This window comes from Streptomyces sp. NPDC017520 (assembly GCF_044329855.1).
Lineage (GTDB): Bacteria > Actinomycetota > Actinomycetes > Streptomycetales > Streptomycetaceae > Streptomyces.
In genome coordinates, this window is record NZ_JBIRKB010000001.1 from 169,059 (window position 1) to 226,354 (window position 57,296).

The 57,296-nt window shown below is 71.8% G+C and carries 49 protein-coding genes (2 of these 49 cut by a window edge); 36 read left to right on the forward strand and 13 right to left on the reverse strand.

Annotation, left to right across the window (positions count from 1 at the left end; translation table 11 throughout):
- From ACH4KB_RS00790 to ACH4KB_RS00830, 9 genes are all read left to right on the forward strand, one after another.
- Positions 1-196, forward strand: partial view of a DHA2 family efflux MFS transporter permease subunit gene (locus tag ACH4KB_RS00790; protein WP_398062289.1) — the 3' end only. The gene continues 1,391 nt to the left of window position 1, outside the view; the window shows 196 of its 1,587 coding nt (coding positions 1,392-1,587); the start codon falls outside the window, past its left edge; it ends in the stop codon at positions 194-196.
- Positions 197-199: 3 nt separating this feature from the next.
- The gene (locus ACH4KB_RS00795) at positions 200-613 is read left to right on the forward strand and encodes a DUF3151 domain-containing protein (protein ID WP_007452918.1); all 414 of its coding nucleotides are present in this window, start codon (positions 200-202) and stop codon (positions 611-613) included.
- Positions 614-940: 327 nt separating this feature from the next.
- On the forward strand, positions 941-1,789 hold the full coding sequence (locus ACH4KB_RS00800) for a tryptophan 2,3-dioxygenase family protein (RefSeq protein WP_398062291.1): 849 nt from the start codon (positions 941-943) through the stop codon (positions 1,787-1,789).
- A complete protein-coding gene (gene kynU / locus ACH4KB_RS00805; protein ID WP_398062293.1) occupies positions 1,782-3,029 on the forward strand; it encodes a kynureninase in 1,248 nt (415 codons plus the stop codon). The genes ACH4KB_RS00800 and kynU overlap by 8 nt, the downstream gene beginning before the upstream one ends.
- Positions 3,030-3,151: 122 nt before the next feature.
- Positions 3,152-4,057, forward strand: coding sequence for an alpha/beta hydrolase (locus ACH4KB_RS00810; RefSeq protein WP_398062295.1), 906 nt, complete (start codon positions 3,152-3,154; stop codon positions 4,055-4,057).
- Positions 4,058-4,165: 108 nt separating this feature from the next.
- Complete coding sequence (locus ACH4KB_RS00815; protein ID WP_398062297.1) at positions 4,166-4,993, forward strand: NAD(P)H-binding protein; 828 nt, start codon at positions 4,166-4,168, stop codon at positions 4,991-4,993.
- 130 nt (positions 4,994-5,123) lie between these two features.
- Positions 5,124-6,488 carry a sensor histidine kinase gene (locus tag ACH4KB_RS00820; protein WP_398062299.1) on the forward strand — a complete coding sequence of 455 codons (1,365 nt, stop codon included), beginning with the start codon at positions 5,124-5,126 and terminating at the stop codon, positions 6,486-6,488.
- On the forward strand, positions 6,485-7,153 hold the full coding sequence (locus ACH4KB_RS00825) for a response regulator transcription factor (RefSeq protein WP_073740825.1): 669 nt from the start codon (positions 6,485-6,487) through the stop codon (positions 7,151-7,153). Before ACH4KB_RS00820 ends, ACH4KB_RS00825 begins: the two co-directional genes overlap by 4 nt.
- A 99-nt stretch (positions 7,154-7,252) precedes the next feature.
- Positions 7,253-8,458: a cytochrome P450 gene (locus ACH4KB_RS00830; protein WP_398062301.1), complete on the forward strand. Its 1,206-nt coding sequence runs from the start codon at positions 7,253-7,255 to the stop codon at positions 8,456-8,458.
- Positions 8,459-8,668: 210 nt separating this feature from the next.
- Here ACH4KB_RS00830 and ACH4KB_RS00835 read toward each other — a convergent pair whose 3' ends face one another.
- The 3 genes from ACH4KB_RS00835 to ACH4KB_RS00845 all read right to left on the reverse strand — a co-directional run bounded on the left by ACH4KB_RS00835 (position 8,669) and on the right by ACH4KB_RS00845 (position 10,378).
- Positions 8,669-9,010, reverse strand: coding sequence for a hypothetical protein (locus tag ACH4KB_RS00835; RefSeq protein WP_398062303.1), 342 nt, complete (start codon positions 9,008-9,010; stop codon positions 8,669-8,671).
- A 180-nt stretch (positions 9,011-9,190) separates the two neighbouring features.
- Positions 9,191-9,463 carry a DUF1876 domain-containing protein gene (locus ACH4KB_RS00840; protein ID WP_398062305.1) on the reverse strand — a complete coding sequence of 91 codons (273 nt, stop codon included), beginning with the start codon at positions 9,461-9,463 and terminating at the stop codon, positions 9,191-9,193.
- 33 nt (positions 9,464-9,496) lie between these two features.
- Complete coding sequence (locus tag ACH4KB_RS00845; RefSeq protein ID WP_398062307.1) at positions 9,497-10,378, reverse strand: diacylglycerol kinase; 882 nt, start codon at positions 10,376-10,378, stop codon at positions 9,497-9,499.
- Positions 10,379-10,564: 186 nt separating this feature from the next.
- Here ACH4KB_RS00845 and ACH4KB_RS00850 point away from each other — a divergent pair, with 186 nt between their 5' ends.
- On the forward strand, positions 10,565-11,848 hold the full coding sequence (locus tag ACH4KB_RS00850; protein ID WP_384329106.1) for an adenylosuccinate synthase: 1,284 nt from the start codon (positions 10,565-10,567) through the stop codon (positions 11,846-11,848).
- A 145-nt stretch (positions 11,849-11,993) separates the two neighbouring features.
- Here the strand turns inward: ACH4KB_RS00850 and ACH4KB_RS00855 are convergent, their stop codons facing one another.
- The 4 genes from ACH4KB_RS00855 to ACH4KB_RS00870 all read right to left on the reverse strand — a co-directional run bounded on the left by ACH4KB_RS00855 (position 11,994) and on the right by ACH4KB_RS00870 (position 16,404).
- On the reverse strand, positions 11,994-13,214 hold the full coding sequence (locus tag ACH4KB_RS00855; protein ID WP_398062309.1) for a glycoside hydrolase family 1 protein: 1,221 nt from the start codon (positions 13,212-13,214) through the stop codon (positions 11,994-11,996).
- Positions 13,215-13,307: 93 nt separating this feature from the next.
- Entirely contained in the window at positions 13,308-14,189 is an 882-nt protein-coding gene (locus ACH4KB_RS00860; protein ID WP_398062311.1) for a carbohydrate ABC transporter permease, read from the reverse strand.
- A complete protein-coding gene (locus tag ACH4KB_RS00865; protein ID WP_398062313.1) occupies positions 14,186-15,157 on the reverse strand; it encodes a carbohydrate ABC transporter permease in 972 nt (323 codons plus the stop codon). Before ACH4KB_RS00865 ends, ACH4KB_RS00860 begins: the two co-directional genes overlap by 4 nt.
- A gap of 2 nt (positions 15,158-15,159) precedes the next feature.
- On the reverse strand, positions 15,160-16,404 hold the full coding sequence (locus ACH4KB_RS00870) for a sugar ABC transporter substrate-binding protein (protein WP_398062315.1): 1,245 nt from the start codon (positions 16,402-16,404) through the stop codon (positions 15,160-15,162).
- 248 nt (positions 16,405-16,652) lie between these two features.
- Between ACH4KB_RS00870 and ACH4KB_RS00875 the strand changes: the two genes are divergently transcribed.
- The 3 genes from ACH4KB_RS00875 (at position 16,653) to ACH4KB_RS00885 (ending at position 18,849) form a co-directional block, all read left to right on the forward strand.
- The gene (locus ACH4KB_RS00875; protein ID WP_398062317.1) at positions 16,653-17,666 is read left to right on the forward strand and encodes an acetylxylan esterase; all 1,014 of its coding nucleotides are present in this window, start codon (positions 16,653-16,655) and stop codon (positions 17,664-17,666) included.
- A 273-nt stretch (positions 17,667-17,939) separates the two neighbouring features.
- A complete protein-coding gene (locus tag ACH4KB_RS00880; RefSeq protein ID WP_032793318.1) occupies positions 17,940-18,125 on the forward strand; it encodes a hypothetical protein in 186 nt (61 codons plus the stop codon).
- Positions 18,126-18,231: 106 nt separating this feature from the next.
- Positions 18,232-18,849 (forward strand): hypothetical protein, encoded by a 618-nt coding sequence (locus ACH4KB_RS00885; RefSeq protein WP_398062319.1) that lies wholly within the window; start codon positions 18,232-18,234, stop codon positions 18,847-18,849.
- A gap of 88 nt (positions 18,850-18,937) precedes the next feature.
- Here the strand turns inward: ACH4KB_RS00885 and ACH4KB_RS00890 are convergent, their stop codons facing one another.
- A complete protein-coding gene (locus ACH4KB_RS00890) occupies positions 18,938-20,008 on the reverse strand; it encodes a LacI family DNA-binding transcriptional regulator (RefSeq protein ID WP_398062321.1) in 1,071 nt (356 codons plus the stop codon).
- Positions 20,009-20,388: 380 nt separating this feature from the next.
- Here ACH4KB_RS00890 and ACH4KB_RS00895 point away from each other — a divergent pair, with 380 nt between their 5' ends.
- The 13 genes from ACH4KB_RS00895 (at position 20,389) to ACH4KB_RS00955 (ending at position 39,007) form a co-directional block, all read left to right on the forward strand.
- Entirely contained in the window at positions 20,389-22,878 is a 2,490-nt protein-coding gene (locus ACH4KB_RS00895; protein ID WP_398062323.1) for an ABC transporter family substrate-binding protein, read from the forward strand.
- Between the two features lie 388 nt (positions 22,879-23,266).
- On the forward strand, positions 23,267-25,141 hold the full coding sequence (gene typA / locus ACH4KB_RS00900) for a translational GTPase TypA (RefSeq protein WP_397921703.1): 1,875 nt from the start codon (positions 23,267-23,269) through the stop codon (positions 25,139-25,141).
- 743 nt (positions 25,142-25,884) lie between these two features.
- Entirely contained in the window at positions 25,885-27,504 is a 1,620-nt protein-coding gene (locus tag ACH4KB_RS00905) for an ABC transporter substrate-binding protein (RefSeq protein WP_398062325.1), read from the forward strand.
- Between the two features lie 128 nt (positions 27,505-27,632).
- Complete coding sequence (locus tag ACH4KB_RS00910; protein WP_398062327.1) at positions 27,633-28,562, forward strand: ABC transporter permease; 930 nt, start codon at positions 27,633-27,635, stop codon at positions 28,560-28,562.
- A complete protein-coding gene (locus ACH4KB_RS00915) occupies positions 28,555-29,508 on the forward strand; it encodes an ABC transporter permease (protein WP_398062329.1) in 954 nt (317 codons plus the stop codon). The genes ACH4KB_RS00910 and ACH4KB_RS00915 overlap by 8 nt, the downstream gene beginning before the upstream one ends.
- Positions 29,509-29,519: 11 nt before the next feature.
- A complete protein-coding gene (locus tag ACH4KB_RS00920) occupies positions 29,520-30,578 on the forward strand; it encodes an ABC transporter ATP-binding protein (RefSeq protein WP_398062331.1) in 1,059 nt (352 codons plus the stop codon).
- Positions 30,571-31,713: an ABC transporter ATP-binding protein gene (locus tag ACH4KB_RS00925; RefSeq protein ID WP_398062333.1), complete on the forward strand. Its 1,143-nt coding sequence runs from the start codon at positions 30,571-30,573 to the stop codon at positions 31,711-31,713. Before ACH4KB_RS00920 ends, ACH4KB_RS00925 begins: the two co-directional genes overlap by 8 nt.
- Before the next feature lie 163 nt (positions 31,714-31,876).
- Complete coding sequence (locus ACH4KB_RS00930) at positions 31,877-33,508, forward strand: ABC transporter substrate-binding protein (RefSeq protein ID WP_398062335.1); 1,632 nt, start codon at positions 31,877-31,879, stop codon at positions 33,506-33,508.
- A gap of 107 nt (positions 33,509-33,615) precedes the next feature.
- Positions 33,616-34,539: an ABC transporter permease gene (locus tag ACH4KB_RS00935; protein WP_018956260.1), complete on the forward strand. Its 924-nt coding sequence runs from the start codon at positions 33,616-33,618 to the stop codon at positions 34,537-34,539.
- Positions 34,532-35,527 (forward strand): ABC transporter permease, encoded by a 996-nt coding sequence (locus ACH4KB_RS00940; RefSeq protein WP_398062337.1) that lies wholly within the window; start codon positions 34,532-34,534, stop codon positions 35,525-35,527. The genes ACH4KB_RS00935 and ACH4KB_RS00940 overlap by 8 nt, the downstream gene beginning before the upstream one ends.
- 13 nt (positions 35,528-35,540) lie before the next feature.
- Positions 35,541-36,518, forward strand: a complete 978-nt coding sequence (locus tag ACH4KB_RS00945; protein WP_398062339.1) for an ABC transporter ATP-binding protein — start codon at positions 35,541-35,543, stop codon at positions 36,516-36,518.
- On the forward strand, positions 36,508-37,725 hold the full coding sequence (locus tag ACH4KB_RS00950) for an ABC transporter ATP-binding protein (protein ID WP_398062341.1): 1,218 nt from the start codon (positions 36,508-36,510) through the stop codon (positions 37,723-37,725). The genes ACH4KB_RS00945 and ACH4KB_RS00950 overlap by 11 nt, the downstream gene beginning before the upstream one ends.
- Before the next feature lie 247 nt (positions 37,726-37,972).
- Positions 37,973-39,007 (forward strand): hypothetical protein, encoded by a 1,035-nt coding sequence (locus tag ACH4KB_RS00955; RefSeq protein WP_398062343.1) that lies wholly within the window; start codon positions 37,973-37,975, stop codon positions 39,005-39,007.
- A 27-nt stretch (positions 39,008-39,034) separates the two neighbouring features.
- Here ACH4KB_RS00955 and ACH4KB_RS00960 read toward each other — a convergent pair whose 3' ends face one another.
- Positions 39,035-41,161, reverse strand: a complete 2,127-nt coding sequence (locus ACH4KB_RS00960) for a prolyl oligopeptidase family serine peptidase (protein ID WP_398062345.1) — start codon at positions 41,159-41,161, stop codon at positions 39,035-39,037.
- 170 nt (positions 41,162-41,331) lie between these two features.
- Here ACH4KB_RS00960 and ACH4KB_RS00965 point away from each other — a divergent pair, with 170 nt between their 5' ends.
- The 5 genes from ACH4KB_RS00965 to ACH4KB_RS00985 all read left to right on the forward strand — a co-directional run bounded on the left by ACH4KB_RS00965 (position 41,332) and on the right by ACH4KB_RS00985 (position 46,198).
- Positions 41,332-41,526, forward strand: coding sequence for a hypothetical protein (locus ACH4KB_RS00965; RefSeq protein ID WP_026290246.1), 195 nt, complete (start codon positions 41,332-41,334; stop codon positions 41,524-41,526).
- Between the two features lie 89 nt (positions 41,527-41,615).
- Complete coding sequence (gene mshB / locus ACH4KB_RS00970; protein ID WP_398062347.1) at positions 41,616-42,572, forward strand: N-acetyl-1-D-myo-inositol-2-amino-2-deoxy-alpha-D-glucopyranoside deacetylase; 957 nt, start codon at positions 41,616-41,618, stop codon at positions 42,570-42,572.
- Complete coding sequence (locus tag ACH4KB_RS00975) at positions 42,569-43,042, forward strand: DUF6113 family protein (RefSeq protein ID WP_398062349.1); 474 nt, start codon at positions 42,569-42,571, stop codon at positions 43,040-43,042. The genes mshB and ACH4KB_RS00975 overlap by 4 nt, the downstream gene beginning before the upstream one ends.
- A 175-nt stretch (positions 43,043-43,217) precedes the next feature.
- Positions 43,218-45,395 (forward strand): hypothetical protein, encoded by a 2,178-nt coding sequence (locus tag ACH4KB_RS00980; RefSeq protein WP_398062351.1) that lies wholly within the window; start codon positions 43,218-43,220, stop codon positions 45,393-45,395.
- A 299-nt stretch (positions 45,396-45,694) separates the two neighbouring features.
- A complete protein-coding gene (locus tag ACH4KB_RS00985) occupies positions 45,695-46,198 on the forward strand; it encodes a DUF4265 domain-containing protein (protein WP_398062352.1) in 504 nt (167 codons plus the stop codon).
- A 75-nt stretch (positions 46,199-46,273) separates the two neighbouring features.
- Here ACH4KB_RS00985 and ACH4KB_RS00990 read toward each other — a convergent pair whose 3' ends face one another.
- Positions 46,274-46,858 (reverse strand): sugar O-acetyltransferase, encoded by a 585-nt coding sequence (locus ACH4KB_RS00990; protein ID WP_398062354.1) that lies wholly within the window; start codon positions 46,856-46,858, stop codon positions 46,274-46,276.
- Positions 46,855-48,093 carry an MFS transporter gene (locus tag ACH4KB_RS00995; protein ID WP_398062356.1) on the reverse strand — a complete coding sequence of 413 codons (1,239 nt, stop codon included), beginning with the start codon at positions 48,091-48,093 and terminating at the stop codon, positions 46,855-46,857. The genes ACH4KB_RS00990 and ACH4KB_RS00995 overlap by 4 nt, the downstream gene beginning before the upstream one ends.
- A 306-nt stretch (positions 48,094-48,399) precedes the next feature.
- Between ACH4KB_RS00995 and ACH4KB_RS01000 the strand changes: the two genes are divergently transcribed.
- The 5 genes from ACH4KB_RS01000 to ACH4KB_RS01020 all read left to right on the forward strand — a co-directional run bounded on the left by ACH4KB_RS01000 (position 48,400) and on the right by ACH4KB_RS01020 (position 56,200).
- Positions 48,400-49,386, forward strand: coding sequence for a winged helix-turn-helix domain-containing protein (locus ACH4KB_RS01000; protein ID WP_398063310.1), 987 nt, complete (start codon positions 48,400-48,402; stop codon positions 49,384-49,386).
- Between the two features lie 227 nt (positions 49,387-49,613).
- The gene (gene lanKC, locus ACH4KB_RS01005) at positions 49,614-52,259 is read left to right on the forward strand and encodes a class III lanthionine synthetase LanKC (protein WP_398062358.1); all 2,646 of its coding nucleotides are present in this window, start codon (positions 49,614-49,616) and stop codon (positions 52,257-52,259) included.
- A gap of 42 nt (positions 52,260-52,301) precedes the next feature.
- Positions 52,302-52,433 carry a SapB/AmfS family lanthipeptide gene (locus ACH4KB_RS01010; protein ID WP_003966507.1) on the forward strand — a complete coding sequence of 44 codons (132 nt, stop codon included), beginning with the start codon at positions 52,302-52,304 and terminating at the stop codon, positions 52,431-52,433.
- Positions 52,434-52,523: 90 nt separating this feature from the next.
- A complete protein-coding gene (locus ACH4KB_RS01015; protein WP_398062360.1) occupies positions 52,524-54,305 on the forward strand; it encodes an ATP-binding cassette domain-containing protein in 1,782 nt (593 codons plus the stop codon).
- Positions 54,302-56,200, forward strand: coding sequence for an ATP-binding cassette domain-containing protein (locus ACH4KB_RS01020; RefSeq protein WP_398062362.1), 1,899 nt, complete (start codon positions 54,302-54,304; stop codon positions 56,198-56,200). Before ACH4KB_RS01015 ends, ACH4KB_RS01020 begins: the two co-directional genes overlap by 4 nt.
- Here ACH4KB_RS01020 and ACH4KB_RS01025 read toward each other — a convergent pair.
- Positions 56,169-56,774, reverse strand: a complete 606-nt coding sequence (locus ACH4KB_RS01025) for a LuxR C-terminal-related transcriptional regulator (protein WP_398062364.1) — start codon at positions 56,772-56,774, stop codon at positions 56,169-56,171. The genes ACH4KB_RS01020 and ACH4KB_RS01025 overlap by 32 nt on opposite strands.
- A 273-nt stretch (positions 56,775-57,047) precedes the next feature.
- Positions 57,048-57,296, reverse strand: partial view of a tetratricopeptide repeat protein gene (locus ACH4KB_RS01030; protein WP_398062366.1) — the 3' portion only. Its footprint extends 633 nt past the window's final position; only the last 249 of its 882 coding nucleotides appear in the window; the start codon falls outside the window, past its right edge — the gene reads right to left on this strand; the stop codon is at positions 57,048-57,050.

The window sequence follows — 57,296 nt, forward strand, 5'->3', positions numbered from 1 at the left end:
CTGGTGGACGGTGCGCACCCCGGCCGCCGCCGTCCGCGGCGAGCGGCCCGAGTGCGCGGTGCACTGCGGGGTTGTCGCCCCGCCGCTGGAGCCGGAGCGCCGCGAGGGACGACGTACGCCCGCGGGACAGGCCCCGGAGCGCGGGCGGCCGAGTCGGGGCGCGGTGCCGCCGGACCGTCGCGGCAGGCACACTTGAGCCATGTCCATCCACGAGAACCTGCTCGGGGGCCCTGCCCCGACCCACCTCCCCGACGACCCGGAGCCGCGCGAGCTGCTCGCCGCCGGCACCCCGCCCGCCGAGGTCGCCGCGAAGTACCCCACCTCCTCGCTCGCCTGGGCGCAGCTTGCCGACGAGGCGTTCGAGGGCGGCCGGGTCGTCGAGTCGTACGCGTACGCCCGTACCGGCTACCACCGCGGCCTCGACTCCCTGCGCCGGGCCGGCTGGAAGGGCCACGGCCCCGTCCCGTTCGAGCACGAGCCGAACCGCGGCTTCCTGCGCGCCCTGCACGCCCTGGCGCGGGCCGCCGGGTCGATCGGGGAGACCGAGGAGCACGAGCGCTGCTCGACGTTCCTGCGGGACTCCTCGCCGACCGCCGCCGACATCCTCAGCTGACCTCGGGCGTCTCCCCGCCCAAGCGCACCGGGCGGGGAGCCGCCTAGGGCTTCGCTTCGGACCAGGCCGGGCTCGCGGGGTCCGGCACGCACTCCCCCGAGCTCTCGGCTTCGCTCGAGCAGGGAGGGGCCCCCTCCGGCGTTGTCGTCGGTCGGCATGGCTCCGCCATGACTCCCTCCTCCGCCTTGCAGCTGCACGCACCGGACCCCGCTCCCTGATCCGGCCTGGTCCGAAGCGAAGCCCTAGTATGCGAGCAGGGGACCGGAGCTCCATCACCTCACGGAAGGGGCGGACCGCTACCCGGAAGCTCGTGTCGAGGAGACAGAAATGTCGACGAATCACCCCGACCCCGAAGCCACCGGTGCGGACACCCCGCACCTGGACTTCGAGGGAACGACTCCGTACGAGGACTATGTCCAGGCGGATGTCCTGACCCACCTCCAGCACCTGTGCTCGGACGATCCCGGCGAGATGGTCTTCCTGGTCACCACCCAGGTCATGGAGCTGTGGTTCACGGTCATCGTCCATGAGTGGGAGACCGCGACCCGCGCCCTGCGCGAGGACCGCATACCCGTCGCGCGCGACGCGCTGAAGCGTTCGCTGCGTGAGCTGGAGGCGCTCAACGACTCCTGGCGGCCACTGGCCGGACTCACCCCCGCCCAGTTCAACTCCTACCGGGGTTCCCTCGGCGAGGGCTCCGGGTTCCAGTCGGCGATGTACCGGCGGATGGAGTTCCTGCTCGGCGACAAGTCCGCCTCCATGCTGGTGCCGCACCGGGGCGCGCCCCGCGTGTACGCCGAGCTGGAGAAGGCGCTCGGTGAGCCCAGCCTGTACGACGAGACCCTCGCCCTGCTGGCCCGGCGCGGCTATGCCATCCCGGAGTCGGTCACGGGCCGGGACCTGACCCAGCGGTACGAGCCGTCGCCCGAGGTCGAGGCCGTCTGGGCGGAGATCTACGCCTCCGACGACCAGAACGACGAGCTGGTGCGCCTCGGCGAGCTGCTCACCGACGTCGGCGAGCTGGTCTGGCGCTGGCGCAACGACCACCTCGTCGCCACCCGGCGCGCGATGGGCTCCAAGACCGGCACCGGCGGTTCCGCCGGGGTGGCCTGGCTGGAGAAGCGCGCCACGAAGAACGTGTTCCCCGAGCTGTGGACGGCGCGCAGCCATGTCTGAGACACCCCGCGCCATGGAGACGGGTTTTCGCGAGCGCGCCGCCGTCCTCGACGCCGCCGATCCGCTCGCCGCGCGGCGGAAGCTCTTCGCCCTCGACGACGGCGTCTACCTCGACGGCAACTCGCTGGGCGCGCTGCCCGTCCACGTCCCCGCCCGCGTCCAGGACGTCCTCACCCGCCAGTGGGGCGAGCTGCGCATCCGGTCCTGGGACGAGAGCGGCTGGTGGACCGCGCCCGAGCGGATCGGCGACCGGATCGCCCCGCTCGTCGGGGCCGCCGCAGGGCAGATCGTCGTCGGTGACTCGACCAGCGTGAACGTCTTCAAGGCCGTCGTCGCCGCGGGCCGGCTCGCGGGGGAGGGACGCGACGAGATCCTGGTTGACGCGACGACCTTTCCCACGGACGGGTACATCGCCTCGTCCGCCGCCCGGCTCACCGGTCACCGGATCGTGCCCGTCGCGCCCGCCGACGTCCCGGCCGCACTCGGGCCGCGTACCGCCGCCGTGCTGCTCAACCACGTCGACTACCGCTCCGGCCGGCTGCACGACCTGTCCGGACTGACCGCCGCCGTCCACGCGGCGGGGGCGGTCGTGGTGTGGGACCTCTGCCACAGCGCCGGCGCGCTGCCCGTCGGACTGGACGAGCACGGGGTGGACCTCGCGGTCGGCTGCACCTACAAGTACCTGAACGGCGGCCCCGGTTCGCCCGCGTACCTGTACGTCGCCGAGCGCCACCAGGCCGCCTTCGACTCGCCGCTGCCGGGCTGGAACTCGCACGCCGACCCGTTCGGCATGACCCCCGGCTACGCCCCGGCGGACGGTTCAGCACGGGGCCGGGTCGGCACGCCCGACATCGTCTCCATGCTGACGCTGGAGGCGGCGCTGGACGTGTGGGACGGGGCCTCCGTCGATGTGGTGCGGGCCAAGTCCCTCGCCCTGACGGACTTCTTCCTGGAGTGCGTCGAGGCGTACGTCCCCGCGGGCCGGGTCACCTCCGTCACCCCGGCCGCGCACGCCGAACGCGGCAGCCAGGTCGCCCTGCGCTGCGAGGGGGCCGAGCCCGTGATGCGCCGGCTGATCGAGCGGGGCGTCGTCGGCGATCTGCGGCGGCCGGACGTGCTGCGGTTCGGCTTCACCCCGCTGTACGTGGGGTTCGCCGACGCGGAACGGGCGGCGCGGATTCTCGCCGAGGTGCTTGCCGAGGTGTACGCCGAGGCCTTCGCCGACGACACCGTCGGCTGACGGGTCGTCACCGTCTGTTCGACCGGGCGGGGACGGAGCCGAGTGCTGGTACCGTCCCCGCAGGTCAGCCCAGTTGGGCGAGAACACAGGCACTGGACACAGGCATAGGACGGTTGAGCAGCATGTCGGATTCTGCCGCGCGTGATCGGGACGTCGCCGAGACGGAGTCGGCGCTCGCGCATCCGGAGGTCGCGCCCGACCGGTCCGCCGCCTACGGGGACCACCCCGACCAGGTCGTCGACTTCTACGCGCCGCGCGACGGCCGCACCGGCGCCCCGCTCGTCGTCCTCCTGCACGGCGGTGCCTGGCGGGCCCCGTACGACCGGGCCCATGTCTCCCCGTTCGCGGACTTCCTGGCCCGCCGGGGCTTCGCCGTGGCGAGCGTCGAGTACCGGCGCGGCGGCGACGACATCCCGCAGCAGCGCGGCGGCGGGGAGAACACCCGGCCGAGCGGCGCCGACCCGGTCGCGGGGCGCTGGCCGGAGACCTTCGACGACGTGGCCGCCGCGATGGACGCGATGCCCGTGCTGGCCGCCCGCGAGCTGCCCGGGGCCGATGTGCGGCGGATCGTGGTCACCGGACACTCGGCGGGCGGGCACCTCGCCCTGTGGGCGGCGGCGCGGCACGTCCTGCCCGAGGGGTCGCCGTGGCGGCTGCCCGCCCCGCCGCCGCTGCGCGGGGTCGTCGCCCTGGCCCCGATCGCGGACTTCACGGTGGCGGTCGAACTGGGGGTGTGCGGCGGCGCGGTCGGCCAACTCCTGGGCGGAAAAGCTGACTTCGAGGGCCGTGCGGCGCAGACCGACCCCGGGGTGCTGCTGCCGACCGGGATCGCCACCGCGATCGTGCAGGGCGTCGAGGACATCGTCGTGCCGCAGGCCGTCTCCGAGGCGTACGTCGACGCGGCGGCCAGGTCCGGCGAGATGGTGGGGCTGACGCTGCTCGGCGGCGTCGGGCACTTCCCGCTGGTCGATCCGGCCGCTGACGCCTGCGCCGTCGTGGCCGAGGAGATCACCCAGCTCGCCTGGTGAATCCCTTCCGGGCCCCCGCCACGTTTGCGGACGGAAGGTGTCCGCAAGGGTCTCTACGTTGGTCCTGTTGCCGCTCGACCGGAGCCGGTACCGACGAAGGGGAACCTCATGACGATCCTGGTGACCGGAGCCACGGGAACGGTCGGCCGCCGCGTGGTCGAGCAACTGCTGGAGCGCGGCGAGCACGTCCGGGCCCTGACCCGCGAACCGGCGCGGGCGGAGTTCCCGGACGGGGTCGACGTCGTCCGCGGTGACCTTACGGACCCGGCGTCGCTCGCCCCCGCGCTGGACGGGGTGAGCGGGCTGCACCTCATCACCTTCGGCGGCGAGTTCTTCGCCCCGCTGGAGACCGGTGAGGAGATCCTCGCCCTGGCCCGGAAGGCCGGCGTGCGCCGGGTGACCGTGCTGCACGGCGGCGGCGAGACCCCGATGGAGGCGGCGGTGCGGGCGAGCGACCTCGCCTGGACCGTCGTGATGCCGGTGGAGTTCATGGCGAACGCCCTGGAGTGGGCGCCCGGCATCAGGAGCGAGGGCGTGGTGCGCGAGCCGTTCGTCGGCCGGCTGAGCGCGATGGTCCACGAGGCGGACATCGGGGCGGTGGCGGCTGCGGCCCTCACGGAGGGCGGTCACGGCGGCCAGGTGTACCTGATCACCGGGCCGCAGGCGCTGACCGTCGGCGACAGGACGGCGGCCATCGCGGCGGTGCGGGGCGCGGATGTGGAGCTGGTCGAGCTGACGGAGGAGCAGGCGCTGGAGACCTGGCGGGGCCAGGGCATGCCGGAGGACGTGATCGCGTTCCTGATCGACGTCTACCGCGACACCCCGCCGGAGGGCCGGACCGTGACCGACACGGTGGAGAAGGTCACCGGGCGGCCGGCCCGGACCTTCGCGCAGTGGGCCGAGGAGCACGCGGACCACTTTCGCGCGGGGGCCTGAGAAGGCCGCCACCAGGGGCTCTGCGGCCTCTGGTGCGGGTACGGCGGAGGCGGGTAGTCCTTGAGGGGGACGCCCCGGAATCCGTAGCGATGGTGACGACCCGCCGTCCGCCGCCGCCTACCGTGGAAGCGTGACCGAGACCCAGACGAAGACCAGTGGCCCGGAGTTCCGGGCGGCAGCAGGGGCCATCGACGGCCTGCGGAACGATCTGATGCGTGATGTGTTCGCCTACCGGCCGCTGCCGCCGCTGAACCCCGACGGCCGACTGATACGGCGGCTGCCCGAGGGCCTGCGGAAGGCCACTGTCTGGACCCCGCACGCCCTGGTGCTGTTCGCCGCCTTCCTCGTGATGATGGCCGGGTTCGCCGAGTGGGACCACCGCTTCCTGATGGGCGTGGTGCCCGCGATCCCGGTCGCGATGACCCTCATCAGGCCGATCGCCGCCTTCTGGGCCTCGATGCTGGCGACCGTCTTCTGCGGGATCCTGGGCAGCGAGCTGTGGGGGCCGAGCACCTTCGCGGCGCAGGTGGTGGTCCTGGTGGTCGTGGCCGCCCGGACCCGGCCCCGTACGGCCGCCTTGATGTGGCTGCTGACCCTGCTGTTCGGGGTGCTGGTGGAGGGCGGCGACCCGTCGATCACCGCGCCCCTGGTGACGCTGTCCGCCTTCGCGCTGCTCGTCGTCGCCGTGGTCCAGATCCGGCGCGACGCCGAGCGCGAGGTCACCGTGCAGCGCACCGTCACCGCCGTCGAGCGGGACCGGCGCACCCTGCTGGAGGAGCGCACCACCATTGCCCGGGAGCTGCACGACGTGGTGGCCCACCACATGTCGGTGGTCGCGATCCAGGCCGAGGCCGCCCCTTACCGGGTCGAGAACCCGCCGCCCGAGCTGGAGCAGGCCTTCGTGACCATCCGGGAGAACGCCGTGGCCGCCCTCACAGAGCTGCGCCGCGTCCTCGGGGTCGTCCGGGCGGAGGACTACGAGGCACCCGACGCCCCGCAGCCCACCCTCGCCGCGCTCGACGGGCTCCTGGACAACGTCCGCGAGACGGGCCTGGAGACGGAGAAGGTGATCACCGGGGCCGTCCGCGAACTGCCGCAGGGCGTCGAGCTGTCGGCGTACCGGATCGTCCAGGAGGCCCTGAGCAACAGCCTGCGGCACGCGCCGGGCGCCTCCGCCCGGGTCGAGCTCGGTTACGTCCTCGGCGGGCTCGGGCTGCGCGTGGTCAACGGACCGCCGCGCGGCCTGGTCAAGCCCTCGCCGGGGGCCGGGCACGGGATCACGGGGATGCGGGAGCGGGTCGCCATGCTGAACGGTGAGATGACGGCCGGGACGACCGAGGACGGCGGGTACGAGATCGCCGTGTTCCTCCCCGTACCGCTGTCGGACGGTCCGGAGCCACGGGAGACGGCCGGCGGCACGGCGAACGCGGCGGGCACGGCGGACGCGGCGGGCGACGCGGACACGGTCGTTGTCGAACGGGGCGGCGGCGCATGAGCGACACCGACATCCGGGTCCTGATCGTCGACGACCAGATGATGGTCCGCGAGGGCTTCTCGGTCCTGCTCAACGCGATGCCGGGGATCACCGTCGTCGGCGAGGCGGTCGACGGGCGCCAGGCCCTCGCCCAGGTCACCGCGCTGCGCCCGGACGTGGTCCTGATGGACATCCGCATGCCGGAGATGAACGGCATCGAGGCGACCCGCGAGATCGTCGCGCGGGACGCCGACGCGAAGGTGCTGGTGCTGACGACCTTCGACCTCGACGAGTACGTCTACCAGGCGCTGCGGGCCGGGGCCTCGGGCTTCCTCCTCAAGGACGCGTCCGCCCGCCAGCTCGCCGACGGGGTGCGGGTGGTGGCCTCGGGCGAGGCGCTGCTCGCCCCGACGGTGACCCGGCGGCTGATCACCGAGTTCTCCAAGCTCGCGGAGGCCCCGCGCCCGCCCGCCCTGGCCCGGATCGGCGATCTCACCGAACGCGAGACGGAGGTGCTCGTCCTGATCGCGCAGGGGCTCTCCAACGCGGAGATCGCCTCGCACCTGATCGTCGCCGAGTCCACGATCAAGACGCACGTCAGCCGCATCCTGGTGAAGCTGGGGCTGCGCGACCGGACCCAGGCGGCGGTGTTCGCGTACGAGGCGCGGCTGGTGACGCCGGGGTAGCCCGGGAGCCCGGGAGCCCGGGAGCCCGGGAGCCCGGGAGCCGTGCGGGGGCCGGTCGCCGGGGCTTGCGGTGGCGGCGGGCGCGGGTAGCGTCGGGTCATGCACGTGTCCTTCGACCCCTGGTCGCCCGCGTTCGTCGCCGATCCCTACCCCGCCTACACCGCCCTGCGCGCCGCCGGCCGGGCGCACTGGTTCGAGCCGACGGGGCAGTGGCTGATCCCGCACCACTCCGACGTATCGGCCCTGCTGCGCGACCGCCGCCTCGGGCGGACGTATCTGCACCGCTTCAGCCACGAGGAGTTCGGCCGGACCCCGCCGCCCGCCGCGCACGAGCCGTTCACCACGCTCAACGGGCAGGGCATCCTCGATCTGGAGGCCCCGGACCACCCCCGGATCCGGCGGCTGATCTCCAAGGCGTTCACCCCGCGTACGGTCGAGAACCTGGCCCCGACCGTACGGCGGCTGGCGGCCGAGCTGGTCGACGCCTTCGTGGCCAAGGGCGGCGGGGACCTTCTCGCGGAGGTCGCGGAGCCGCTGCCGGTCGCCGTGATCGCGGAGATGCTGGGCGTTCCGGAGGCGGACCGGGACCTGCTGCGGCCCTGGTCGGCGGCGATCTGCGGAATGTTCGAGCTGAACCCGTCGGAGGAGACGGCCGAGGCCGCCGTCCGCGCCTCCGTCGACTTCTCCGCGTATCTGCGCGGGCTCATCGCCGAGCGGCGTGCCAACCCCGGCGAGGACCTGGTCTCGGCGCTCATCGCCGCCCACGACGAGGGCGAGCGGCTGACCGAGCAGGAGATGATCTCGACCTGTGTGCTCCTGCTGAACGCGGGCCACGAGGCGACGGTGAACACCACCGTCAACGGCTGGCGCACGCTCTTCCACCACCCGGAACAGCTGGCCGCCCTGCGCGCCGACCCCGCGCTGCTGCCCCGCGCGATCGAGGAACTCCTGCGCTACGACACCCCTTTGCAGATGTTCGAGCGCTGGGTGCTCGACGACATCGAGGTCGACGGCCAGGTGATCGGGCGCGGGGCGGAGGTGGCGCTGCTGTTCGGCTCGGCCAACCGGGACCCGGAGCGGTTCGCGCGCCCGGACACACTGGACCTGTCCCGGGAGGACAACCCGCACATCACCTTCGGCGCGGGCATCCACTTCTGCCTGGGCGCCCCGCTGGCCCGGCTGGAGCTGGCCGCCTCCTTCGGCGAACTGCTCCGCAAGGCGCCGGCCCTGCGGATGACGGCCGAGCCCGAGTGGCAGCCGGGATACGTGATCCGGGGGCTGAAGGAGCTGCGGGCAGAGGTGTAGCGCGTGCCTCCGGCTCCTTCGGCCCCCTCGGCTCCTGCGGCTCCTGCGGCTCCTTCGGCCCCCTCGGCTCCTGCGGCTCCTGCGGCTCCTTCGGCCCCCTCGGCTCCTGTGGCCCCTGCGGCTCCTCCGGCCCCCGCGGCTCCTCCGGCCCCTGCGGCTCCTCCGGCCCCTGCGGCTTTTCCGGCCCCCGCGGCTCCTCCGGCCCCGGGCTCAGCAGGGGTCGTAGCACTCCGGCCTCGGCGCTCCGGCCAGCGCGTCCACGCCGACGCCGACCGCGAAGAGGACGGCGATGGCCGCGACGAGGCCGATCGCCCGCTTCCAGTCACCTCGGACCAGGAAGAAAACGGCCAGGGCCGCCGCGATCCCGCCGAGGATCATGAGGGGCAGGCCGACCCAGAGCACGTTCCAGTTGGAGGCGCCCTCGAAGCCGTCGAGGAGGCCGCCCTTGCCGTGCGGGGACCAGAGCACGATGCCCGCGAGCGCTCCGGCGAAGGCGGTCAGACAGCCGGCGGTTCCGACGACGGCTTCCCGCCGCGAGTTCTGGATCTCCATGCCCAGGGGGACGCGGCGGGGCGCGGGCGCGGTTCCGTTTCCGGGGGGCGCCGCCCCCGTACCCCCGCTCCTCAGACGCCGGAGGGGCTGGAAATGGGGCCACTCAGCCCTTCCGACGATCGAGGAGCGGGGGCACGGGGGTACGGGGGCACGGGGGTACGGGGCGGGGCCCCGGAAACGCTACGTCAGCGGGTACGACCGTCGGCCCGACGCCTCGTCGATCTCGTCGTGCGCCTTGGTCAGCAGTTTCATCGCCAGTTCGTTCAGCGCCCTGGCCCCCGCGACCTCCTCGCCGACCCGCTGCTGGTCGGCGTCCGAGGGATGGCGGCTGGCGTAGCCGTGGGCGCGTACCTCTGTTCCGTCGGAGAGGCGGACGAGCGCCGCCGCGCGGGTGCGGTGGGTGTCCTCCTCGAATTCGAGGTCGATGTGCCATCCGACAGCGATCCTGGTCATGACGGTCACCTCCGGGACGTCTCGGGCCGTCTTCTACCAGCGTACGCCCGCTGACCCGGCCGCGCTCGCCGGGCCCGGCAGCATCAGCCCCCAGGCGCCCGCCCGGACCGTCCAGGTCCGGGTGCGCACCGGCCCCCCGGTCTGTATGTCCGCCCGGTAGCGGAAGTCCGCGCCGGAGACCGTGACGGCCTTGGCCTCCGCCGTGACGGCCTCGCCGGAGGCGGTGCGGACGACGACGTCGGCCTGGCCCCCGCCGCCCTGGGAGGTCACCTGGACGCCCCGTACCGGCGTGTCCAGGTCGCTCAGCAGCACCCCGTCCGCCTCGACGCGCAGCCGGTGCGTGCCCGGGTGCGTGTTGGCGGCGACCGGGACCGGGCGGACCAGGGACGTCATCAGCGAACGGCAGGTGTCCCAGACGGCCGTGACGCCCGTGTGCGGGCTCCCCGGGCCGGGCGGCGGGGCCGGGGCGGGGATGCGCAGGCGGCCGAGGACGACGCCGTCGCTGTCGTCGACCAGGAGGTCCAGGCGCCGCACCGCACCGTCCAGCGCGGTCCGGGCGGCCGCCACCGCGCCCCGGGGGACGCCGAGGGCGTGGGCCACCTCCAGGGCGTGCGCCGCGCCGACGGGGATCAGGGAGAGGACGCCGTCGGCCAGCTCCCGTTCGCGGTGGAGCTGGGCCACCGCGCGCAGCAGCGCGTGATCGTCGCCGACCACCACGGGCCTGCGCGAACCCCGCCGGGACAGGGCCCGGGCGAACTCCTCGGGGGTGTCCGGGAGGCAGATCTTGGCGTGCGAGCCGGCGCTCAGCACGTCCTTGGCGATACGGACGGACTCGCCGTCGGTCCGGCGGGCGACCGGGTCGATGACCACCAGGAGCTGGTCGTCGCCGTCGCCGGGGGGCTCTGCAGCCGACACCTCGGTCCTTCCTCGGGTAGCATCTTGGTGCAAGAGCCCCTTGCGCTATTGCGCCAGGGGCTTCGTCTATTCCGGGGCACCCGGTTCGACGGCTCAGGCTTTGCCGTACATCGTCGTACGGCAGGTACGACCTTTACGTACGCCCCCTGACCTTGGACATGCCCCGCCCGGAAGGGGTGTACGCCTGTGCCCGCACTTGTGCTGCTCGGTGCTCAGTGGGGTGACGAGGGCAAGGGGAAGGCCACCGACCTCCTCGGTGGATCCGTGGACTATGTCGTGCGATACCAAGGCGGTAACAACGCCGGTCACACGGTCGTCGTGGGCGACCAGAAGTACGCACTGCATCTCCTCCCCTCCGGAATCCTGTCGCCGGGGTGTACCCCGGTCATCGGGAACGGTGTCGTGGTCGACCCGGCGGTCCTGCTCTCCGAGCTGAGCGGTCTGAACGAGCGAGGCGTCGACACGTCCAAGCTTCTGATCAGCGGCAACGCTCATTTGATCACTCCGTACAACGTCACGCTCGACAAGGTGACCGAGCGCTTCCTGGGGAAGCGCAAGATCGGCACGACGGGCCGGGGCATCGGTCCGACGTACGCCGACAAGATCAACCGGGTGGGGATCCGCGTCCAGGACCTCTACGACGAGTCGATCCTGGAGCAGAAGGTGGAGGCGGCCCTGGAGCAGAAGAACCAGCTCCTGGCCAAGGTCTTCAACCGCCGGGCCATCGAGGCCGGCAAGGTCGTCGAGGACATGCTCCAGTACGCGGAGCAGATCAAGCCGTTCGTCGCCGACACGACCCTGATCCTGAACGATGCCATCGACGAGGGCAAGGTCGTCCTCTTCGAGGGCGGCCAGGGCACCCTGCTCGACGTCGACCACGGCACGTACCCCTTCGTCACCTCGTCGAACCCGACCGCGGGCGGCGCCTGCACCGGCGCCGGCGTGGGCCCGACGAAGATCAGCCGGGTCATCGGCATCCTCAAGGCCTACACGACACGGGTCGGGGCCGGTCCGTTCCCGACGGAGCTGCACGACGAGGACGGCGAGGCGCTGCGGCGCATCGGCGGCGAGCGCGGTGTCACCACCGGCCGTGACCGCCGCTGCGGCTGGTTCGACGCCCCGATCGCGCGGTACGCGACCCGGGTCAACGGCCTGACCGACTTCTTCCTCACCAAGCTGGACGTCCTCACCGGCTGGGAGCAGATCCCGGTCTGCGTGGCGTACGAGATCGACGGCAAGCGCGTCGAGGAACTCCCGTACAACCAGACCGACTTCCACCACGCGAAGCCGATCTACGAGAACCTGCCGGGCTGGTCCGAGGACATCACGAAGGCCAAGACCTTCGCCGACCTGCCGAAGAACGCGCAGGGTTACGTGAAGGCCCTGGAGGAGATGTCGGGCGCTCCGATCTCCGCGATCGGCGTCGGCCCCGGCCGGACCGAGACCATCGAGATCAACTCGTTCCTGTAGGGGACGGGCGAGTCACACCGCGGCGGGGGGGGGGGGGGGGGGGGGGGGGGGGGGGGGGGGGGGGCCCCCCGCCCCCCCCCCCCCCGGCCCACCCGAGGGAGCCGTCAGGTGGCTCCCCGTACGGAGGGGCAGCCCCGGGGGTGGATCAGGCTGCCGTGCGCGGGAGTTCGCGGGTGCGGCCGAGCGAGCCCAGCCACTTCGCCGAGTCGCGCGGGGTGCGCTCGAAGGTCTCCCAGTCGATGGCGATCAATCCGAACGTGGCCTTGTACGTGCCCCACTCGTAGTTGTCCAGGGCGCTCCACGCCAGGTAGCCCCGGATGTCGAGGCCGTCGGCCAGCGCGGCGGCGACCTCGTCCAGCGCGCCCGCGTAGTAGTCGGCGCGGCGGCTGTCGTCGTCGGTGGCGATGCCGTTCTCCGTGACGATCAGCGGGACGTCGCCCACCACCTCGGCCGTGTGGCGCAGCGCCTCGCCGACCGCCGTCGGGTAGTACTCCCACGTCGTCAGCGTCCGCTCGACGTCGTCGGCCGTCGGGATCGGTCCGTCGGGGCCGATCCGCGTACGGGTGTAGGACTGCACGCCGATCCAGTCGTCACCGCGCGCCGCCTCGATGAAGACGTCCTCGCGCGGGTGGCGGTAGGCGGCGGTGACGTCCTCCGCGCCGGGGAGGGCCTGGTAGACCTGGTTGGCGATGGTCCAGCCGACCTGGATGCCCGCGTCCAGGGCCCGGACCTCCTTGACGGCCGCGTGGTGGGCGGCGATGACGGCCACGGTCGTCTCGTCGTCGGGGGTGGGCAGACCGGCCGGCGGGAAGCTGTTGTCGCCGCGCTTGGCCTGGCCCGCCATCACGGCGACCATGTTCGGCTCGTTGATCGTGCAGACGTGCGACACGCCCTCGGAGATGACGGGCGCGCAGGCCGCGACGTACCGCGCGAACAGCTCGACCGCGCCCTCGGCCGTCCAGCCGCCGCGCGCCTCGAACCACTGCGGGACGGTGAAGTGGTGCAGGGTCACCATCGGGCGCAGACCGCGCTCGATGGCGCCCTCCACCATCCGCCGGTAGTGGGCCAGTTCGGCGCGGGAGAAGTGGCCTTCGGCCGGCTCGATACGGGCCCATTCGAGGGAGAAGCGGTAGTCGGTGAAGCCGAGCGAGGCCAGCAGGTCCATGTCCTCGGGCCAGCGGTGGTAGCTGTCGCAGGCGTCCAGGCTCGGCTCCGCGATGTGGGTGCCCGCGGTGTGCTCCTTGACCCACCAGTCGCTGTTGGTGTTGTTGCCCTCGATCTGGAAGGCGGCCGTGGAGGCGCCCCAGAGGAAGCCGTCGGGGAACGGGACGGGGATCTTCTGGTTCGGGGCGGGGGTGTGTGTCATCGCGACATGTCTTTCTGGTGGTGGTGAGGGGTGTGGCCGCGCTCTGTTACGGGGTGGGTGCGGCCTCGTACGTGAAGTGCCCGGACGGGCGCGTTACTTCATGCCCGCCGTGGCGATGCCCTGCGTGAAGTGCCGTTGCAGCGCGATGAAGACGACCAGCACCGGCAGCACGATCAGGAAGGCCCCGGCCATCAGCATCCCGTTGGAGCCGCCGGCCTTGTTGGGGTCGGTGGCGAAGGTGGCCAGGGCCACCGGGAGGGTGTACTTGTCGGGGTCGTTGGTCGCGATCAGCGGCCAGACGAAGTTGTTCCAGGAACCCAGGAACGTGAAGATCGACAGGGTCGCGAGGGCGGGCTTCACCAGCGGCATCACGATCCGCCAGAAGATGTACCACTCGCTCGCGCCGTCCATCCGGGCCGCTTCCAGCAGCTCGTCCGGGATCGACTGCATGAACTGGCGCATCAGGAAGACCCCGAAGGCCCCGGCGGCGAACGGCAGCACCAGACCCGCGTAGCTGTCGATCAGCTGGAGCTTGCTCATCAGCACGAACAGCGGCAGCAGCATCAGGTTGCCGGGCACCATCAGCGCACCGAGCACCAGGCCGAAGACCTTGTTGCGGCCGACGAAGTTCAGCTTGGCCAGGGCGTAGCCGAGCATCGAGCAGAAGACCAGGTTCGAGACGGTCACCAGGACCGCCACGATCACCGAGTTCATGAAGTACAGCGGCAGGTCCAGCTTGTCGAGCAGCTGCCGGAAGTTCTCCAGCGTCCACTTGGTGGGGATCCACACCGGCGGGCTGGCCGACAGCTCGCTCTGCGTCTTGAAGGCCGAGAGCCCCATCCAGAGGAAAGGCGCCGACATGACCAGCAGGCCGAGCGAGAGCAGGACGTAGACCAGGGGGCGGGAGGCGCTCCGCTGCTTCGGGGCCCGGGACTTCAGCGGTTCGACCGGTGCCTTGCTGCTGGTGGCGCTCATTTGGTGTTGTCCTTCAGCAGTCGGAGCTGGAGCACCGTGATGCCCATGATCACCACGAAGAGGACGTACGCCATGGCGCTCGCGTAGCCCATGTGGAAGAAGTTGAACCCTTCGCGGTACATGTTCAGCGAGACCGTGAGGGTCGAGTCGGACGGGCCGCCCTGCGTCATCACGAACGGCTCCTCGAACACGTTGAGGTAGCCGATCGTCGTGATCACCGTGGCGTAGAGGAGGGTCGGACGCAGGAGCGGCACCGTGATGGACCGGAACTCCTGCCAGACGCTCGCGCCGTCGAGCTTCGCGGCCTCCCGCACCTCGGTGGGGATCGCCTGGAGGCCCGCGATGAACAGCACCATCACCGTGCCGACGTTCCGCCAGACCGCCATGACGATCAGCGACGGCATGGCCAGCGTCTCGGAGCCGAGGAAGTCCGGTGCCGTCCAGCCCACTTCGGAGAAGAGGCCCGCGATCAGCCCGTCGCTCGGATCGAGGACGAACCGCCAGACGACGGCCACCGCGACGATGGTGGTGACCACCGGGGCGTAGAAGCCGACCCGGAAGAAGGTCCGCGCCCGGTCGATGCCGTTGTTCAGCAGAACGGCGACGACCAGCCCGATGCCGATGGTCAGCGGCACCCCGACGACGACGAAGTACCCCGTGTTGAAGAGGGACTTGAGAAACTTCTCGTCGCCGAAGAGGTTGACGTAGTTCTCGAACCCGATGAAGTTCGCTTCCCACGGGCGCGTCACGTTGCGCAGCCCGAAGTCGGTGAAGCTCATCACCAGCGTGGCGAGGATCGGGAACGCCATGAAGACGGTGAACAGGACGAGGAACGGGGTGGAGAACAGCCAGCCCGCCGCGTTCTGCACGCCCATCGACGGCTTGCGGCCCCGGCTGCCCCCGGTGGCCGGGGACGGTGCGGCCCCGGCCTTCCGGGGCCCTCGGGCCTTCTCGGTCGTGGTGCTCATGGCTACTGCTTCACGAGGCCTTCGATCTCGGACTGCGCGGTCTTCAGCGCGTCCTCGGCGGAAGCCTTGCCCTGCGTCACCTTGGCGATGGCCTGGTCCACCTTGTCGGTGATCTCGGTCCAGTTGGCCAGGGACGGCGAGGACTTGGCGGTGTCCATCTGCTTCTTGAAGATCTGGAGGTCGGCGTCGTCGGCGAGCGCCCCGGACTCCCACGCGGAGGTGTTGGCGGGCAGGTCCTTCGTCCGCTCGTACCAGTCGGCCTGGCCCTTGGTGTCGGTCAGGTACGTGATGAACTCGGTGGCCGCGGCCTTGTGCTCGCTGTCCTTGGAGACGACGAGGGAGGAACCGCCGGCCATGGAGGTGGAGGAGGCGTCCGCCGGGACGTTGGCGATGGCCCACTTGCCCTTGAGCTGCGGCTGGCCCTCGTTGAGGAGCGTCACGTGCCAGGGGCCGCCGAAGAACATCGGGACCCGGCCGTTGCCGAAGTCCTTCACCACGTCGTAGCCGGGCGGCACGGACTTGTTGGAGAGGCCCTTGTCGAAGTACGAGCCGTACTCCTTCAGCGCCTTGACGGCCTCCGGGCTGTCGACGACGGCCTCGCCCTTGTCGTCGACGATCTCGCCGCCCGCCGAGTACAGGAAGGAGTAGAAGTTCTGCACGGTGTCCAGGCCGCTGGGCTGGATGGACAGCCCCCACTTCGTACCGGCCTTCTCCTGGTACGCGGTCGCCAGGTCCTTCAGGCCCTTCCAATCGGTCGGAGCCTTCGTCACGCCCGCCTTCTCGGCCAGGTCCGTGCGGTAGTAGAGGACCCGGGTGTCGACGTACCACGGCACGCCGTAGGCGGTGCCGTCCACCTCGCCCTGCTCCCAGCCCGCCGGGAAGAAGTCCTTCTTGTCGAAGACCTTGGTGTCCACCGGCTCCAGCACGCCGAGCTCGGAGAACTCGCCCATGTAACTGCCGCCCATCTGCGCCACGTCGGGCAGCGTGCCGGCCGCCGCTGCCGAGACGAGCTTCTGGTGCGCGACGTCCCAGCCGATCGGGGTCACCTTCACCGTGATGTTCGGGTTGGCCTTCTCGTAGACCTCGGCCACCTCGGCGAGCTTCTCGCCCTCGGCCCCCATGGCCCACACGGTGAGCGTCTGCTTCTCGTCCGCCGCGACGTCGCCGCCGGAGGAGCCGCAGGCGGAAAGGGTCACGGCGAGCGCGAGCGCTATGCCGGCGGGGGCGGTTCTGGCGATGCGGGACATGGGAGGGCTCCTCCTTGAGCAATCCGGATGCTGCGCGATGTATGCGCTGCCTGTAAGCGCATACATCACTCTGCGCCAGTCCTTCGGGAATCCGCAAGAGGGTGCTGGGTCACACTCGTGCAACGTGCTCGACACCCTGACGCCTTGTGGTTGAACCGTAAACGCACTGTTTGTGGAAGAACAGGCGATGTGACCGATTCGCCGCCGGGCCCCCCGTCGCCGGTGTGGTCGGCGGCTACCCTCGCGGCATGGCCTCATCCGTCGCCTTCTCGCACGACTTCCCGTTCGACCCGGCCTACGGGTACGACGCGCCGGACGCCCTGTCGGGCATCCCCGCCCCGCCCGCCCCCGACGGCTTCGACGCCTTCTGGCGGGGCCGGTACGCCCGAGCCCGCGCCGTCGACACGCGGCCGGTACTCGGCCCGGTCGAGGAGGAGCGCGACGGCCTCCGGATCCACGGCGTGACGTACACCTCCGTGGGCGGGGTCCGGCTCGGCGGCTGGCTCGCCCTGCCTGCCGAGGGGCCCGTCCGGTACGGATTCGTCGTCGGGCACGGCTACGGCGGCCGCCAGGAGCCCGGCCGCGACCTTCCGGCGCCGCTGCCCGGGGCCGCCGTGATCCTGCCGTGCGTACGGGGCATGGGGGAGCGGAGCCGGGTCGGCTCCATCCCGGACCTGGCCGCCGAGCACGTCCTGCACGGCATCGGCTCCCGCGACACGTACGTCATCGGTGACTGCGCGGCCGACCTGTGGTGCGCCGCCTCCGCCCTCACGGCGCTCGTCCCGGAACTGGCGGAGGCCGGCCTCCCGGGCGGACCCCGCCTCGGCTACCTGGGCGAGAGCTTCGGCGGCGGGCTCGGGGCCCTCGCGCTGCCCTGGGACGACCGCTTCGGCGCGGCCCAGCTCACGGTCCCCACCTTCGGCAACCACCCGCTGCGGCTGACCCTGCCCTGCGCGGGCAGCGGCGAGGCGGTCCGGGCGCACCACCGCGAGCACCCCGAGGTCACGGATGTCCTCGGCTACTTCGACGCGGCGACGGCGGCGACCCGGCTGACGCTGCCCACGCTGGTCGCGGCCGCGCTGTTCGACCCGGCAGTGCCGCCGCCGGGGCAGTTCGCGGTGCACAACGCGCTGGCCGGCGAGCGCGAACTCCAGGTGCTGACGGCGGGGCACTTCGCGTACCGGGGCATGGTGGCCGAGGCGGCGGAGCTGGACGCGAACCGGACGCGGTTCTTCGGGGAGCGGCTGACGGCGGTGGGGTGAGGGCGGTCGGGCCCCGCTGACTCATGGTCCGGTACGTCGTCGGTAACGGCCGTCAGTTGCGGGTCGCGACCGTGGGAGGTCGTGTTTCTGTGCCTGGCATGGCGGCGCGGTCGCTTGCCACGGCGCCCTGCGGCTCTCCGCCGGAGAGCTGCGGACGACCGGAGTTACAGGTTGCCGAAAGTTGGACTCGTGTGGGTGACTTTGCCCTGGAGAGGTAACACAGTTGTCAGTGGTCCCTGCTTGACTGTGGCCATCGAACCCAGGGAGCGAGTTATGCCGACTGTGATCCATAGGACGCGCAGCGAGCTTGAGGCCCAGCGTGAGCAACTACTGGCCAGCGTGAACATGACTTACGACGAGCTCGCGGAACGCGCTGCCACTTACAGCCTCAGCATGAACGAGCTGGACGTGTGGCACACGATCGAAGGTCTCGACTACCTTCTCGAAGGTGACTGCTGAAGAGGCCAAGGCCCTCGACGAATCAGCGACGGATTTCGCTGATTAACTGACTGCTTTGACGCGGGGGGTCCTGGGCGACGACACCCCGCGTTTTCACGCGATCAACATGGGTTCCAAGATCAGGGTCTCGCCGATACGGGAGGACGAAGTTCTCCAGCGGATCCCGGTCAGCATCGGCGGGGAGCAGCGTCTCAGCCTCATGGTCCGGTTCTACTGCTGTTGGGACGGGTCCAGCACGTTCATGGCTACCGATCAGGCCGACGTGCACGTCTTCTACGCCGGGAGTCCGGACCCGTTGTTCCGCTTCGAATACGTTCGGCGGAGTAAGGAGCCGCCGGGCGCTCACGTGCAGGTGCATGCGCATCGCGATGAGGTCGCGTACCTTCTGCGGCTGGCGGAGAAGGGGCGGTCGAAGCAGAAGTTCAACAGACTGCCGCGTTTGGCCGAGCTGCATTTGCCGGTAGGCGGCCACAGAATGCGTCCGGCGCTGGAGGACGTGTTGCTTTTTCTGAAGCGGGAGTTCGCGATCGACACGGTCGACGGCTGGAAGGCCGCGATTGACGAACATCTGCGCCGTTGGCGGCTGACGCAGCTGAAGACCGCGGTCAGGGATGCTCCTGACTCGGCCGCGCAGGTTCTGCGCAGCCTTGGGTACACAGTGGTCGAGCCGGTGGTGCCTGGGGCGCGCCAGGCGTCGGACGAGGTCAAGTCGTTCTGGCCCTGACGCTCAGGCATGTCGTGCGGAGCCGGTGAGTACCTGCTCGATCCCGGCCGCCCGTCCCGGGCGCGGCGCCTGCGGGCTGTCGGGCGGCTCAGCCGCAGCCGCAGCTCGCGCGGCGGGTCACGGAGACCGGCAGCTCCAGGGAGACCGGGGCGCGGCCCGGGTCCGCCAGGCGCTGCACCAGCAGCTCCACCGCCTGCTCGCCCAGCTGCCGGATCGGCTGCCGGACGGTCGTCAGGGGCGGGCGGACGATCCGGCTCAGCGGAATCCCGTCGAAGCCGGTCACGGCGATGTCCTCGGGCACCCGGACCCCGCGTCGCTCCAGCGCCTGGAGCGCGCCGACCGCCATCTGGTCGTTGGCGAACAGCATCGCCTCCGGCCGCTCCACCCCCGTACCCTCCGACCGGTCCAGCAGGGCGCCCGCCGCCCGCGCGCCCTCGGCCTGCGTCATCATCCCGGCGCGCAGCTCCGGCCGGGAGGGCACCGGCAGACCCGCGTCCCGGCATCCCTCCTGGAAGCCCCGGAACCGGGCCTCGGCGTCCGGTGAGTTCTCCTCGCTGCCGATGAAGGCCAGCCTGCGCAGCCCGTGGTCCTCGATGAGGTGGCGGGTCAGTTCCCGTTCGCCCTCGGCGTTGGCCACCACGATGTGGTCCAGGTGGTCGATCTCGCGCGGTCCGGCCAGCATCACCACGGGCAGCCGGCGCGATATCACCTCCAGGTCCTCGGTCGGAACGGTCCGCGCCAGTACGGCGAACCCGTCGACCCGCCCCGCGACCTTCGCCACCAGACTCTCCGGCCCGCCGTCCAGCGAGGCGGCGATCAGCAGGGCGTAGCCGTGCCGCCGGGCCGCCCGTTCCATGCCCCGGATGATCTGGTCGGAGTAGAGCATGACGGCCTGGTCGTCGTCCGCGTCGCTCGCCGCCGCGGCGGTCTCGGCGTCCGGGTCCGCGTAGTCCGGGAAGCAGAGCCCGAGCACGCCGGTCGTCCGGCTGGCCAGGCCCCGGGCGCTGCCCGACGGTACGTACCCCAGCTCGCGGGCCGCCTCCATGACCTTCTCGCGAGTCTGGGCGCGTACGGAATCGGGGTTCCGGTAGACCCGGGAGACCGTGGCAATGGAGACGCCCGACCGCTCGGCGACGTCGTACACCGTGGGGGCGCTCACTCGACCGACCGTCCGCTTCTTCTTCCGTAGCGCCGCGCCTGGCGCGTGTGCTGATACCGGGCCGGCGGCCTGCTCGCCTGCCGATGCGATCACGAGGCCCGTGAAAGCGCATTCACCCTAGATCGTGGGCCGCGGGGGGAGCAAGGCCGCCCGGAGCCGCGCCGAGCGTGCGCCGGGTGCCGCGCGACGCGCAGGAGCGAAACGTTCCTCCGGCCGGGTGAGCTTGCGCCCGCCGCCCGCCGTGTCTGCGCCCCCTCGCGCGAGGGGGCGTTTCAGTGGACGGAAGGAATCAGTGTGATCAACTGCAAATGCCACCACATACGCACTATCCGGTCCATTCCGGTACGGGGTGGTCCGGGCCGGCCCCGGAGGTATCAGCCATGTCCCACGTCGGCGTCCCGCGCGGGACGGTTCGAAAGCGTCGATCACTCGCGCTCCTCACGACGGGGGTGCTCACGATCCCGGTGCTGGCCGGCTGCACCTCCGGCGGCGAGGAGACCTCCCGGGGCGTGCCCCAGGACATCGCACCCACCGCCCGCCAGGCGGTCGCCGACGGTTCGACGGTGAACTGGGCGGTCGACGCGATGCCCGCCACCTTCAACGCCTTCCAGGCGGACGCGGACAGCGCCACCCTGCGGATCACCGGAGCCCTGCTCCCGACGCTCTTCCCGATGGACAAGTTCGGGCGGCCGAAGCTCAACCCGGACTACCTGGAGTCCGCGAAGATCATCGAGCGCGAGCCGAAGCAGGTCGTGCTCTACAAACTCAACCAGCAGGCGGTGTGGAGCGACGGGCGGGAGATCGGGGCCCCCGACTTCGTCGCCCAGTGGCGGGCGCTCCGGGGCAAGGACTCCGCTTTCTGGACCGCCCGCAACTCCGGTTACGAGCGGATCGAGAAGATCGAGCGGGGCGCGGACGACCTCCAGGTGCGGGTCACGTTCGCCAAGCCGTACGCGGACTGGCGCGCGCTCTTCTCGCCGCTCTACCCGAAGGAGATCACCGGGTCGCCGGACTCCTTCAACGACGGCGCGCGCACCACCCTGAAGAACACCGCCGGGCCGTTCGTCCTGCGCGGCGTCAGCAAGGCCAAGGGCACCGTCACACTGGCCCGCAACCCGCGGTGGTGGGGCGACAAGGCCAAGCTGGACACCCTCGTCTTCCGGGCCGTCGCCGCCGGGGACCGTACCGAGGCCCTCGCCGACGGCACGGTGGACGTCGCCGACATCGACGCCGCCACCGCCGACCGCATCGCGCTCGCCCGCCGCGACCGGGGCAGCAACGGCCAGCCGCCCGCCCACGGCCCGGGCTCCGAGACCACGCCCGCCGCCGCCCTGCGCTCCTGGGCCCTGGCGCACGGTTCCGACGAGGAGGCCGCGGAGATCGCGCAGGCCGCCCGGGAGAAGAACCGCAAGGCCGTCGTCGCGTACATCGCGGAACAGAAGGCCCTGCGCGACTTCGCGGTCCGCAAGTCCCTGGAACCCGCCTACACCCAGCTCGCGCTGAACGGCGAGTCCGGTCCCCTCGCCGACGACCGGGTCCGGCGGGCGGTGGCCCGCGCCCTGGACCGCGAGGAGCTGGCCCGGACGGTGCTGGGGCCGCTGGGCCTTCCGGCGAAGCCGCTCGGCAGCCACCTCGCCCTCGCGGGACAGCCCGGCTACAAGGACGGCAGCGGGGCGCTCGGCGACCAGAACACCAAGGAGGCCCAGGCCCTGCTGGCGGACGCCGGCTGGACGCGGGGCGGCGCGGCGCAGCCGCCCAAGGACACCAAGGCGGGCAGCGAAGCGGAGAAGAAGGGCGACCAGGGCGACAAGGGCGAGGAGAGCGACGCCGAGGGCGCGAAGGAAGCCGCGGAGAAGAAGACCGCCGAGGGCGCGCAGAGCGAGAAGGCCGGGCGGGACACCGAGGAGAAGGAAGCAGAGAGGGAGAAGGCCGAGAAGGCCGAGAAGGCCGAGAAGGCCGAGAAGAAGGAAGCCGAGGGCGAGAACGCCGAGGGCGAGAAGGCCGACCAGGCCTCCGAGGACAGCGCCGCCTCCCGTGACGAGGGCCTCTACATCGTCGGCGAGGACAACAAGCCCGGCGGCCACGCCCCCGCGCAGGCCGCCTCCACCGGCGGCGCCTCCGCCATCCACGTCCTGGCCTCCGGCCGGACGGCCGCCACCCAGAGCGCCGCCCTGCGCCGACAGGCCGGCGCCCTCGGCGAGGACGGCGCCGTCGCCGCCCAGGACAAGCAGCCCGGGGGAGCCGCAGGGGCGTACGCCCCCGTCGGCACCGCGGCCCCGGCGCCCGCGGCGGCCAAGGGGCAGCTCGGCAAGGACGGCAAGGCGCTGACCCTGCGCTTCGTCCTCCCCTCCGGACCGGGCTCCCAGTCGCTGCGCAGCGTCGGCGACAAGATCGCGGTGATGCTGGAGAAGATCGGCATCGGCACGGAGATCATCAAGGTTCCCGACGAGAGCTACTTCAAGGACCACGTCGCCTCCGGCGCGTACGACCTGGCGCTCTACTCGTGGCCCGCCACCGCCTACCCGGCCACCGACGGACGCCCGATCTACGCCAAGCCGGAGCCCGCCACCGACGGGTCGCTCCTCGTGGAGCAGAACTACACCCGGGTCGGCACCGACCACATCGACCAGCTCTTCGACCAGGCGGCCGCCGAACTCGACGAGAAGGCTGCGCGGGAGCTGTTGAAGCAGGCGGACGCCCGGATCTGGGCCGCCGCCGGATCGATTCCGCTCTTCCAGCGCCCGCAGCTGGTCGCGGTCGACAAGAAGCTCGCGAACGTCGGGGCGTTCGGTTTCGCGGCCCCTCGGTACCAGGACATCGGGTTCAAGAACCGGCAAGCGGCAGGTTCCCCCGCAGACCGCAAGAAGTAGCGGTCAAATACCACACTCTCGCGCCGCCAAGCTCAGATGCACCTCAAAACCCTTGCCCGCCGGTTCGCCCGGCGGGCAGTCTGGTGTCTGCCCTTGACCCGGGCCGCTCATCGCTTCACCGCTCCTCACCCCCCACAGCTCCGCCCGCGTTCCGCCCGCATTCCGGCCGCATTCCGGCCATGAGAATGGCCCGGCAGCACCTTGACAGCGGCTGAATATCGCCTGAATCACACGGGAAGACCGCGTCCGCGGATCGCTCCGGGAAGCCCGGTCGGCCCCGGGCCCGTACGATGGGACGAGCCGTGGCGTGCCGCCCGGCGGGCGTACGAGGACTCGAAGACCGACTGAGACGCCTGATCCCACGATCCGAGAGAAGCGCAAGCCACCCATGCCCACGCGCCACGACATCCGTAACGTAGCCATCGTCGCCCACGTCGACCACGGCAAGACCACGCTGGTCGACGCCATGCTCAAGCAGGCCGGAGCGTTCGCCGCCCACGCCGCCGAGCACCTCGACGACCGCATGATGGACTCGAACGACCTGGAGCGTGAGAAGGGCATCACGATCCTCGCCAAGAACACGGCGGTGAAGTATCACCCCAAGGACGGCGGGGACCCGATCACGATCAACATCATCGACACCCCCGGCCACGCCGACTTCGGCGGCGAGGTCGAGCGCGGTCTGTCGATGGTGGACGCGGTCGTGCTGCTCGTCGACGCCTCCGAGGGCCCGCTGCCCCAGACCCGCTTCGTGCTGCGCAAGGCGCTGGCCGCGAAGATGCCGGTCATCCTGTGCATCAACAAGACGGACCGCCCCGACTCCCGGATCGCCGAGGTCGTCGACGAGACGTACGACCTGTTCCTGGACCTGGACGCGGACGAGGACCAGATCGAGTTCCCGATCGTCTACGCCTGCGCCCGTGACGGCGTCGCCTCGCTGACCAAGCCCGAGGACGGCACCGTCCCGCCGGACAGCGAGAACCTGGAGCCGTTCTTCAACACCATCCTGTCGCACGTCCCGGCCCCGGAGTTCGACGCGGACGCGCCGCTCCAGGCCCACGTCACCAACCTGGACGCCGACAACTTCCTCGGCCGTATCGCCCTCTGCCGCGTCGAGCAGGGCGAGCTGCGCAAGGGCCAGACGGTCACCTGGATCAAGCGCGACGGCACCATGTCCAACGTCCGCATCACCGAGCTGATGATGACCGAGGCGCTCACCCGCAAGCCGGCCGAGGTGGCGGGCCCGGGCGACATCTGCGCCGTCGCCGGATTCCCGGACATCATGATCGGCGAGACGCTGGCCGACCCCGAGAACCCGATCGCACTCCCGCTGATCACGGTCGACGAGCCGGCCATCTCGATGACCATCGGCACCAACACCTCGCCGCTCGTCGGCAAGGGCGGCAAGGGCCACAAGGTCACCGCCCGCCAGGTGAAGGACCGCCTCGACCGCGAGCTGATCGGTAACGTCTCGCTCCGCGTCCTGGACACCGAGCGCCCCGACGCCTGGGAGGTCCAGGGCCGCGGTGAGCTCGCGCTCGCCATCCTGGTCGAGCAGATGCGCCGCGAGGGCTTCGAGCTGACCGTCGGCAAGCCCGAGGTCGTCACCAAGCAGATCGACGGCAAGACCCACGAGCCGATCGAGCGCATGACGATCGACTCCCCCGAGGAGCACCTCGGCGCCATCACGCAGCTCATGGCGACCCGCAAGGGCCGCATGGAGACCATGACGAACCACGGTTCGGGCTGGGTCCGCATGGAGTGGATCGTCCCCTCCCGCGGCCTCATCGGCTTCCGTACGGAGTTCCTGACGCAGACCCGCGGCACCGGCATCGCGCACTCGATCTTCGAGGGCCACGAGCCGTGGTTCGGCGAGCTGCGCACCCGTCACAACGGCTCCCTGGTGGCCGACCGTTCGGGCTCCGTCACGCCGTTCGCGATGGTCAACCTCCAGGAGCGCGGTGTCATCTTCACCGAGGCCGGCACCGAGGTCTACGAGGGCATGATCGTCGGCGAGAACTCCCGCGCCGACGACATGGACGTGAACATCACCAAGGAGAAGAAGCTCACCAACATGCGTGCGGCCTCCGCGGACACCACGGAGAACGTGGTCCCGGCCCGCAAGCTGTCGCTGGAGCAGTCCCTGGAGTTCTGCCGCGAGGACGAGTGCATCGAGGTGACCCCGGAGACCGTGCGCATCCGCAAGGTCGTCCTGGACGCCAAGCAGCGTGGCCGCACGGCCTCGCGCGCCAAGAACGGCTGACACCACCGGACCGAACGGCCGACGTCAGGCCCGTAGTACGGCTGCGGCTGACAGCAGGCCCGCACGGCTGACACGTGGCCCCCTGGGCCCGTGAGGACCGCCCGGAAGCCCCTGAGGGCTTCCGGGCGGTCCTGCGTGCCCGTCCGGAAGCCCCGCGAGTCCAGGGAGAGCCCCGCGAGTCCAGGGAGTCCAGGGAGTCCAGGGAGAGCCCGGGGGGTCCAGCGAAAGTCCCGGGGGGTCCAGGGTGAGGCCCGGGGGCCCGGAAGGCCTCGCGCTTCCCGGAGCCGCACCCTCCGTATGGGGAGACGGCCGCGCCCCCCGGGGGTCCGCCGGACGGCCCGTCAGCACAGGCATTGACAGAAGGCCCGGCTCGCCACGGACACTGTGGGGGGCCGGGCCTCCGTCAATCTCTTTTTCTGACCAAGGTGTCCGGATATCGGGGGTCGCTCTCCGGAACATGTGTTAACAGTCCGTTTCGGGCGTGTCTGTCTGGGATCGCTTTGTCCGGATTTCGGGCACGCAGAGGGTGCTGATGTTGTCAAACCGAGACCCTTTAAGTGTGGTTTACAGCCCGGCCGTACCCAATAGTTGGCTGCATTGAGCTCGGGTCAATGGGTCACGCACTGTGGGGAGTGCCGACTCACGAGCACACTCGGGGCACTGAACGATCACCGTCAGGGGTGTCGGTGAATCTCTCCAGTGCCCTTCTTGTAGTCAAAAGTGGACTCATGAGGAGGAAACCCATGCGCGGTGCCAAGAGCGCCAAGTGGGTCGCGGGAGCGGCCGTCATCGCCCTGGCCGCGACTGCCTGTGGCGGCGGCGACAGCAGCGACGAAGGCAAGAAGAACACGTCGGGACAGCCCGCCGGTTACGTCTCGATCGACGTCGGCGAGCCCCAGAAGCCTCTGATGCCGGCCGACACGAACGAGAGCAACGGCTCCTACGTCATCCAGTCGCTGTTCACCCAGCTGCTGGACTTCGACGACAAGGGCGAGATCGTTCTCACGAACGCCGAGTCCGTCGAGACCGAGGACTCCAAGACGTGGACCGTCAAGCTCAAGGCCGGCTGGAAGTTCCACAACGGTGAGGCCGTGACCGCGCAGTCGTACATCGACGCGTGGAACTGGTACGCCAACGTCGAGAACAAGCAGCAGAACGCGTTCTGGTTCTCCGACATCAAGGGCTACGCGGACGTCCACCCCGAGAAGGGTGCGCCCAAGTCCAAGGAGATGTCCGGTCTGAAGGCCGTGGACGACACCACGTTCACGATCGAGCTGGCGTCGAAGGTCCCGTACTTCAACTACAAGCTCGGTTACGCGACGTTCGCGCCGCTGCCGAAGGTCTTCTACGACGACCCGAAGGCGTTCGGCCAGAAGCCGATCGGCAACGGCCCGTACACGTTCGAGAAGTGGACCCACAAGAAGCTCATCCAGGTCAAGGCCTGGGACGAGTACCAGGGCCCGAACAAGGCTGCCAACAAGGGCATCCAGTTCAAGAACTACTCGACCGTCGAGGCCGCCTACTCGGACGTCATCTCCGGCAACCTGGACATGATCCGCCAGGTCGGCCCGCGTGACCTGCCCAAGTACAAGACGGACCTGGGCGACGGCGCGATCGAGCAGCCCTACGCCGCGATCCAGACGCTGGTCCCGGCGTTCTACAACGCCACGTTCAAGGACATCGACCCCAAGGTCCTCCAGGGCCTGTCCATGGGCATCGACCGTGACACGATCACCAAGACCGTCCTGAACAACACCCGTACCCCCGCGACGAGCTTCACGCCGCCGCAGGTCAAGGGCAACCAGCAGCTCGAGTCGGACTTCCTGAAGTACGACCCGGTCAAGGCCAAGGCCCTCATCAAGGAGGGTGGCGGTGTTCCGCAGAACAAGTTCACCATCCAGTACAACGCCGACGGCGGGCACAAGGAGTGGGTGACCGCGGTCTGCGAGTCCATCCGCAACGCCACCGGGGTCGACTGCGTGGGCGACGCGAAGCCGGACTTCCCGACCGACCTCGAGGCTCGTGACAACAACCAGGTCAAGGGCATGTACCGCGGTGGCTGGGTCGCTGACTACCCGGTCAACGTGAACTTCCTCAAGGAGCTCTACCACTCCAAGGCGGAGTCGAACAACGGTCGGTTCTCCGACAAGGAGATCGACGAGCTGATGGCCAAGGGCGACAAGGCGGACTCCCTGGAGGAGTCGGTCGCCGCCTACCAGGAGGTCGAGAAGGCGCTCGTCGAGAAGATGCCGGCGATCCCGCTCTGGTACTACCGCATCAACGGCGGCCACGGAAAGAACGTCGACAACGTCAAGGTCGACTTCCACGGTGACCTCGAACTGACCGGCGTCACCACCAAGTAACGCCTGCGGGTCATTCCCCAACTGGCCGTCATCCGCCCGTGCTGCCCCTCAGCACGGCCGGAGGCGCGGGGGTCGCCTCTTCGCAGAGGCGGCCCCCGCGCCGCAGTTATCCCCACACGGAGGCACCCATGGGGCGCTATGTCGCACGACGACTGCTCCAGATGATCCCGGTCTTCCTCGGGTCGACCCTGCTGGTCTTCCTGATGATGTACGCACTGCCCGGCGACCCCGTCAGAGCACTTGCCGGTGAACAGCACGTAGACGCGACACAGATCGCCGCGCTGAAGGCCCAGTACGGCCTCGACAAGCCGATCTGGGAGCAGTATCTGAATTACCTGGGCAATCTGTTCCAGGGCGACCTCGGAACCCAGATCGGGACACAGCGTCCGGTCGCCGAAGTCATCTCCGACGCCTACCCGATCACCGTCAGACTGGCGATCTTCGCCTTCGTCTTCACGGTCGTCGCCGGTATCTCGCTCGGCATCGTCGCCGGCCTCAAGGCGGAGTCCCTCCGGGACCGCGGTCTGCTCGGTCTGACGCTGGTGCTGATCTCCATGCCGTCCTTCGTGCTGGGCTTCCTCGTCCAGTACCTCTTCGCGTTCCAGCTCGGCATCGCCAAGCCGAACGTGAGTCTCGAACCGACCAACACCGAGTTGATCATGCCGGCCGTCGTGCTGGCATCGCTGTCACTCGCGTACGTCGCCCGCCTCACCCGTACCTCGGTCGCCGAGAACATGCGCGCCGACTACATGCGTACGGCTGTCGCCAAGGGCCTGCCGCGCCGCCGTGTCATCGGCGTCCACCTGATGCGCAACTCGCTCATCCCGGTCGTCACCTTCCTCGGCACCGACATCGGCGCCCTGATGGGCGGCGCGATCGTGACCGAGGGCATCTTCAACATCAAGGGCGTCGGATCGCTCGTCTTCGAGGCTCTGGGCAAGCGTGAGGGTGCCACCGTCGTCGGCGTCGTGACGCTGCTCGTCGTCGTCTATCTCATCTGCAGCCTGCTCGTCGACCTGCTCTACGCGGTCCTGGACCCGAGGATCCGGTATGCCTGACACCACCGCACTCAAGAGCGCCGACGCTTCGGCCGCCCCGGTCGACACGCCGCCCGCCACGGACGCCGGCCCCGCGCCCGGCAAGCCGCGCAGCCTCTGGTCGGACGCCTGGCACGATCTGCGGCGCAACCCGCTCTTCATCGTCTCGATGGTGCTGATCCTGCTGCTCGCCGTGATGTCGATCTTCCCGGGGCTGTTCACCAGCGCCTCGCCGAGGGAAGCCAACCTGGCCGAGCACTACCTCCAGCACCCGAACTGGGGCCACTTCTTCGCCCCCGACTGGCTCGGCTACGACGGACAGGGACGCTCGATCTACGCGCGTCTCGTCTACGGTGCCCGCGCCTCGATCACCGTCGGCGTCGTGGTGACCCTCGCGGTCACCATCACCGGCCTGGTCATCGGCATGCTCGCCGGTTACTTCGGCGGCTGGATCGACACGATCCTGTCCCGCATCACCGACGTCTTCTTCGGCGTCCCCTTCATCGTCGGCGCCATGGTCATCCTGACCAGCTTCGAGAAGCGCTCGGTGTGGGTCGTGATCCTCTCGCTGGCCTTCCTCGGCTGGACGTCGATCGCGCGTGTCGCCCGTGGCTCGGTCATCACGATCAAGCAGGCCGACTACGTGGTCGCCGCCAAGGCGCTCGGCGCCTCCACCACCCGGATCCTGACGCGGCACATCCTGCCGAACGCCATCGCTCCGGTGATCGTGGTCGCCACCATCGCGCTCGGCGGTTACATCGCCGCCGAGGCCACCCTGTCGTTCCTCGGCATCGGCCTCGCCGAGCCGACGGTCTCGTGGGGCATCGATGTGTCCGCTGCGAAGGACCAGCTCCGCAACGCACCGTACGTCCTGGTCATCCCCTCGGTGATGGTCTCGGTCACGGTGCTGTCCTTCCTGATGTTCGGCGATGCGGTCCGCAACGCCCTCGACCCCAAGATGCGCTGAGGGAGGCGTTCGTGACCACCATCGACAAGACGGCTCACGTCCCCGCACCGCGGGAGTCCGTGAGTGGCGACGGTCCACTGCTCGACGTCCGTGACCTGCACGTGGAGTTCCACACCCGCGACGGTGTGGCCAAGGCGGTCAACGGTGTGAACTACACCGTCAGCGCCGGCGAGACGCTCGCGGTGCTCGGCGAGTCCGGCTCCGGCAAGTCCGTGACCGCGCAGACCATCATGGGCATCCTCGACATGCCGCCGGGGAAGATCACGCAGGGCGAGATCCTCTTCCGCGGCCAGGACATGCTGAAGATGTCCAACGAGGAGCGCCGGAAGATCCGCGGCCGCAAGATCGCGATGATCTTCCAGGACGCGCTGTCCTCGCTGAACCCGGTCCTCTCCGTCGGCTACCAGCTCGGCGAGATGTTCCGTGTGCACCAGGGCCTCTCCAAGAAGGAGGCCAAGGCCAAGTCCATCGAGCTGATGGACCAGGTCAAGATCCCGGCCGCGGCGGCCCGTATCTCGGACTTCCCGCACCAGTTCTCCGGCGGCATGCGCCAGCGCATCATGATCGCCATGGCGCTGGCCCTGGAGCCGGACCTGATCATCGCGGACGAGCCGACCACCGCGCTCGACGTGACGGTGCAGGCCCAGGTCATGGACCTGCTGGCCGAGCTCCAGCGCGAGTACAACATGGGTCTGATCCTGATCACCCACGACCTCGGCGTCGTCGCCGACGTCGCGGACAAGATCGCCGTGATGTACGCGGGCCGGATCGTGGAGACGGCCCCGGTCGGCGAGCTGTACAGCCGCCCGGCGCACCCGTACACCAAGGGCCTGCTGGAATCGATCCCGCGCCTGGACCAGAAGGGCCAGGAGCTCTACGCGATCAAGGGCCTCCCGCCCAACCTGACGCGTATCCCCGCGGGCTGTGCCTTCAGCCCGCGCTGCCCCAAGGCACAGGACATCTGCCGCACCGACGTCCCGCCGCTCGCCCCGGTGACCGAGCGGGACGGCCTGGAGCTCGTCGGCCGCGGCAGCGCGTGCCACTTCTGGAAGGAGACGATCCATGGCTGAGCTCAAGAAGGAGCCCGTGGACGCCACCCCGAACGTCTCCGACGTGGAGGCCGTGGACGCCGCGACCGAGGCGGAGGCCGTATCCGCCGTCGACGCGCCCGTCAGCCAGGGCGAGCCGATCCTCCAGGTGCGGAACCTCGTCAAGCACTTCCCGCTCACCCAGGGCGTGCTCTTCAAGAAGCAGATCGGCGCGGTCAAGGCCGTCGACGGGATCTCCTTCGACCTGTACGCCGGTGAGACCCTGGGCATCGTGGGGGAGTCCGGCTGTGGCAAGTCCACGGTCGCCAAGCTCCTGATGACGCTGGAGCGGGCCACCGCCGGCGAGGTCTTCTACAAGGGCCAGGACATCACCAAGCTGTCCGGCCGCGCGCTGAAGGCCGTGCGCCGCAACATCCAGATGGTGTTCCAGGACCCGTACACCTCGCTGAACCCGCGTATGACGGTCGGCGACATCATCGGGGAGACCTTCGAGATCCACCCCGAGGTGGCCCCGAAGGGCGACCGGCGCCGCCGCGTCCAGGAGCTCCTGGACGTCGTCGGGCTGAACCCGGAGTACATCAACCGGTATCCGCACCAGTTCTCCGGCGGTCAGCGCCAGCGCATCGGCATCGCCCGCGGGCTCGCGCTCAACCCGGAGATCATCATCTGCGACGAGCCGGTCTCCGCGCTCGACGTGTCGGTGCAGGCGCAGGTCATCAACCTGATGGCGAAGCTCCAGGACGAGTTCAACCTGTCCTACCTCTTCATCGCGCACGACCTGTCCATCGTCCGGCACATCTCCGACCGGGTCGGCGTCATGTACCTCGGCAAGATGGCCGAGATCGGCACGGACACCCAGATCTACGACCACCCGACGCACCCCTACACCCAGGCGCTGCTGTCGGCGGTCCCCGTCCCCGACCCGTCGGCCCGTGAGGGACGCGACCGGATCATCCTGACCGGCGACGTTCCGTCACCGGCCAATCCGCCCTCGGGCTGCCGCTTCCGCACCCGGTGCTGGAAGGCGGAGGAGCGCTGCGCGACGGAGGAGCCCCTGCTGGCGATCCCCGAGCGCTTCGTCGCGGGAACCACTCCCGCCACGCACGAGTCGGCGTGCCACTTCGCCGAGGAGCGCGACGTCGTGCACGCGGCGTAGCGCTTTCGGTTCCTGAACGGCAGATGCCCGGTTCCCCGAGGGGGACCGGGCATCGTCGCGTCCGCCCGCGCCCCCGCCCGTACGGGGTAAGCCAGCATGCGGTACGTGGCGCAATGAGGTGATATGAGGCATTGAGCTACTCGATGACTCTAGGAGGCACTTCATGCGCGGAGCCACACAGGTCAGGTGGGCCGCATGTGCGGTGGCCGTCGCCCTGACAGCGACGGCCTGCGGGGGTGGCGGTGGTGGTGACGGCGGCGGCGGCGCCGACGGCATCGTCAGCTCCTCCTGGGGAGACCCGCAGAACCCGTTGGAACCCGCCAACACCAACGAGGTCCAGGGCGGCAAGGTCCTCGACATGGTCTTCCGCGGACTGATCCGCTACGACCCGAAGACCGGCGAGGCCCAGAACATGGTCGCCGAGTCCATCGACTCGAAGGACTCCCAGAACTTCACGATCAAGCTCAAGGACGGCTGGACGTTCTCCAACGGCGAGAAGGTCACCGCCAAGTCCTTCGTCGACGCCTGGAACTACGGCGCCGCACTGAAGAACAACCAGAAGAACGCCTACTTCTTCCAGTACATCGAGGGCTACGACAAGGTCCACCCGGAGTCCGGCTCCGCCTCCGCCGAGACCCTCTCCGGCCTGAAGGTCGTCGACGACCTGACCTTCACCGCCAAGCTCACCCAGAAGTTCTCCCTGTGGCCCGACACCCTCGGCTACTCCGCCTTCGTCCCCCTGCCCAAGGCGTTCTACGACGACCACGACGCCTGGCTCTCCAAGCCCGTCGGGAACGGCCCGTACACCATCGAGTCGTACGCCAAGGGCTCCTCGATGAAGCTGCGCAAGTGGGACGAGTACCCGGGCGACGACAAGGCGAAGAACGGCGGCGTCGACCTCAAGGTCTTCACCGACAACAACACCGCCTACACCGACCTGACGTCGGGCAACCTCGACCTCGTCGACGACGTGCCCGCCTCCCAGCTCCGCAACGTCGAGGCGGACCTCGGCGACCGGTACATCAACACCCCCGCCGGCATCATCCAGACCCTGGCCTTCCCCTTCTACGACAAGGAGTGGGACACCGACGACGCCCGCAAGGTCCGCCAGGGCCTCTCGATGGCGATCAACCGGCCGCAGATCACCGACCAGATCTTCCAGAAGACCCGCACCCCCGCCTCCGACTGGACCTCCCCGGTCCTCGGCGAGGAGGGCGGCTTCAAGAAGGGCCTGTGCGGCAAGGAGTGCACGTACGACAAGGCCGCGGCCAAGAAGCTGATCGACGAGGGCGGCGGCATCCCCGGCGGCCAGCTGAAGATCTCGTACAACGCGGACACCGGCTCCCACAAGGAGTGGGTCGACGCCGTCTGCAACAGCATCAACAACGTCATGGGCGACAACAAGGCCTGCGTCGGCGGCCCCGTCGGCACCTTCGCCGACTTCCGCGCCCAGGTCTCCACCCAGAAGCTGAAGAGCGCCTGGCGCGCCGGCTGGCAGATGGACTACCCCCTGATCCAGAACTTCCTCCAGCCGCTCTACTACACCAACGCCCCGTCCAACGACGGCAAGTGGAGCAACCAGGAGTTCGACGACCTGATCGACAAGGCCAACGCCGAGACCGACAAGGCGAAGGCCGTCACCACCTTCCAGGACGCGGAGAAGATCCTCGTCACGGAGATGCCGGTCATCCCGCTCTGGTACCAGAACGGCAGCGCCGGCTACTCGGACCGGGTCGACAACGTCGCGCTGAACCCGTTCAGCGTCCCGGTCTACGAAGAGATCACCGTCAAGTGACGCACTGAGCGACGCGGACGGCCGGGACGCCCGACACCAGCGCCCCGGCCGTCCGCGCACCCGTACGACCTGCCAGGAACCGCTCGCCCCGACCTCCGGAGCCCCTCATGGGACGTTATGTGATCCGGCGGCTGCTGCAGATGATCCCCGTCTTCTTCGGCACCACGCTGTTGATCTTCCTCATGGTGAACGTGATGGGCGACCCCATCGCGGGCCTCTGCGGCGACCGTCAGTGCGACCCGGCCACCGCCGCCCAGCTGCGCTCCGAATTCGGCCTCGACAAGCCGGTCTGGCAGCAATACCTCACCTACATGGGCAACGTGTTCACCGGCGACTTCGGCACCGCGTTCAACGGGCAGAAGGTCACCGAGCTGATGGCCACCGCCTTCCCCATCACGATCCGGCTCACCGTCGTCGCGGTCGTCTTCGAGGTCGTCATCGGCATCAGCCTCGGCGTCGTCACCGGACTGCGGCGCGGCCGCCCCGTCGACACCACCGTCCTCATCCTGACGCTGGTCGTCATCGCCGTCCCGACGTTCGTCACCGGCCTGCTGCTCCAGCTCCTCCTGGGCGTCAAGTGGGGCATCATCAAGCCCTCGGTCTCCGCCGACCCCACCTTCGACGAACTCCTCGTCCCCGGACTGGTCCTCGCCTCGGTCTCGCTCGCCTACGTCACCCGGCTCACCCGGACCTCGATCGCCGAGAACGCCCGCGCCGACTACGTACGCACCGCCGTCGCCAAGGGCCTGCCCCGCCGCCGGGTCGTCGTACGGCACCTGCTGCGCAACTCGCTGATCCCCGTCGTCACCTTCATCGGCACCGACGTGGGCGCGCTGATGGGCGGGGCCATCGTCACCGAACGGATCTTCAACATCCACGGCGTCGGCTACCAGCTCTACCAGGGGATCCTGCGGCAGAACTCCCAGACCGTCGTCGGGTTCGTCACGATCCTCGTCCTCGTCTTCCTGGCCGCCAACCTGATCGTCGACCTCCTGTACGCCGTACTCGACCCGAGGATCCGCTATGCCTGAGCCGCAGTCATCGGAGCCGTCGCAGCCAACGGACGGAGCGATCTCCCCGGCGGGAGCCGGCGGCCCCATGGACCTCGCCATGGCGGAGGGCGCCAGCCTGGAGAAGACCCCGGGCGGCCCCGACGGCACGGGCCCGGCCGGCAAGCCCCGCAGCCTCTGGTCCGACGCCTGGCGCGACCTGCGCCGCAACCCGGTCTTCATCATCTCCGCGCTGGTCATCCTCTTCCTGGTGACCATCTCCATCTGGCCCTCGCTCATCGCGAGCGGCGACCCCCTCCAGGCCAACCTGGACGACGCCCAGAAGGGCTCCGAGCCCGGCCACCCCTTCGGCTTCGACCCGCAGGGCCGCGACGTCTACACCCGGGTCGTCCACGGCACCCGCACCTCGGTGACCGTCGGCATCTGCTCCACCCTCGGCGTCGCGATCCTCGGCAGCGTGCTCGGCGGCCTCGCCGGCTTCTTCGGCGGCTGGTGGGACGCGATCCTCTCCCGCCTCACCGACGTCTTCTTCGGCATCCCCGTCGTCCTCGGCGGCCTGGTCTTCCTCTCCGTCGTCACCAGCTCCACCGTCTGGCCCGTCGTCGGCTTCATCGTCCTGCTCGGCTGGCCCCAGATCGCCCGCATCGCCCGCGGCTCGGTCATCACCGCCAAACAGAACGACTACGTCCAGGCGGCCCGCGCGCTCGGCGCCTCCAACTCCCGCATGATGCTCCGCCACATCACCCCGAACGCCATCGCCCCGGTCATCGTCGTGGCCACCATCGCGCTCGGCACCTACATCTCGCTGGAGGCGACGCTCTCCTTCCTCGGGGTCGGCCTCAAGGACCCGGCCGTCTCGTGGGGCATCGACATCTCCGCGGCCGCCAACTACATCCGCAACGCCCCGCACATGCTGCTCTGGCCCGCCGGAGCGCTGGCGGTCACCGTGCTCGCTTTCATCATGCTCGGCGACGCGGTGCGCGACGCCCTCGACCCCAAGCTGCGCTGAGGAGCCGGTTGCCATGTTGCTCGAAGTGCGCGATCTGCACGTGGAGTTCCACACCCGCGAAGGCGTCGCCAAGGCCGTCAACGGGGTCGACTACTCGGTGGCCGAGGGCGAGACGCTCGCCGTCCTCGGCGAGTCCGGCTCCGGCAAGTCCGTCACCGCCCAGGCGATCATGGGCATCCTCGACATGCCGCCCGGGAGGATCGCCGGCGGGGAGATCCTCTTCAAGGACCGGGACCTGCTGAAGCTCAAGCCGGAGGAGCGGCGCAGGATCCGCGGCCAGGAGATGGCCATGATCTTCCAGGACGCCCTGTCCTCGCTGAACCCGGTCCTCACCGTCGGCGAGCAGCTCGGCGAGATGTTCGTCGTGCACCGCGGCATGTCCCGCAAGGACGCCAAGGCCAAGTCCGTCGAGCTGATGGACCGGGTCCGGATCCCGGCCGCCAAGGAACGGGTCGGCAACTACCCGCACCAGTTCTCCGGCGGGATGCGCCAGCGCATCATGATCGCCATGGCGATGGCCCTGGAACCGTCCCTGATCATCGCCGACGAGCCGACCACCGCCCTCGACGTCACCGTCCAGGCCCAGGTCATGGAGCTCCTCGCCGAACTCCAGCGCGAGCTCAACATGGGCCTCATCCTGATCACCCACGACCTCGGCGTCGTCGCCGACGTCGCCGACAAGATCGCCGTCATGTACGCGGGCCGCATCGTCGAGACCGCCCCCGTGCACGACATCTACCAGGCCCCCGCCCACCCGTACACCAAGGGCCTCCTCAAGTCGATCCCGCGCCTGGACCAGAAGGGCCGGGAGCTCTACGCGATCAAGGGCCTGCCGCCCAACCTCACCCGCATCCCTCCCGGCTGCGCCTTCAACCCGCGCTGCCCGCAGGCCCGGGACGTATGCCGCAGCGACGTGCCGCCGCTCTACGAGGTGGACGAGCTGCGGCGGAGCGCCTGCCACTTCTGGAAGGAGACGCTCGATGCACGCTGACCGCGACGAGAGTGCGGGGACCGGCGGCGGCGCGGCCGGCTCCACCCTGCTGTCCAAGGCCCGGGAGGACGCCGTCACGCCCTACACGGAGGGCGACCCGATCCTTCAGGTGCGCGGCCTCGCCAAGCACTACCCGCTGACCCAGGGCGTCCTCATCAAGCGGCAGATCGGCGCGGTCAGGGCCGTCGACGGCGTCGACTTCGACCTGCACGCGGGCGAGACGCTGGGCATCGTGGGGGAGTCTGGCTGCGGCAAGTCGACCGTCGCCAGGATGCTCGTCCACCTGGAGCGCCCCACCGCCGGCGCGATCCGCTACAAGGGCGAGGACATCGCGAAGCTGTCCGGCCGGGCGCTGAAGGCCGTGCGCCGCAACATCCAGATGGTGTTCCAGGACCCGTACACCTCGCTGAACCCGCGGATGACGGTCGGCGACATCATCGGGGAGCCGTACGAGATCCACCCCGAGGTCGCCCCGAAGGGCAGCCGCCGCCGACGCGTGCAGGACCTCCTGGACGTCGTCGGCCTCAACCCGGAGTACATCAACCGCTACCCGCACCAGTTCTCCGGCGGCCAGCGCCAGCGCATCGGCATCGCCCGGGGGCTGGCCCTCAACCCGGAGATCATCGTCGCCGACGAACCGGTCTCCGCGCTCGACGTCTCCGTCCAGGCGCAGGTCGTCAACCTGCTGGACCGGCTCCAGGCGGAGTTCAGCCTCAGCTTCGTCTTCATCGCGCACGACCTCTCGATCGTCCGGCACATCTCCGACCGGGTCGGCGTGATGTACCTCGGCCGGATCGTGGAGATCGGCTCCGACGCGGAGATCTACGACCACCCCACCCACCCGTACACCCAGGCGCTGCTCTCCGCCGTCCCCGTACCGGACCCGACGGCCCGCGACCACCGGGAGCGGATCATCCTGCACGGAGACGTCCCCTCGCCCGCCAACATCCCCTCGGGCTGCCGCTTCCGCACCCGGTGCTGGAAGGCGCAGGAGCGGTGCGCACTGGAGGTCCCGCTGCTGGCGGTCCCCGCGGAGTTCCGGCACGCCGACACCCCCGCCCGGCACGACTCCGCGTGCCACTTCGCGGAGGAGAAGCGCGTGGTGCCGCCGGAGGGCGAGCTGGAGGCCCCGGGGCCCGCGGAGAAGCCGGGGCACTCGGAGCCGGAGCCCGGGGAGCCGGGGCGCACCCAGGACGGAACTCCATGAAGCCGCGTCAGACGCGTTAACAAACAGGCAACTTCGCCGTCGTCGCACCGATATACGAACGCCCCATGCTGAACAGCGTACGGCCGTGCGGGTGCCGTGGTCCGGCCGGAGCGTCGTCCTGACGCTCCGGCCGGTCGCCCGCCGCCGCCGTCCCCCTGAACGCCTTGTTCATCCGTTCGGGGCAATGGAGTATCACCGGGTGACACTTACACGGGGAGCAAGAATCACCGGCGCCGTTCTGTGCGCGGTGCCGGCACTACTCATCATCGCCTGGCTGGTGCGCGACATCCGGGCCGCCGAAGGGCCGCTGGCGGTCTGGGAGTACTGGTCGGGCACCGCCGACCTCCGGGACGCGCCGCGGACGACCACCTCGGCCACCAGTCTCGTCCTGCTACTGGCCTACGCCGCCGCCGTTGTGGCGGCACTCCGGTCCTCCTCCGCCGCTTCGGTCCTGATCGTCACCGGCGTCGTCACCTTCGCCCTGCGGCTGCCCGGTGTCTGGACCATCGCCGACGCCCCGGCCCCGGAGGACCTCCGCGACCGGGCGCTGCTCACGACGTACGTCGCCCTGGCGGCCGGGCTCGGCATGGCCGTGGCGGGGGCGGCGGGCCGTCGCCCGGTGCCCGGGGGCGCGGAGCGCCCCGCCGGTCCGGGGCGCGGCGCGGGGGTGGTGGCCTTCCTGCTCCTGGGCCTCCAGGCGTTGATCGTCGCAGCCTGGGAGATCCGGCAGCCGTTCGTCTTTCCGTCCCACTTCTATCCCGGCTGGTTCCTCGGCGGGGGACCCCTGACCGTCCCGCTGACCGAGGGACCTCCCGGCTGGGTCGCCGTGGCGCACGTCCTGATGTTCCTGGTGGCGGCCGTCGGCGCGGCCGCCGGTGCGGCCCACGCGCGACCGCTCGGCCTGATCGCGGGCGGGTTCGTGCTCTCCTCCGGCGTGCTGGGCACGGCGCGCATCGTCCATTACGAGATGTACGAGCAGTTCTTCGACACGGACATCGAGGCACAGCTGAACATGCTGAGCTCCTTCTCCGCGCTCCTCGCCGGGCCCGTCGTGCTCCTCGTCCTCGCCCGCAAGGGCGCCGGGCGGACCCCCGCCGGTGGCGCCCCCGGCCCGTGGGGCGGCGCAGGCCCCTGGGGCGCCCAGCCCCCCGGCTACCCGCCCCCGCGGACGGCGCCCGGTCAGCAGCCGCCCGCCCCCGGCTTCGGGCCCCCGCAGGGCGGCTTCGGGCCCCCGCAGGGCGGCTTCGGGCCCCCGCCCTCCTCCCCGCCGCCCCGCTGGTGAGCGGGGGCGGCGGGAGTGCGGGGTGGCTCAGGCTCCGGTCATCCCCAAAGACCGCTTGAGGAAGTCCACCTGGAGCAGGAGCAGGTTCTCCGCGACCTGCTCCTGCGGCGTCATGTGCGTCACCCCGCTCAGCGGCAGCACCTCGTGCGGACGCCCGGCGGCCAGCAGCGCGGAGGACAGCCGCAGGGCGTGGGCGACCACCACGTTGTCGTCGGCCAGGCCGTGCACGATCATCATGGGCCGGACCTCGGCGGCGGGCTCGGAGAGACCGTCGTCGGTGAGCAGCGAGTTGTACGCGTACACCTCGGGCTGCGTCGCCGGGTCGCCGAGATAGCGCTCGGTGTAGTGGGTGTCGTACAGCCGCTGATCCGTCACCGGGGCGCCCACCACCGCCGCGTGGAAGACGTCGGGCCGCCGCAGCACCGCGAGCCCCGCCAGGTAGCCGCCGAAGGACCAGCCGCGGATCGCCACCCGGGACAGGTCGAGCGGGAACCGCCCGGCGAGCCCGTGCAACGCCTCGACCTGGTCCTCCATCGTCATCACGAGGTTGTCCCGCACCGCCTTCTCCCAGCCCGGCGAGCGGCCCGGCGCGCCGCGCCCGTCCGCCACGACCACCGCGAAGCCCTGGTCCGCGAACCACTGCGAGGTCAGGTGAGCGTTGTGGGCGGCGACCACCCGGCGGCCGTGCGGACCGCCGTACGGGTCCATCAGAACCGGAAGGGGACCATCCGCCTCCTGGTAGTCCGAGGGGAGCAGCACGGCGCACGGAATCCGCTGTGCGCCCCCCTCGGTGAGCGTCACGCGGGCGGAGAGCACCGGCTCCTGGGCCGAACTAGGGATCCGGGTCAGCCGCTTGCCGTCCCGCACCACCCACGCTGCGGCCCCGGGCTCCTCGGGAACGGCCGAGACCAGCACGGCGAGACCGCCCGAGCGGACCGCGGAGTGCACACCCACCCCTTCGGAAATCCGCTCGATTCCCAGCTCGTTCACCCGGTACACATGGATCTGCCCGATCTCCGGCTCGACCGCGTCCTCACCGGCCACCGCCGAGACCAGGATGTCGGACTCCCCGATGTCCAGCACCGACTGGACGTGCAGCTGCGACCCGGTGAGGAGCCGGTCCCCGACCGCCAGCACCCGCGCGCCGCCCTCGTCGACGATCCGCACGAGCCGCCCGTCCGGGGCCCACGCGGGCACCCCGGGGAAAAGATCCAGCCACACGGGGTCCTCGTCGACATGCACGATCCGGGTCGCACCGGTCTCCGGGTCCACCGCCAGATACCGCTGGCTGCGCTGGTCCCGGGCCTGGACCAGCAGCAGCGGAGCACCCGCGGAGGACCAGTGCACCTGGGCCAGGTACGGGAACGCGGCCCGGTCCCAGACCACTTCGGTACGGGCCCCCTCCAGGTCCATGACGAAGAGCCGCACCTCCGCGTTGGGCGTGCCCGCCGCCGGGTAGGCGATCTCGGCGGGCCGGCGCTCGGGGTGCGCGGGATCGGCGATGTACCACCGCTGTACGGGGCTGTCGTCGGCCCGCGCGACCAGCAGCCGATCCGACTCCGGCGACCACCAGAAGCCCCGGTAGCGGTGCATCTCCTCGGCCGCGATGAACTCGGCCAGACCGTAGGTGACATGGGGGTCCTCCGGCTCGGCCAGCGCCCGGTCGCCCTCGCCCCCCGCGCCCACGACCCGCAGCGCGCCCTTGGCCACGTACGCGATGTGCCGGCCGTCGGGGGACGGGCGGGGGTCGATCACCGGGCCCGGCACCGGCAGCGCCCGCGCGGTCCCGGCCCGCAGCTCGGCCACGTACACCTTTCCGGACAGGGCGAACGCGGCCAACTCCGCCGCCGCGTCCACCGCGTAGGAGACGATGCCCGACGAACCCTCCCGGGTCCGCTCGCGCCGGGCCCGCTCCTGCGCCGACAGCTTCTCCGCCGCACCGCCCAGCAGGACTTCGGGATCGGCGGCGATCCGCTCCTCGCCGGTCGCCGGGTCGAGGACCCAGAGGCGGGTGGAGCGGTCCGTTCCGGACATCGAGCGGAGGAAGATCACGCGCGTCTCATCCGGTGAGACGGTGAAGGCGCGAGGTGCGCCCAGAGTGAAGCGCTGGGTCCGTGCTTGCTGGCGGGGAAAGGACAGCTTCTGCGAGGTCATGGCTCCGAACTTAGCCTCGCGCGGCGGTTCGTGCGCCCCTCGTGCTGCTGTGCCCCGATCAATGCGTTGGCACGGATAGTTATGATCCGTAGCGCTAGGTGGGTAGGAACCTGCTGACTTCGCGTACCCCCGTTCCGACCGTCCGAACGTACCGATGGAGGTGAACCGCCGTGGCGCTCTCGATTTCGGCGGTAGTGCTGCTGGCGATCATCGTCTTCCTGCTGATCCGGAAATCCGGACTGAAGGGAGGGCACGCGGTGGTCTGCATGCTGCTCGGGTTCTACATCGCGAGCTCGTCGGTCGCACCGACCATCTCCGATCTGACGTCCAACGTGGCGGGGATGATCAGCAGCATCAAGTTCTGACCGCGCGCCGGGGGCGGGCGGGGGGCGAGGAGGCGCGAGGCACGGGGCGCGGAGGCACGGGGGGCCTCCGGGCTCGTAGGGTGGTCCCCATGAAGGACCTCCCCGCCCGCCGTCTGCTGCTGGTGCACGCGCATCCCGACGACGAGTCGATCAACAACGGCGCCACCATGGCCAGGTACGCGGCCGAGGGCGCCCACGTCACCCTGGTGACGTGCACGCTCGGCGAGGAGGGCGAGGTCATCCCGCCCGCGCTCGCCGGCCTCACCGCCGACCGGGACGACGCGCTGGGCCCCCACCGCGTCGGCGAGCTGGCCGCGGCGATGAAGGAGCTCGGCGTCGACGACCACCGCTTCCTCGGCGGAGCCGGCCGCTACCGGGACTCCGGAATGATGGGCGCCGAGCAGAACGGCCGACCCGGCTCCTTCTGGTCCACCCCGGTGGACGAGGCGGCGGCCCACCTCGTCGAGGTGATCCGCGAAATCCGCCCCCAGGTCCTGGTCACCTACGACCCGGACGGCGGCTACGGCCACCCCGACCACATCCAGGCCCACCGCGTCGCGATGCGCGCCGCCGACCTGGCCGCCGACCCGGCGTACGGTACCGACGCGCCGCACGCCGTCGCGAAGATCTACTGGAACCGGGTGGAGCGCGCCGTGGCCGAGGCCGGTTTCGAGCGGCTGCGCACCACCGCCCCCGGGACCTTCCCCGGCATCGCCTCCGTGGACGACGTCCCGGGCGTGACCGACGGGGAGCGGATCACCGCGGAGATCGACGGATCAGCGTACGCCGGGGCCAAGTCGGCGGCGATGCGCGCCCACGCCACCCAGATCGCGGTCGACGGCCCGTTCTTCGCCCTCTCCAACGACCTCGGTCAGCCCCTGCTGACGACCGAGTACTACCAACTGGTGCGGGGCGTACCGGGCGTGCCCGAGGGGGAGCGCGAGAGCGACCTCTTCGCGGGCCTGCCGTTTGCCACGGACGCCAGGGACGTTACGGGCGCCACGGACGCCAGGGACGTTACGGGCGCCACGGGAGGCACCGCGTGAGCGGGAACCCGGGCCAAGGCCGTGGCCGTGCCGGCTCCTCCCACGCGCCACGGCGGAACGCGCCGCCCAGGGAGCCCGAGCCCACCGGTTTCGCGGCCCGGCCGAACCCGGCCCGGATCGCCGCCTACTCAGGCCTCGCCGTCCTCGGCGTTCTGGTCGGGATCGCCGGCGCACTCGTCCAACCCGCCTGGTTCCCGGGCGGTTTGATCATCGCGCTGGCGGCCGCCGCGGGCCTCTTCTACGGGGGCCGGATCCTGACCCGTACCCAGATCGGCGCGCTCGCCCCGGCGGGAGGCTGGTTCATCACGGTCTTCCTCCTGCTGAGCGGGCGACCGGAAGGCGACTACGTCTTCGGCGACGAACTCGGCCTGGTGCTGTTCATGCTCGGCGGGACGGCCGTCGCTGTGATGTGCGCCACCACCTCCAAAGTGCCGCAATCAGCCATCCGCAACGGCCGGTCCGGTACGTGAAGTGGCAAGTCCGGGTCGGGAAAGACCCCCATAGATGTGATGCGCGGGTGGAGGTTTCACCCGGTCGCGGAGTGTCCGACGGCGGCGGCCAGTATGGTGGTGCGCGCGCCGAGCCGTCCCCTGGCCTGCGGCATGGGGGAAGTACGGGCGGCGGAGCCAATCGGGAGAACCTGCTTTGAGTCGTGAAACTGACAGTTCGTCCTCCGGGCCCCAGGGCCGCGGCGGAGCCGCGTATCCCTCGGGTACGCCGCCGTACGGATCACGCCAGTATCCGTCGCTCCACCCGTCGCAGGACGGCTCTGACGAGAACCCGGGATCCGTGGCTCCGCCCCGGCCCGAGGAACCGAAGACCGAGACGACGCTGACGACGCGCATCCGGATCAACATCCCCGGGTCGCGTCCCATCCCGCCGGTCGTGATGCGTACGCCGATGGCGGAGAGCGACGTCGCCGGCGACCGCTCCGACGCGGAACGCACCGGCGCCACCCCGCGCCCCGGCACGCCGCCGCCCGCGCCAGGACCCGCGGACCGTTCCGCGGGCCCGAACGGCGCGTCGGCCGCTGACCGGCCCCGGGACGGTGGTCCCGCCGCCGACCCGGCACCCGGCGAGAAGCCGGCCCGGGAGAAGAGCGGCAGCGACTGGTTCGCCCCGCGCAAGGCCCCGGCCACCGGGCCGGGAGCAGCCGCTCAGGGCACCGGTGTGCCCGGCGGCGTTCCTTCCGGCCCCGGCGGCGCCCAGGGCCCCGGCGTGGGCGCCCCCGGTGGTCCGAGCGCGGGCGGCCCCGCTGGCCCCGGTGGCGGGTCCGACGGTGACGCGGGCCGCTCGCGCCCCGACCTGCCGTACTTCTCGGACGCCCCGCAGTCCGGCGGCGGACCGGGCACACCCGGCCCCGGCCCCGGCCCCGGCCGCAGCGCGCTCGACAGCTACGGCACGGAGCCCCCCGGCGGAGGCCCGCGTTCCGCCCCCGGCCTCGGGGTGCGTCCGCCCGGTCCGTCCGGCCCCACCACGGGACCGGTCACCGGCAGCTCCTCGCTCACCCCGAACCTCGACGGCGTACGGGGCCCCGGCGGCCCCGGCCCGATGGTCCCGGGCGTCCCCGGCGGCGTACCGCCCCGGATGTCCGACGACACCGCGATCCTCACGCCGCAGCCCCCGGTGCCCGAGCCCGGCCCCGGCCATGTCTCGGGCGACACGTTGACCAGCGGCATCCCCGTGGTGCCCAGCGAGCCCCGTGTCGCGTTCCCGGGCGGCCCCGGCACCCCCGGCGGCCCGGTGGCCGGCGGACCTCCGGGCGGCCCCGGCGGTCCGGGTGGACCCGGCGGTCCGGGCGGACCCGGTGTTCCCACGCCCGGCCCCGCCGCCCCGCGTCCCGCATCCCAGGCAGCCGCCCCCGCCCCCGCGAAGAAGGGCCGCTCCAAGCTGGTCCTCCTCGCGGTTGCCGCGGTCGTGCTGCTCGGCATCGCGTACGGGGCGGGTCTCCTGCTGAACCACTCCGAGGTCCCCAAGGGCACCACGGTGCTCGGCGTCGACATCGGCGGCGGCACGAAGGAGGAGGCGGTCACCAAGCTCGAAGCCGCCCTCGGCGAGCGGGCCAGGGCGGCCCTGACGCTGTCGGTGGACGGCAAGGAGGAGAAGCTCGACCCCGAAAAGGCTGGTCTCACCCTGGACAGCCAGGAGACCGTGCGCGGCGCGGCGGGCAGCGACTACAACCCCGTCTCGGTGATCGGTTCGCTGTTCGGCGGGGAGCGTCCCGCCGATCCGGTGATCCCGGTCGACGAGGAGAAGCTCGGCGTGGCGCTGACCGACCTGGCGGGCGTCTCCGGCTCGTCCACCGACGGCACGATCCGCTTCGAGCCGAACAAGGCCGTGGCGGTGCCGGGCAAGCCGGGCAAGACGCTGGACGCCGGCCAGTCCCTGATCTCGGTCCGGGACGCCTACCGCGCGCAGGTGCAGACCGGGCAGGCCCGGCTGGTCGAACTCCCCGTCACCACCAGCGAGCCCACCATCACCAAGGCCGAACTGGACCGGGCGATGAAGGAGTTCGCCGAGCCCGCGATGTCCGGCCTGATCACGATCAAGGCCGGCCCCAAGGAGATCCAGTTCGGCCCGGCCCGGTCGCTGCCGCAGATCCTCTCCATGAAGCCCGTGGACGGCCGACTGGTCGACGTCTACGACAAGCAGGCGATCGACAAGCTCCTGGACGGCGTCTTCGACGGCATCATGGCCGTCAAGGGCGACGGCAAGAAGCACGAGGTCGGCGCGGACGACGTGGCCCAGGCGATGAAGACCGCCCTGACCGGGAAGACCCCCGCCGAGCGCACGGTCACCATCGACCTGACCGGCCAGGGCTGACGCCCGCACCGGACAGCCGCTCCGCCCCTCCGCCCCCGCCCGGGAACGTATCCGGCCGGGGGCGGAGTCGTCGGCGGGCGCGCGTCCCGTACGGCTCCCGCGTCGGTGGCTACGGGAAGTCCACGACCCGGGTGGGGATCGCCGACGTTCCCGAGGCGGGGGATCCGACGGTGCCGAGGCGGGGGACCCGACGGTGCCGAGGGCGTGCGCGTCGACGCGCACGTCATCGGGGACGAAGACCTTGTAGTCGGGGCCGGCGTGGACAGGCGGGCGCGCCGCACGCGCGGGACCATGGGGCCATGAGTTCCCCCGCCGGTCCGGAACGCCCGCCGTGCGAAGCCGATCGGATCAAGGTCTGGTTCCGCTTCGTCCCGCGCGAGGGCCGGCCGCCCTACGACACCGAGGGGCTGTGGGCGACGCGCCTCGGTCCGGACACCGCGCGGGTGGACAACGCGCCCTTCCTCCAGGACGGGGTCGCCGAGGGGGAGACCGTACGGTTCCGCACGGACGGCGACGGGGTCCACTGGGCCGTCGGCCGCGTCGCCGACTCCGGCAACTGCACCGTACGGGTGCTGCCGTTGCCGGACGGGCCGCTCGGGCGCGACGCCCGGGCCGTGCACGAGCGGCTCGCCGTCCACGGGCTCACCGGCGAGGTCTTCAGCGCCGAGTTCCCGCTGGTCGCCCTGACCGTGCCGGGCGGCGCGGACCTGCGCGGGGTCAAGGAGCTGCTCGCCCGTGGCCAGGACGAGGGCTGGTGGCACTTCGAGGTCTCGTGCGTCACCGACGCCTGGCGGGCCGCGTAGCACCCGGGGAGCCGCACCGGGCGGGCAGCGGCGAACCGGAGTGCCGCGCCCGGCGCCCTACGGGGACCCGGGGTGCTACGCCTCCGCCTCGCCGATCTTCCGGATCACCCGGGCCGGGTTGCCGACCGCCACCACGTTCGCCGGCAGGTCCTTCGTGACGACCGCCCCCGCCCCGACCACGGTGTTCTCGCCGATGGTCACCCCGGGGCAGACGATCACCCCGCCGCCCAGCCAGACGTTGTCACCGATGGTGATCGGCTGCGCGGCCTCCCACTTGGCGCGGCGCGGCTCGGGGTCGATCGGGTGGGTCGGGGTGAGCAGCTGGACGTTCGGGCCCATCTGGACGTCCGCGCCGATGGCGATGCGGGCGACGTCCAGGAGGACCGCGCCGAAGTTGATGAACGTCCGGGGGCCGATGGTGGTCTGGTAGCCGTAGTCGACGCGCAGCGGCGGCCGGACCTCGGCGCCCTCGCCCAGCTCGCCGAGGAGCTCGGCGAGGGCGGCGCGCCGGGCCTCGGGGTCGGCGGCCGAGGTGGCGTTGAAGCGTTCGCTCAGCACGGCCGCGTGCCGCGCCTCCGCCGCCAGTTCGGGGTCGTCGGCGATGTAGAGCTCGCCGGAGAGCATGGCTTCCTTCTGGCTGGGCCTGGTCTCGTCGCTCATGAGGTCTCTTCCGTGCGGGGTGTACGGGACGCTCGCGGTGATCCGTCCGCTACCGGCAGTCTGCCCCCGGCGTCGCCGGACCGGTCACGCAGCCCCGGGGCCAGCACCAGCGTCACCGCCACCGAGAGCCCCGCGACCGCCGCCATGCCCGTCGTGGGGGAGGTCATCTGGGCGATACCGCCCGCCACGGCCGCCCCCACTCCCTGCATGGCGAGCATCCCCGAGGAGCTGAGCCCGAGCGCCTGGCCGCTCAGCTCCTGCGGGGTGAGGGCCATCAGCCGTTCCTGGAGCAGCAGACTCGCGGCGAAGCCCACGCTCGCCACGACGACCGCCGCCAGCGCGAGGGGCAGCTCCGGACGCAGCGCGAAGAGCAGATAGGGCGCCGCGAGCAGCAGCCGGAGCGGGGCCCCGAGCCGCGCTCGCCGGCGTGCCGTGACGAACCGCCCGACCAGCGTGTCCCCGGCCAGCATGCCCAGGGCTCCGCCGGCGAAGAGGAGCCCGGCGTGCCCGGGCGCGTACGCGACGTACAGGGACTCGGCCCCGACGACGAGCCCGTTGGGCACCCACAGCGCCAGGAACACGTACCGGCGCGGCGTGGACGACCAGAGCAGCGCGTTCGTCCGCCGCGTCTCCCGGACCGACGGGCGGCCGGTGGCCCGGGGCGGCCGGGCGGTCAGTCCGAAGCGGGTCACGGTCGCCGCGACGACGTACAGGACCGCCCCGATCAGCAGCGTGCCGCGCGCCGAGAACACCGTCACCAGCAGCCCGCCCACCGCGAAGCCGCAGATCTGCATCGCGCCGCCCGTCATGTTCAGCACGGAGCGACCGATCAGGAACCCCTCGCGCGGAACGATCTCGTTGAGCAGCCCGTACCGTACGCCGCCGCCGGGTGACGAGGCCGCGCCCACCACGAGCAGGACGGCGAACGCGGCCCACAGCGGCAGTCCGGGAGCGGCCTGGACGCAGGCGGCCCCGGCGGAGAGCAGCGCCAGGGCGGTCAGCGCGGCGCGCGGCGGCAGCCGGTCCGCCGCCGACAGCAGGGTGAGCGCCCCGGCCACCTGGGCCAGCGACGGGCCGAACATCGCCAGGGCCGACAGCAGGGGCGAGCCCGTCCGCGTGTACACGAGGGTGCCCAGCGCCAGACCGGTCGCGGTCTGGGCGGCTGTCTGCACGGAGACGGCGGCGAAGAAGGGGGAGAACTCCGGGGTCCGGAACAGTTCGCGGTAGGTGCGCATGCGGTGGAGTCTCCGGACACCGTCGCCGGGAGCGTTACTGTTTCGCGCGGACGCGAAAGCACGGGCGGGCGGGGGCGGCGGGCGGCCCGGTCGGAGGGCTGACGCAGCGACGGAGAGCGGGGCGGTGGGCGGCAGGGTCGGAGGGGCGACGGGGAGCGGGGCGGCGTGACGGTGGAGTCCCAGGGCTGACGGAGAGCGGGGCGGTGGGCGGCCGGGCCGCGGGGTCGCGGGGCCGGTGAGACGACGGAGAACGGGGCGGCGGGCGGCGGGGCCGGTGAGACGACGGAGAGTGAGGCGGTGGGGCGCGTGGGCTGGTGGCAGGTCGGTGCGGACACGCTCGCGAACAGCCGGTTCGTCGTCTCGCCCCTCGCGGAGGCCGTCGCGAGCCTGCTGGTCCTGGAGCGGGCCACCGCCGCGCATCCGGGTGAGCGCGCCTGGCTGGAGACCCACCTGCCCGCGTACCGGCGGTGGAAGGCCGGCCACCCGGTCTCCGCGCTGGTGATCCGCTCCGCCCTCGCGCCCCGGTGGACCGCCGACTTCCTCGTCCCCGCCCCGGCCCCCGCCCCGCCCGGCCAGGCCCCGCCCTCCTTCGCCGACGAGCTGGCGCCGGTCCGGGCCACCCCGCCCGGCCGGGCCCGCGCCGAACTGGCCGAGGCGGCCGGGGCGGGGAGCGGGCCGCTGCCCGCCGCGCTGGACCGGGATGACCTGGCCGAGCGCGCCGCCGACGCCGTCGAGTGGGTCTGGACGCACACCGTGCTGCCCGACTGGCCGAGGCGGCGGCGGATCCTGGAGGCCGATGTGGTGGCCCGTTCCGCCCAGTTGGGCCGGGGCGGCTGGGCCGAAGCGGTGAACGGCATGCGCCCCGGCGTCCGTTGGCTGGGCGGCAGCCGGCTCCAGATCAACACCTACGACAACCCGCCCCGCGAACTGGGCCGCGCCCAACTGCTGTTCGTTCCGGTGACCCCGTACCAGTCCTGGGTCTGCTGGGACATCCCACGCCGGTACGGGCTGGTGTACCCGTGTTCCGGCGCGCTCGTCGAGGCCGGGAGCGTGTCCGTGCCCGCCGCCCTGGGCGCGCTGATCGGCCCGGCGCGGGCTGCCGTCCTGCTGCTGCTCGCCTCCCCGCTCAGCACGACGCAGCTCGTCGCGCTGACCGGGCAGGGGCTGGGCTCGGTCGGTCGCCATCTGCGGGTCCTGCTGGACGCCGGCCTGGTCCGCCGCCGTCGCGCGGGCCGCTCCGTGCTCTATTTCCGTACGGAAGCGGGGGACGTCCTGGTGCGCGGCGCGGGCTGAGGCGGGGGACGGGCTGAGAGGAGGGTGAGTGCGCTCTATGCGCGCCCCCACGCGCCCCCGGCCCGCACCCGCCCTGGGCTGGGCGGCAAGCGGATACCCATCAGTACGCGATGCGCTCCGCATGGTTGGCGCGCATGTACGAGTCGTGACAACAGTGACTATGGGCACCGCTCATCGTTGTGACAACTTCTCTCTCGCCACGAAAGAACCGAGCGAGGGGACCGTGCGTGAATCCGGAGTACGCCGCGTACTGCCAGGCGGACCGCCGCTTCTACGACGCGCCCCACCGCTCTCCCGGACCGGGCGGAGCCGCCGACGAGGAGCGCTCGTTCTACGCGCCGCTCCGTGGCGCCGTACCCGACGGCTGGACACGCACCCGGCGCGGCGACTGGCTCGCGTACAGCCCCGACGGGCTGCGACTGCCGCCCCAGGGCTGGAAGATCCACGTCTCGGCCGCCCTCGACAACGCCGCCTCCGTGCTGGAGCGGGTCGTCGCCCACTGTCTCGAACACCGGCTGGCCTTCAAGTGCGTACCCAACGCGGGGCTGTTGGCCCTGCGGAACGCCAAGTACGCGGACCGGGCCGGCAGCGGCAAGTTCATCACCGTCTACCCGCCGTCCGACGAGGCGTTCCCCGAGGTGTGCACCGCCCTCATGCGGCTGCTGGAGGGCGAGCACGGCCCGTACATCCTGAGCGACCTGCGGTGCGGGAACGGGCCCGTGCACACCCGGTACGGGGCGTTCGCCGCCCGCTTCTGCTCCGGTCCTGACGGGCGGCCCGTGCCCGCCGTCGCCGATCCGCGGGGCCGGCTCGTCCCGGACGACCGGGGCCCGTCCTTCCGCGTCCCCTCCTGGGTGACCCCGCCCGCCTTCCTGATGCCGCACCTCGAAGCCCGCGCCGCCGTGGGCCTCGCGGACCTCCCGTACACCGTGGAGAAGGCGCTGCACTTCTCCAACGGCGGCGGGGTCTACCTCGGCCGCGACACCCGCACCGGCGAGCAGGTCGTCCTCAAGGAGGCGCGGCCGTACGCCGGTCTGGCCGCCGACGGGGCGGACGCCGTGGCCCGGCTGGAGCGCGAACGGGCCGCCCTGGAGCAACTGGCCGGACTGGACTGCGTGCCCGCCGTCCGGGACGTCTTCGAGGTCGGCGACCACCACTTCCTGGTCCTCCAGTACATCCCCGGCGCCACCCTCAACACCGTCTTCGCCCGCCGCTTCCCGCTCGCCCGGCAGCACCCGTCACCCGAACTGCTCGCCGAACACGCGGCCTGGGCGGCGGAGTTGTACGGGCAGGTCGAGCGCGCCGTCGAGGCGGTGCACGACCGGGGCATCGTCATCAGCGACCTGCACATGAGCAACGTCATGGTCGACGAGGAGAACACGCGCATCGTCCTGCTCGACTTCGAGGCAGCCTCCCCGGCCACCGAACGCCGCCGCCAGGTCGTCGCCAACCCGGCCTTCGTCGCCCCGCCCGACCGGCGTGGCGCCGACATCGACCGCTACGCGCTGGCCTGCCTGCGGCTCGCCCTGTACCTGCCGCTCACCACGCTGTTCGGCATCGACCGCACCAAGGCCGCCGGTCTCGCCCGGGACATCGCCCGGGTCTTCCCGGTCACCGAGGAGGAGCTGCGGCCCGCCGTCGCGGAGATCCTGCGCGACACCGGGCGCCCCGGGGCGGGCGCCACCGCCGTGCCCGCTCCCGTATCCGTTCCCCTTCCCGACCCCGGCGACTGGCCGCGCAGCCGTAACGCGATGGTCCGGGCCATCACCGCCTCCTGCACACCGGAGCGCGAGGACCGCTGCTTCCCCGGGGACATCGCCCAGTTCGCCACCGCCACCGGCGGCCACTCCTTCGCGTACGGGACGGCCGGAGTGCTCTACGCCCTCCACGAGACGGGCGCCCCGCCGTGCGAGGAGGCCGAGGACCGGCTCCTGCGGCACGCCAAGGACCCGGCGTCCGGCAGCCCCCTCGGCTTCTACGACGGGCTCACCGGCATCGCCTGGACCCTGCACCGGATCGGCCGCACCGCCGAGGCCGCCGACCTCCTCCGGATCATCCTCGACCAGCCCCTGGAAGGCCTCGCGCCCGGCCTCCACAACGGGTACGCGGGCATCGGCCTCGCCCTCGACGACCTGGCCCGCACCGCCTCCGCCACCGACGCCCCGGCGCTGTCCGCCGCGGCCGCCCACTGCACCGCCCTCGCCGTCCGCGCGCTCGTCGAGGGTCCGCCGTCGCCCCGCACCGGGCTGCTGCACGGCGCCAGCGGCATCGCCCTGCTCCTCGTGCGCCGGTACGCGACCACCGGGGACCCCGCCCTGCTCGACCTGGCGGCCACCGCGCTCCGCCGCGACCTGGAACGCTGCCGGACCGGCGACGACGGCGAACTCCTCGTCGTCGAGGGCAAGCGGCTGATGCCGTACCTCGGTTCGGGCAGCGCCGGCATCGCGGCCGTCATCGACGCCTACCTCACCCACCGCCCGGACCCCACGCTCGAAGCGGCCGGACGGGCCCTCCTGCCGGCCGCGCTCTCCGCCTTCTACGTCCAGCCCGGACTGCTCCGGGGCTCCGCCGGTCTCCTGCTGCACCTCGCGGCCACCCCGCTGTGCGACGAGGCCGACCGGCAGCGCGCGGTCGCCCGCCACACCGACCTGCTGGGCAGCCACGCCCTCGCGTACGGAGATGGACTCGCCTTCCCCGGCGAGCAGTTGATGCGCCTGTCGATGGACCTGGCCACCGGGACCGCCGGCGCTCTCCTCGCCCTGGGCGCCGCGCTCGGCGGCACCACCGGACTTCCCTTCCTGCCCGCCGCTCCGGCGACGGGCCCCGGCCGCGCGAGCGGCCCCATGAACCGGCCCCGTCAGGGGTCGTCGTAGCACCACCGTTCAGCACAACTACCGTCCCCGAAAGGACACATCATGGCGCTTCTCGACCTTCAGGCGATGGACACCCCGGCCGAGGACTCCTTCGGCGAGCTCGCGACGGGCAGCCAGGTCTCGCTGCTGGTCTGTGAGTACAGCTCCCTCAGCGTGGTCCTCTGCACCCCGTGACCCGCACCGGCCGGCCCACCGGTGTTCCTCACCGGTGGGCCGGCCGGCCCACGTGCCCCCCAGGGGGCGTCCTGCCAGAAAGGCCACCCCGTGCGGCTGCACCCACGCCCGGGCACGGAGTCCGGCGCCCGGCGGCTCGCCCGGCGGCACCCGGCGGCCCTTCTCGCGCTCCTCCTCTGCTCCACCGGCGGGGCGCTCGCCGCCCTCGCCCTGCCCGCCGCCCTCGGCCACACCGTCGACCGCCTCGTCACCGGCGGCCCGGTGCCCTGGTCGGGACTGCTGCTCTGCGCGGCCCTGACCCTCGCCGAGACCGGGTTCGACGCGGCGGCCGCCGTGACCGGCACGAGCACCACCGCCAGGCTCACCGCGTCCCTGCGCACCCGCACCGCCGCCCGGGTCCTGGCCGCCGAACCCCGCCGCGCCCTCGCCCTGCCCACCGGCGACCTCACCGCCCGGCTCACCGCCCGCACCGCCGACGCCGCCTCCGCGCCCGTCACCGCCGCCGGAGCCGTCTCGGGCGTCCTGCTGCCGCTCGGCGCGATCGTCGGCCTCCTCCTCATCGACGTCCCGACGGCCGCCGCCCTCCTCCTCGGCGCCCCCCTCCTCGTCGCACTGCTGCGCGCCTTCACCCGCCGGACCGCCGACGCCGGGGCCGACTACCAGCGCGCCCAGTCGCTCATCGCCCACCGGCTCACCGAGGCCCTCGACGGCGCCGACACCATCCGCGCCGCCCGCACCGGCGCACGCGAGCACCGCCGCGTCCTGGAACCCCTGACCGCCCTCGCCGAACACGGCAGGCGCACCTGGTCCGTGTACGGGCGGGCCGTCGGCACCAGCGGCCTCCTGCTGCCCCTGCTCATGCTGCTGGTCCTCGCGGTCGCCGGCCTCCGGCTCGGCGCGGGCGCGATCGGCGTCGGCGACCTGGTCGCCGCCTCCCGCTACGCCGGCCTCGCCGTCGGCATCGGCGCCCTGACCGGCGCGCTCGGCGCCCTCGCCCGCAGCCGCGCCGCCGCCCGGAGCCTGGAGCCCCTGCTCACCCTCGCACCGCTGCCCCACCGCGGCCTGGGCCCGGCGCCCGACGCCCCCGGACACCTCGAACTCCGGGACGTCGGCGTCGAACAGGACGGCGCCCCGCTGCTGACCGGCGTCCACCTCACCGTCCCCGGCGGCAGCTCCCTGGCGGTCGTCGGGCGCTCCGGCTCCGGGAAGTCGGTGCTCGCCGCGGTCGCCGGACGGCTGCTCGACCCGGACACCGGAAGCGTGCTGCTGGACGGCGTCCCGATGGACGGCATGGAACCGGCCCGGCTGCGCCGCGAGGTGGCGTACGCCTTCGCCCGCCCGGCCCTCCCCGGCGTCACCGTCGAGGACACGATCGCCTACGGGCCCTGGACCGCGTCGCCCGAAGCCGTACGCGACGCCGCCCGCGCGGCCCGCGCCGACGGGTTCCTCGCGCTGCTCCCGGACGGCTACGCCACCCCGGTCGCCGACGCCCCGCTGTCCGGGGGCGAACGCCAACGCCTCGGGCTGGCCCGCGCGTTCGCCCACCCCGGCCGTCTCCTGATCCTCGACGACGCGCTGTCCAGCCTCGACACCGTGACCGAACACCACGTCCGGCGCGCGCTCGATGCGCGGGCCGGGCACTGCACCCGGATCATCGTCGCCCACCGGCTGTCCTCGGCCGCGCGGGCGGACCGGGTCGCCTGGCTGGAGGACGGCCGGGTCCGCGCGACGGGCCGCCACGACGAACTCTGGGCGGACCCGGACTACCGGGCGGTCTTCCGCACGGACACCAGCACGGACGCCTCCGCCGGGGGCCTCGCGCCCGCGAGCCGTACGCCCGTGACGCCGACCGCCGGGGCGGAGGCCCGGTGAAGGCCGACAGGACCCACCCCCGGCGCGAGGGGCAGGAGCACGGTGCACGCCCCCGGCGCGACGGGCGGGAGCACGGCGCACGTTCGCGGCGCGACGAGCGGGAGCACGGCGCACGTTCGCGGCGTGACACGTCCCTGCGCCGGGTCGGCCGTGAGGCCCGGCCCTTCCTGCGGGCGCGGACCGGTGTGATCCTGCGGCTGGCCGGCTGGTCCCTGCTGGAGTTCGCCCAGACCTTCCTCGGTGGATTCGGGGTCGCCCGCGCGCTCGACGACGGCTTCCTCGCCGGCAGCCCGCGGACCGGCCTTCTCTGGCTGGCCGTCGCCGCGCTCGCCGTGCTGCCGTCCGTGCCCGCCGCCCGCGGAGTGTTCGGCCGGCTCGCGGACCTCGTGGAGCCGCTGCGCGACGGACTGGTCCGGCGCGCGGTGTCGCGGGCGCTGTCCGGCGCTCTCGACCGGGCCGGCGACGTCAGCACCCGGTCCCTGTCGCAGGTCACCCATCAGAGTGAGATCGCCCGCGACGGCTGGGCCGGACTCGTCCTGACGCTCCGCTCGTTCGTCTTCACGGCGGCCGGGGCCGTCACCGGCCTGCTGGCCCTCTCGCCCGCCCTCCTCCTGTTCGTGCTGCCACCGCTGGTCCTCGGGGGCGCCCTGTTCCTCTCCACCCTGCCGCCGATGGCCGCCCGCCAGCGCGACTACCTCGCCGCCGACGAGGCGTACGCCGCCCACGCGGGCCTGCTCGCCGCCTCCGTACGCGACATCGCCGCCGCCGGGGCCGGCGAGCGGACGGTGGCCGAGTCCCGGACCCTCGCCGAGGCCCAGCTCGCGGCCTCCCGTTTGCTGGCCCGCTGGTCGGGCGTACGGGTGCTGGCCCTCGCCGTCTGTGGCCGGTTCCCGCCGCTCCTGCTGCTCCTGGGCGCGCCCTGGCTGCTGCGGAACGGGCTCACGCCGGGCGCGCTGGTCGGCGCGCTGACCTACCTCACCCAGGCGCTCGCCCCCGCAGTCCAGGCGCTGATGACCATGCTGGGCACCGCCGGAGGCCGGCTCGTCGTGGTCCTGGACCGGTTCACGGAGGCGCCGCCGCCGCCCGCCGACGACCCGCCGCCGCCCGCCCCGGAGGCCGTTCCGCCGCCGTACGGGACCCCGGTCGCCGAGCTCCACGAGGTCAGCTTCGCGTACGGGCCCGGCGCCCAGCCCGTACTGGACCGGCTCTCCCTGACGATCGGGGCGGGGGAGCACCTCGCGGTCGTCGGCCCGAGCGGCAGCGGCAAGTCGACCCTGGCCGCCGTCCTCGCCGGGACCGAGCGACCCACCGGGGGAGCGGCGCGGTGGCGGGGGCGGCCGGTGCGCCCGGCCGACGCCACCTCCGTACGCGTCCTGCTGCCCCAGCACGCCTACGTGTTCAGCGGCTCGCTGCGGGACAACCTCCGCTACCTCCGCCCCGACGCCGGCGACCGGGATATCGCGGCCATGGCGGACGCGCTCGGCCTGGACGCGCTGCTCTCCCGGCTCGGCTCCCTCGACGCGGCCGTCGAACCGGACCGGCTCTCCCAGGGCGAACGGCAGCTGATCGCCCTGGGCCGGGCCTACCTCGCCGCCCCGCCGCTGTTGATCCTCGACGAGGCGACCAGCCGGCTCGACCCGGCCGCCGAGGCCCGCGCCGAGCTGGCGCTCAGGGCCCTGCCGGGGGCGCTCGTCGTCGTCGCCCACCGGCTCAGCTCGGCCCGTCGCGCCGGACGGACCCTGGTGATGGACGGCCCGCGCACCCAGTGCGGCACCCATGGTGAACTCCTGGGCTCCAGCGCCCTCTACCGCGACCTGGCCGGCCTCTGGGATCAGGCGGACGGGAAAGGGCAGGGACGCGGCATCAGATCCACCCCGCCTCCTTCGCCCGTCTGATCGCGTCCAGCCGATTGCGCGCCCCGGACTTCCGTATGGCGGCGGCCAGATAATTGCGGACCGTCCCCGGCGTCAGGTGCAGCCGGCCGGCGATTCCGGCCACAGTGTCACCCCCCTCGGCCATCGAGAGCACACTCAATTCCCGCGGCGATAACGGCATGTCGGCCACCTGCAAGAGACTGAAGGCCAGCGACTCGTCGATATGCCGTCCCCCGTCCGCCAGTTTGTGCATCACCTCGGACAGGTCGTCCACCGGGCGGTACTTGTCGATGTAGCCGAGCGCCCCCGCCTCGTACGCCCGCCGCAGGCCGCTCGGCCGGTCGCTGCGGGTGAGCACGGCGAGCGGGAACGGCTCGCCGTGCGGTGTGGTCAGCGTCTTCACCTCGTCGAGGACGTCCAGCGCGCCCGGACAGTCGAGGTCGGTGAGGAGCACATCGGGACCCGGCCCGCTCAGCGCGGCACGTATCGCACCGCGTTCGGCGGTGCGGACCTCTATCCCCCGCCCCGTGCCGAGGAGCGACGCCAGCGACGCGCGCCACAACGGCACGGTGTGGACCAGCAGCACGGTTGTCATCAGTCTGCCCTCAGCATTTCTCTTCCGGCCCCGCCCGGCGCGGAACGCGACGGGCCGTACGCATCCGGTGACGGGTTTCCAGTTGAACGCATGGGCATTCGCGTAGGCCGACAAACGGGCTGAATACTGCTCCCGTTGGGCGCGGAAGGGGGCGTTCGGATGCAAAGCGGGAGCGCACATCGCTCACGGACCCATCCGTCTCGCCACCGCACGGGCAGCGCAACGGCCGGCGGCGGGCGGGCTGCTGCCGCACACCCCCCCAGGCGGCCGGGTTCAGTTCAGCAGGGCGCGCGCGGCGTGGGCCTTGCGCCGGACGTTCTCGGCCGTCGTCGGCTCGATTCCGTCGAGGATCTCCGCATATTCCTCCATCTCCGCCGCCCCGCGCAGGAACTCACCGCGCTGGACCAGGAGCTGGGCGCGCTCGTAGCGGAGCCGGGCCGGATGCGAGGGCAGGAGCAGCGACAGCTCCACCGCCCACAGGGCCACATCCGTGCGCTCGGGCCGGGCCGCCGCCCACGCCCG

Excerpts from the sequence above, each read along its gene's own strand:
- ACH4KB_RS00835 (WP_398062303.1), bottom strand. The coding sequence starts at position 9,010 with ATGGAGATCCAGAACTCGCGGCGGGAAGCCGTCGTCGGAACCGCCGGC.
- ACH4KB_RS00885 (WP_398062319.1), top strand. The coding sequence starts at position 18,232 with ATGGGTTCCAAGATCAGGGTCTCGCCGATACGGGAGGACGAAGTTCTC.
- ACH4KB_RS00840 (WP_398062305.1), bottom strand. The coding sequence starts at position 9,463 with ATGACCAGGATCGCTGTCGGATGGCACATCGACCTCGAATTCGAGGAG.
- ACH4KB_RS00860 (WP_398062311.1), bottom strand. The coding sequence starts at position 14,189 with ATGAGCGCCACCAGCAGCAAGGCACCGGTCGAACCGCTGAAGTCCCGG.
- ACH4KB_RS00855 (WP_398062309.1), bottom strand. The coding sequence starts at position 13,214 with ATGACACACACCCCCGCCCCGAACCAGAAGATCCCCGTCCCGTTCCCC.
- ACH4KB_RS00880 (WP_032793318.1), top strand. The coding sequence starts at position 17,940 with ATGCCGACTGTGATCCATAGGACGCGCAGCGAGCTTGAGGCCCAGCGT.
- ACH4KB_RS00935 (WP_018956260.1), top strand. The coding sequence starts at position 33,616 with ATGGGACGTTATGTGATCCGGCGGCTGCTGCAGATGATCCCCGTCTTC.
- ACH4KB_RS00990 (WP_398062354.1), bottom strand. The coding sequence starts at position 46,858 with ATGAGCGACGAGACCAGGCCCAGCCAGAAGGAAGCCATGCTCTCCGGC.
- ACH4KB_RS00895 (WP_398062323.1), top strand. The coding sequence starts at position 20,389 with ATGTCCCACGTCGGCGTCCCGCGCGGGACGGTTCGAAAGCGTCGATCA.
- ACH4KB_RS00985 (WP_398062352.1), top strand. The coding sequence starts at position 45,695 with ATGAGTTCCCCCGCCGGTCCGGAACGCCCGCCGTGCGAAGCCGATCGG.
- ACH4KB_RS00925 (WP_398062333.1), top strand. The coding sequence starts at position 30,571 with ATGGCTGAGCTCAAGAAGGAGCCCGTGGACGCCACCCCGAACGTCTCC.
- ACH4KB_RS00945 (WP_398062339.1), top strand. The coding sequence starts at position 35,541 with ATGTTGCTCGAAGTGCGCGATCTGCACGTGGAGTTCCACACCCGCGAA.
- ACH4KB_RS00800 (WP_398062291.1), top strand. The coding sequence starts at position 941 with ATGTCGACGAATCACCCCGACCCCGAAGCCACCGGTGCGGACACCCCG.
- ACH4KB_RS00905 (WP_398062325.1), top strand. The coding sequence starts at position 25,885 with ATGCGCGGTGCCAAGAGCGCCAAGTGGGTCGCGGGAGCGGCCGTCATC.
- ACH4KB_RS01025 (WP_398062364.1), bottom strand. The coding sequence starts at position 56,774 with ATGACAACCGTGCTGCTGGTCCACACCGTGCCGTTGTGGCGCGCGTCG.
- ACH4KB_RS00810 (WP_398062295.1), top strand. The coding sequence starts at position 3,152 with ATGTCGGATTCTGCCGCGCGTGATCGGGACGTCGCCGAGACGGAGTCG.
- ACH4KB_RS00930 (WP_398062335.1), top strand. The coding sequence starts at position 31,877 with ATGCGCGGAGCCACACAGGTCAGGTGGGCCGCATGTGCGGTGGCCGTC.
- ACH4KB_RS00875 (WP_398062317.1), top strand. The coding sequence starts at position 16,653 with ATGGCCTCATCCGTCGCCTTCTCGCACGACTTCCCGTTCGACCCGGCC.
- ACH4KB_RS00950 (WP_398062341.1), top strand. The coding sequence starts at position 36,508 with ATGCACGCTGACCGCGACGAGAGTGCGGGGACCGGCGGCGGCGCGGCC.
- ACH4KB_RS00910 (WP_398062327.1), top strand. The coding sequence starts at position 27,633 with ATGGGGCGCTATGTCGCACGACGACTGCTCCAGATGATCCCGGTCTTC.
- ACH4KB_RS01010 (WP_003966507.1), top strand. The coding sequence starts at position 52,302 with ATGGCGCTTCTCGACCTTCAGGCGATGGACACCCCGGCCGAGGACTCC.
- ACH4KB_RS00960 (WP_398062345.1), bottom strand. The coding sequence starts at position 41,161 with ATGACCTCGCAGAAGCTGTCCTTTCCCCGCCAGCAAGCACGGACCCAG.
- ACH4KB_RS00815 (WP_398062297.1), top strand. The coding sequence starts at position 4,166 with ATGACGATCCTGGTGACCGGAGCCACGGGAACGGTCGGCCGCCGCGTG.
- ACH4KB_RS00995 (WP_398062356.1), bottom strand. The coding sequence starts at position 48,093 with ATGCGCACCTACCGCGAACTGTTCCGGACCCCGGAGTTCTCCCCCTTC.
- ACH4KB_RS00940 (WP_398062337.1), top strand. The coding sequence starts at position 34,532 with ATGCCTGAGCCGCAGTCATCGGAGCCGTCGCAGCCAACGGACGGAGCG.
- ACH4KB_RS00865 (WP_398062313.1), bottom strand. The coding sequence starts at position 15,157 with ATGAGCACCACGACCGAGAAGGCCCGAGGGCCCCGGAAGGCCGGGGCC.
- ACH4KB_RS00830 (WP_398062301.1), top strand. The coding sequence starts at position 7,253 with ATGCACGTGTCCTTCGACCCCTGGTCGCCCGCGTTCGTCGCCGATCCC.
- ACH4KB_RS00795 (WP_007452918.1), top strand. The coding sequence starts at position 200 with ATGTCCATCCACGAGAACCTGCTCGGGGGCCCTGCCCCGACCCACCTC.
- ACH4KB_RS00825 (WP_073740825.1), top strand. The coding sequence starts at position 6,485 with ATGAGCGACACCGACATCCGGGTCCTGATCGTCGACGACCAGATGATG.
- kynU (WP_398062293.1), top strand. The coding sequence starts at position 1,782 with ATGTCTGAGACACCCCGCGCCATGGAGACGGGTTTTCGCGAGCGCGCC.
- ACH4KB_RS00870 (WP_398062315.1), bottom strand. The coding sequence starts at position 16,404 with ATGTCCCGCATCGCCAGAACCGCCCCCGCCGGCATAGCGCTCGCGCTC.
- typA (WP_397921703.1), top strand. The coding sequence starts at position 23,267 with ATGCCCACGCGCCACGACATCCGTAACGTAGCCATCGTCGCCCACGTC.
- mshB (WP_398062347.1), top strand. The coding sequence starts at position 41,616 with ATGAAGGACCTCCCCGCCCGCCGTCTGCTGCTGGTGCACGCGCATCCC.
- ACH4KB_RS00915 (WP_398062329.1), top strand. The coding sequence starts at position 28,555 with ATGCCTGACACCACCGCACTCAAGAGCGCCGACGCTTCGGCCGCCCCG.